Source organism: Pseudomonas sp. PSB11, assembly GCF_014596605.1.
GTDB lineage: Bacteria > Pseudomonadota > Gammaproteobacteria > Pseudomonadales > Pseudomonadaceae > Aquipseudomonas > Aquipseudomonas umsongensis.
The window spans coordinates 171,592-227,221 of record NZ_NOIO01000008.1 but is presented as its reverse complement, the minus strand read 5'-3'; the positions used below and the strand labels follow the sequence as shown (position 1 = coordinate 227,221).

General features: G+C 60.0%; 49 protein-coding genes (1 of these 49 cut by a window edge). 26 read left to right on the top strand and 23 right to left on the bottom strand.

What is annotated here, in order from left to right; genetic code table 11:
- Positions 1–398: 398 nt before the first annotated feature.
- From cyoE to CGA21_RS12940, 7 genes are all read right to left on the bottom strand, one after another.
- Positions 399–1,286, bottom strand: a complete 888-nt coding sequence (cyoE, locus tag CGA21_RS12970) for a heme o synthase (protein ID WP_007986830.1) — start codon at positions 1,284–1,286, stop codon at positions 399–401.
- 11 nt (positions 1,287–1,297) lie between these two features.
- A complete protein-coding gene (gene cyoD, locus CGA21_RS12965) occupies positions 1,298–1,633 on the bottom strand; it encodes a cytochrome o ubiquinol oxidase subunit IV (RefSeq protein ID WP_102669136.1) in 336 nt (111 codons plus the stop codon).
- The gene (locus CGA21_RS12960) at positions 1,634–2,257 is read right to left on the bottom strand and encodes a cytochrome o ubiquinol oxidase subunit III (RefSeq protein ID WP_110746966.1); all 624 of its coding nucleotides are present in this window, start codon (positions 2,255–2,257) and stop codon (positions 1,634–1,636) included.
- Positions 2,258–2,260: 3 nt separating this feature from the next.
- Positions 2,261–4,291, bottom strand: a complete 2,031-nt coding sequence (gene cyoB, locus CGA21_RS12955) for a cytochrome o ubiquinol oxidase subunit I (RefSeq protein ID WP_046820451.1) — start codon at positions 4,289–4,291, stop codon at positions 2,261–2,263.
- 3 nt (positions 4,292–4,294) lie between these two features.
- Complete coding sequence (gene cyoA / locus CGA21_RS12950) at positions 4,295–5,230, bottom strand: ubiquinol oxidase subunit II (RefSeq protein ID WP_110746964.1); 936 nt, start codon at positions 5,228–5,230, stop codon at positions 4,295–4,297.
- Positions 5,231–6,045: 815 nt separating this feature from the next.
- A complete protein-coding gene (locus CGA21_RS12945; RefSeq protein ID WP_033038505.1) occupies positions 6,046–6,555 on the bottom strand; it encodes a disulfide bond formation protein B in 510 nt (169 codons plus the stop codon).
- Between the two features lie 107 nt (positions 6,556–6,662).
- Positions 6,663–7,556 (bottom strand): LysR family transcriptional regulator, encoded by an 894-nt coding sequence (locus CGA21_RS12940; RefSeq protein WP_188264307.1) that lies wholly within the window; start codon positions 7,554–7,556, stop codon positions 6,663–6,665.
- 121 nt (positions 7,557–7,677) lie between these two features.
- Between CGA21_RS12940 and CGA21_RS12935 the strand changes: the two genes are divergently transcribed.
- Positions 7,678–8,613 (top strand): DMT family transporter, encoded by a 936-nt coding sequence (locus CGA21_RS12935; protein ID WP_188264306.1) that lies wholly within the window; start codon positions 7,678–7,680, stop codon positions 8,611–8,613.
- Between the two features lie 22 nt (positions 8,614–8,635).
- On the opposite strand, the gene CGA21_RS12930 is transcribed toward CGA21_RS12935, so the two are convergent.
- The 6 genes from CGA21_RS12930 to CGA21_RS12905 form a co-directional block, all read right to left on the bottom strand.
- Positions 8,636–9,412 (bottom strand): ABC transporter substrate-binding protein, encoded by a 777-nt coding sequence (locus tag CGA21_RS12930; RefSeq protein WP_110746959.1) that lies wholly within the window; start codon positions 9,410–9,412, stop codon positions 8,636–8,638.
- Between the two features lie 291 nt (positions 9,413–9,703).
- On the bottom strand, positions 9,704–10,156 hold the full coding sequence (gene moaE, locus CGA21_RS12925; RefSeq protein ID WP_110746957.1) for a molybdopterin synthase catalytic subunit MoaE: 453 nt from the start codon (positions 10,154–10,156) through the stop codon (positions 9,704–9,706).
- Positions 10,157–10,159: 3 nt separating this feature from the next.
- Positions 10,160–10,402 carry a molybdopterin converting factor subunit 1 gene (gene moaD / locus CGA21_RS12920; RefSeq protein WP_020796856.1) on the bottom strand — a complete coding sequence of 81 codons (243 nt, stop codon included), beginning with the start codon at positions 10,400–10,402 and terminating at the stop codon, positions 10,160–10,162.
- On the bottom strand, positions 10,399–10,872 hold the full coding sequence (moaC, locus tag CGA21_RS12915; RefSeq protein ID WP_020796857.1) for a cyclic pyranopterin monophosphate synthase MoaC: 474 nt from the start codon (positions 10,870–10,872) through the stop codon (positions 10,399–10,401). Before moaC ends, moaD begins: the two co-directional genes overlap by 4 nt.
- A gap of 142 nt (positions 10,873–11,014) precedes the next feature.
- Entirely contained in the window at positions 11,015–12,409 is a 1,395-nt protein-coding gene (locus CGA21_RS12910) for a PhoH family protein (RefSeq protein ID WP_020796858.1), read from the bottom strand.
- 336 nt (positions 12,410–12,745) lie between these two features.
- On the bottom strand, positions 12,746–13,870 hold the full coding sequence (locus tag CGA21_RS12905) for a polysaccharide deacetylase family protein (protein ID WP_188264305.1): 1,125 nt from the start codon (positions 13,868–13,870) through the stop codon (positions 12,746–12,748).
- A 254-nt stretch (positions 13,871–14,124) separates the two neighbouring features.
- On the opposite strand from CGA21_RS12905, the gene yaaA reads away from it, so the two are divergent.
- The 16 genes from yaaA (at position 14,125) to CGA21_RS12825 (ending at position 34,504) form a co-directional block, all read left to right on the top strand.
- Complete coding sequence (gene yaaA / locus CGA21_RS12900) at positions 14,125–14,904, top strand: peroxide stress protein YaaA (RefSeq protein ID WP_110746953.1); 780 nt, start codon at positions 14,125–14,127, stop codon at positions 14,902–14,904.
- An 820-nt stretch (positions 14,905–15,724) separates the two neighbouring features.
- Complete coding sequence (locus tag CGA21_RS12895; protein WP_188264304.1) at positions 15,725–17,041, top strand: nucleotide sugar dehydrogenase; 1,317 nt, start codon at positions 15,725–15,727, stop codon at positions 17,039–17,041.
- Between the two features lie 168 nt (positions 17,042–17,209).
- The gene (gene alg8 / locus CGA21_RS12890) at positions 17,210–18,691 is read left to right on the top strand and encodes a mannuronan synthase (protein WP_110746949.1); all 1,482 of its coding nucleotides are present in this window, start codon (positions 17,210–17,212) and stop codon (positions 18,689–18,691) included.
- A gap of 36 nt (positions 18,692–18,727) precedes the next feature.
- Entirely contained in the window at positions 18,728–19,897 is a 1,170-nt protein-coding gene (locus tag CGA21_RS12885) for an alginate biosynthesis protein Alg44 (RefSeq protein WP_110746947.1), read from the top strand.
- 138 nt (positions 19,898–20,035) lie between these two features.
- Entirely contained in the window at positions 20,036–21,415 is a 1,380-nt protein-coding gene (gene algK, locus CGA21_RS12880) for an alginate biosynthesis TPR repeat lipoprotein AlgK (RefSeq protein ID WP_110746945.1), read from the top strand.
- The gene (locus CGA21_RS12875) at positions 21,412–22,902 is read left to right on the top strand and encodes an alginate export family protein (protein ID WP_188264303.1); all 1,491 of its coding nucleotides are present in this window, start codon (positions 21,412–21,414) and stop codon (positions 22,900–22,902) included. Before algK ends, CGA21_RS12875 begins: the two co-directional genes overlap by 4 nt.
- A gap of 26 nt (positions 22,903–22,928) precedes the next feature.
- Positions 22,929–24,533: a mannuronan 5-epimerase AlgG gene (gene algG, locus CGA21_RS12870; RefSeq protein WP_188264302.1), complete on the top strand. Its 1,605-nt coding sequence runs from the start codon at positions 22,929–22,931 to the stop codon at positions 24,531–24,533.
- Positions 24,534–24,543: 10 nt separating this feature from the next.
- On the top strand, positions 24,544–26,007 hold the full coding sequence (locus tag CGA21_RS12865) for an alginate O-acetyltransferase (RefSeq protein WP_188264301.1): 1,464 nt from the start codon (positions 24,544–24,546) through the stop codon (positions 26,005–26,007).
- A gap of 8 nt (positions 26,008–26,015) precedes the next feature.
- Positions 26,016–27,137 (top strand): mannuronate-specific alginate lyase, encoded by a 1,122-nt coding sequence (locus CGA21_RS12860; RefSeq protein ID WP_110746938.1) that lies wholly within the window; start codon positions 26,016–26,018, stop codon positions 27,135–27,137.
- A gap of 187 nt (positions 27,138–27,324) precedes the next feature.
- The gene (locus tag CGA21_RS12855) at positions 27,325–28,890 is read left to right on the top strand and encodes an MBOAT family O-acyltransferase (RefSeq protein WP_188264300.1); all 1,566 of its coding nucleotides are present in this window, start codon (positions 27,325–27,327) and stop codon (positions 28,888–28,890) included.
- Positions 28,891–28,901: 11 nt separating this feature from the next.
- A complete protein-coding gene (locus CGA21_RS12850; RefSeq protein WP_083348246.1) occupies positions 28,902–30,077 on the top strand; it encodes an alginate O-acetyltransferase in 1,176 nt (391 codons plus the stop codon).
- A 17-nt stretch (positions 30,078–30,094) separates the two neighbouring features.
- A complete protein-coding gene (locus CGA21_RS12845) occupies positions 30,095–30,751 on the top strand; it encodes an alginate O-acetyltransferase AlgF (RefSeq protein WP_110746934.1) in 657 nt (218 codons plus the stop codon).
- 219 nt (positions 30,752–30,970) lie between these two features.
- Entirely contained in the window at positions 30,971–32,422 is a 1,452-nt protein-coding gene (locus CGA21_RS12840; protein WP_020796872.1) for a mannose-1-phosphate guanylyltransferase/mannose-6-phosphate isomerase, read from the top strand.
- Between the two features lie 276 nt (positions 32,423–32,698).
- Complete coding sequence (locus CGA21_RS12835) at positions 32,699–33,163, top strand: hypothetical protein (RefSeq protein WP_047532900.1); 465 nt, start codon at positions 32,699–32,701, stop codon at positions 33,161–33,163.
- A 33-nt stretch (positions 33,164–33,196) separates the two neighbouring features.
- Positions 33,197–34,021 carry an SDR family oxidoreductase gene (locus tag CGA21_RS12830; RefSeq protein ID WP_110746933.1) on the top strand — a complete coding sequence of 275 codons (825 nt, stop codon included), beginning with the start codon at positions 33,197–33,199 and terminating at the stop codon, positions 34,019–34,021.
- Positions 34,022–34,114: 93 nt separating this feature from the next.
- Positions 34,115–34,504, top strand: a complete 390-nt coding sequence (locus CGA21_RS12825) for a DUF4440 domain-containing protein (RefSeq protein ID WP_110746931.1) — start codon at positions 34,115–34,117, stop codon at positions 34,502–34,504.
- A gap of 114 nt (positions 34,505–34,618) precedes the next feature.
- On the opposite strand, the gene CGA21_RS12820 is transcribed toward CGA21_RS12825, so the two are convergent.
- From CGA21_RS12820 to CGA21_RS12805, 4 genes are all read right to left on the bottom strand, one after another.
- Positions 34,619–35,482: an HlyD family secretion protein gene (locus CGA21_RS12820; RefSeq protein ID WP_110746930.1), complete on the bottom strand. Its 864-nt coding sequence runs from the start codon at positions 35,480–35,482 to the stop codon at positions 34,619–34,621.
- 24 nt (positions 35,483–35,506) lie between these two features.
- Entirely contained in the window at positions 35,507–35,707 is a 201-nt protein-coding gene (locus tag CGA21_RS12815; RefSeq protein ID WP_007896379.1) for a DUF1656 domain-containing protein, read from the bottom strand.
- Positions 35,697–37,889 (bottom strand): FUSC family protein, encoded by a 2,193-nt coding sequence (locus CGA21_RS12810; protein WP_110746928.1) that lies wholly within the window; start codon positions 37,887–37,889, stop codon positions 35,697–35,699. Before CGA21_RS12810 ends, CGA21_RS12815 begins: the two co-directional genes overlap by 11 nt.
- Before the next feature lie 206 nt (positions 37,890–38,095).
- Complete coding sequence (locus CGA21_RS12805; RefSeq protein WP_188264299.1) at positions 38,096–39,595, bottom strand: efflux transporter outer membrane subunit; 1,500 nt, start codon at positions 39,593–39,595, stop codon at positions 38,096–38,098.
- Between the two features lie 181 nt (positions 39,596–39,776).
- Between CGA21_RS12805 and CGA21_RS12800 the strand changes: the two genes are divergently transcribed.
- Positions 39,777–40,745: a LysR family transcriptional regulator gene (locus CGA21_RS12800; RefSeq protein ID WP_110746925.1), complete on the top strand. Its 969-nt coding sequence runs from the start codon at positions 39,777–39,779 to the stop codon at positions 40,743–40,745.
- 144 nt (positions 40,746–40,889) lie between these two features.
- Here the strand turns inward: CGA21_RS12800 and CGA21_RS12795 are convergent, their stop codons facing one another.
- The 4 genes from CGA21_RS12795 to CGA21_RS12780 form a co-directional block, all read right to left on the bottom strand.
- Entirely contained in the window at positions 40,890–41,654 is a 765-nt protein-coding gene (locus CGA21_RS12795) for an amino acid ABC transporter ATP-binding protein (protein ID WP_188264298.1), read from the bottom strand.
- An 11-nt stretch (positions 41,655–41,665) separates the two neighbouring features.
- Positions 41,666–42,763, bottom strand: coding sequence for an amino acid ABC transporter permease (locus CGA21_RS12790; RefSeq protein ID WP_110746923.1), 1,098 nt, complete (start codon positions 42,761–42,763; stop codon positions 41,666–41,668).
- Positions 42,764–42,773: 10 nt separating this feature from the next.
- Entirely contained in the window at positions 42,774–43,955 is a 1,182-nt protein-coding gene (locus CGA21_RS12785; RefSeq protein ID WP_110746921.1) for an amino acid ABC transporter permease, read from the bottom strand.
- Positions 43,956–44,020: 65 nt separating this feature from the next.
- Complete coding sequence (locus tag CGA21_RS12780) at positions 44,021–45,052, bottom strand: amino acid ABC transporter substrate-binding protein (RefSeq protein ID WP_020796717.1); 1,032 nt, start codon at positions 45,050–45,052, stop codon at positions 44,021–44,023.
- 468 nt (positions 45,053–45,520) lie between these two features.
- On the opposite strand from CGA21_RS12780, the gene CGA21_RS12775 reads away from it, so the two are divergent.
- The 5 genes from CGA21_RS12775 to CGA21_RS12755 all read left to right on the top strand — a co-directional run bounded on the left by CGA21_RS12775 (position 45,521) and on the right by CGA21_RS12755 (position 50,847).
- The gene (locus CGA21_RS12775; RefSeq protein ID WP_110746920.1) at positions 45,521–46,177 is read left to right on the top strand and encodes an alpha/beta hydrolase; all 657 of its coding nucleotides are present in this window, start codon (positions 45,521–45,523) and stop codon (positions 46,175–46,177) included.
- Between the two features lie 98 nt (positions 46,178–46,275).
- Complete coding sequence (rhlB, locus tag CGA21_RS12770) at positions 46,276–47,766, top strand: ATP-dependent RNA helicase RhlB (protein ID WP_188264297.1); 1,491 nt, start codon at positions 46,276–46,278, stop codon at positions 47,764–47,766.
- Between the two features lie 125 nt (positions 47,767–47,891).
- Positions 47,892–48,836, top strand: coding sequence for an ornithine cyclodeaminase family protein (locus CGA21_RS12765; RefSeq protein ID WP_188264296.1), 945 nt, complete (start codon positions 47,892–47,894; stop codon positions 48,834–48,836).
- A 150-nt stretch (positions 48,837–48,986) separates the two neighbouring features.
- A complete protein-coding gene (locus tag CGA21_RS12760) occupies positions 48,987–50,114 on the top strand; it encodes an NAD(P)/FAD-dependent oxidoreductase (RefSeq protein WP_188264295.1) in 1,128 nt (375 codons plus the stop codon).
- A 91-nt stretch (positions 50,115–50,205) separates the two neighbouring features.
- Complete coding sequence (locus CGA21_RS12755) at positions 50,206–50,847, top strand: transcriptional regulator (RefSeq protein ID WP_110746911.1); 642 nt, start codon at positions 50,206–50,208, stop codon at positions 50,845–50,847.
- Positions 50,848–51,052: 205 nt separating this feature from the next.
- Here the strand turns inward: CGA21_RS12755 and hmpA are convergent, their stop codons facing one another.
- Positions 51,053–52,234 carry an NO-inducible flavohemoprotein gene (hmpA, locus tag CGA21_RS12750; protein ID WP_188264294.1) on the bottom strand — a complete coding sequence of 394 codons (1,182 nt, stop codon included), beginning with the start codon at positions 52,232–52,234 and terminating at the stop codon, positions 51,053–51,055.
- Positions 52,235–52,389: 155 nt separating this feature from the next.
- Here hmpA and norR point away from each other — a divergent pair, with 155 nt between their 5' ends.
- Positions 52,390–53,940, top strand: a complete 1,551-nt coding sequence (gene norR, locus CGA21_RS12745) for a nitric oxide reductase transcriptional regulator NorR (RefSeq protein ID WP_110746907.1) — start codon at positions 52,390–52,392, stop codon at positions 53,938–53,940.
- Between the two features lie 105 nt (positions 53,941–54,045).
- Positions 54,046–54,795: a YkgJ family cysteine cluster protein gene (locus CGA21_RS12740; RefSeq protein WP_110746905.1), complete on the top strand. Its 750-nt coding sequence runs from the start codon at positions 54,046–54,048 to the stop codon at positions 54,793–54,795.
- 59 nt (positions 54,796–54,854) lie between these two features.
- Here CGA21_RS12740 and CGA21_RS12735 read toward each other — a convergent pair whose 3' ends face one another.
- A complete protein-coding gene (locus tag CGA21_RS12735) occupies positions 54,855–55,112 on the bottom strand; it encodes a hypothetical protein (protein ID WP_110746903.1) in 258 nt (85 codons plus the stop codon).
- Positions 55,113–55,310: 198 nt separating this feature from the next.
- Between CGA21_RS12735 and CGA21_RS12730 the strand changes: the two genes are divergently transcribed.
- Positions 55,311–55,630, top strand: the 5' portion of a protein-coding gene (locus CGA21_RS12730) for a 2-hydroxyacid dehydrogenase (RefSeq protein ID WP_020796705.1). Its footprint extends 655 nt past the window's final position; the window shows 320 of its 975 coding nt (coding positions 1–320); its start codon is at positions 55,311–55,313; the stop codon falls past the right edge of the window.

Sequence of the window (55,630 nt, the reverse complement as noted above, 5' to 3'; positions counted from 1 at the left end):
TCCCACAGGGGGTCGGGGCTGCACTCAAAAGGGGCGATGACGCAGATCCAATGTGGGAGCGGGCTTGCTCGCGAAGAGGCCATCACATCCAGCATCAAGGTCGCCTGACACACCGCTTTCGCGAGCAAGCCCGCTCCCACAGGGGATCGGGGCTGCACTCAAAATGGGCGACGATGCAGATCCAATGTGGGAGCGAGCCTGCTCGCGAAGAGGCCATAACACCCCGCATCAAGGTCGCCTGACACACCGCTTTCGCGAGCAGGCTCGCTCCCACAGGGTATCGGGGCCGCATTCAAAACGGGCGACGCGAAGGCGGCAACACTGTCCAGCAGAATCAACCCAACAAAAAGCCCCGCTCTTCTCTCGAAGGCGGGGCTTTTCTTTACAGCGTCCGACGCTTAAGGCGCGTACGTCAGCAGCAACTCGGTCGGCACTTTGAAGTCCAGGGACATCATCACGCTCAACGCGGTAATGGTGAAGATCGAGAACACGAACAGCTTGCGTGCCCAGACCGTGTCATCCACTGCCTTGTAGCCGGTCCAGGCCATGTACAGCCAGTACATGCCCATGGCCGCGGCGACGGCGAGGTAGCTCATGCCGGCGTAGCCGCTGAAGGTCAGCATCAGGGTCGCCACGAGGAAGGCCAGGATGTAGATCAGGATGTGCTTCTTGGCCACCTGGATGCCACGCTTCACTGGCAGCACCGGGATCGATGCGGCCAGGTAATCGTTGAAGCGGAAGATCGCGATGGCGTAGGAATGCGGCATCTGCCACAGGCTGAACATCACCAGCAGGGTCAGCGCGGCCATGTCGAAGGTGTTGCTCACCGCGACGTAGCCGATCACCGGCGGCATGGCGCCCGACAGGCTGCCCACCAGCGTGCCGTGAACCGACTTGCGCTTGAGGTACAGGCTGTAGAAGCCGACGTAGATCACGAAGCCGATGACTGCGAACAGTGCGGCCAACGGGTTGGCCACCTTGTACAACAGTGCAACGCCGGCGACACCCAGGACGGTCGCATAGATCAGCGCCAGTTTCAGGGAGATGAGGCCCTGGACCAGCACACGGTTCTTGGTGCGTTCCATCTTCAGGTCGATGTCACGGTCGATGCAGTTGTTGAACACGCAACCGGAGGCAACCACCAGGGACGTGCCGATCATGGCGGCCAGGAAGATGGCCAGATCGACATGCCCTTTGGAGGCCAGGAAAAATCCGCCTGCCACAGAAAGCACGTTACCGAAAATGATCCCCGGTTTGGTGATTTGGATAAAGTGCTTGAGGGACATGCGGACTTACCTCACTTCGCCATCATGAACGTGTGGATGCTGAACATGATCCACAGCGACAGGCCAACCAGCAGGACGATCACGATCGCGGCGAACACAAACGCAATCACGTTGTTACGCTGCGCGGCCGAACGGTCCAGGTGCAGGAAGTACACCAGGTGCACCAGCACCTGGACGATCGCGAACGCGAGGACGATCAACAGGGTGATCGACTTCGGCAGCGTCGGGTACATCACCAGGCCGAATGGAATGACGGTCAGGATCACCGACAGGATGAAGCCGATGGCGTACGACTTGTAGCTGCCGTGACCGGCGTCGTCGTGGCCATGGGAATGTGCATTAGCCATTTACATAGTCCCCATCAGGTAAACAACGGTGAATACGCAGATCCACACGACGTCCAGGAAGTGCCAGAACAGGCTCAGGCAGCTCAGGCGGGTCTTGTTGGTCGACGTCAGGCCATGCTTGTTGACCTGGTACATCATGATCGCCATCCAGATCAGGCCACTGGTCACGTGCAGACCGTGGGTGCCGACCAGGGTGAAGAACCCGGACAGGAAGCCGGAACGGCTAGGACCGAAGCCTTCGGAGATCAGAACGTGGAACTCGTTGATCTCCATGCCGATGAAGCCGGCGCCGAACAGGAAGGTCATGGCCAACCAGCCCAGGACCTGCTTCTTGTTGCCACGGTAGAACGCCAGCATGGCGAAGCCGTAGGTGATCGAACTGAACAGCAGCAGAGCGGTTTCGCCCAGTACGTATGGCAGTTCGAAGATGTCGTGGCCCGACGGGCCACCCGCTACGTTGTTAACCAGTACCGCGTACACCGCGAAGATCGACGCAAACAGAATGCAGTCGGTCATCAGGTAGAGCCAGAAACCGTATACGGTCATCTCGCCCGAGTCGTGGTGGTGGTCATCGTGCCCATGGTCACCATGGGCGTGTCCAACATTGGTCACTAAGTTCGACATGGTTTAAGCCTGTTCCAACGAGGTTTCAACACGGGTGGCGGTGGCCGGGATCTTCCCTGCCGCTACCAGACGCTTGTGCTGCTCGGCTTCGATGCGCTCGATCGTTTCAACCGGGACCATATAGCCCTGGTCGTCACGTGCAGCGTGGATCGCGAAGTAGACGACAGTGCCTACCAGGCTCGCGATAGCCAGCCACCAGATGTGCCAGATCATCGCGAAACCGAACACGGTCAGCAGAGCACCCATGACCACACCGGTAGCGGTGTTGTTTGGCATGTGGATCGGCTCGTACTTGGCCGGAGCCTTGTACGCGGTGCCGTTTTCCTTGGCTTCGGTGAACGGGTCGATGCAGTCAGCCTTAGGCAGCACGGCAAAGTTGTAGAACGGAGGTGGCGACGAGGTCGACCATTCCAGAGTGTGGGCATTCCACGGGTCACCGTGTTCGCACATGTTCTCTGGCTTGTTGCGGTCACGCACACTGACGTACAGCTGGATCAGTTGGCAGGCGATACCGAAGGCGATCATCACCGCACCGAACATGGCGACGTACAGGTACGGCACCCACTCAGGGTTGGTGGTGGCGTTCAGACGACGGGTCATGCCCATGAAGCCCAGTGCATAGAGCGGCATGAACGCGACGAAGAAGCCGGAGATCCAGAACCAGAACGCTGCTTTACCCCAGCCTTCGTGCAGCTTGAAGCCGAACGCTTTCGGGAAGTAGAACGCGAAACCTGCGATGTAGCCGAATACCGCACCGCCGATGATCACGTTATGGAAGTGCGCGATCACGAACAGGCTGTTGTGCAGAACGAAGTCAGCACCCGGGATGGCCAGCAGTACGCCGGTCATGCCGCCGATGGCGAAGGTCACCATGAAGCCCAGGGTCCACAGCACCTGGCTGGTGAAACGCAGACGGCCCTGGTAGATGGTGAACAGCCAGTTGAACAGTTTCACACCCGTCGGGATGGAAATCAGCATCGTCGCCAGACCGAAGAAGGCGTTGACGCTGGCACCCGAACCCATGGTGAAGAAGTGGTGCAGCCAAACCATGAAGCCCAGTACCGAGATCGCGCCCGAAGCGTAGATCATCGAGTGGTGGCCGAACAGTTTCTTGCCGGTGAAGGCCGAGATCACTTCCGAGAAGATGCCGAATGCCGGCAGGATCAGGATGTAAACCTCAGGGTGGCCCCAGGCCCAGAACAGGTTGACGTACATCATTGGATTGCCACCAAGTTCATTGGTGAAAATGTGGAAATCCATGTAACGGTCGAGGGTCAGCAGTGCCAGGGTAGCGGTCAGGATCGGGAACGAAGCCACGATCAGGACGTTGGCCCAGGTGCAGGTCCAGGTGAAGATCGGCATGTCCATCAGCTTCATGCCAGGGGTACGCATTTTCAGCACGGTGGCCAGGAAGTTGACCCCCGTCAGCGTCGTACCTAGCCCGGATAGCTGTAGCGCCCAGATGTAGTAGTCCATCCCCACGCCAGGGCTGTATTGCAGGCCCGACAGCGGCGGATAGGCAACCCAACCGGTCTTGGCGAATTCGCCGACGCCCAGGGACAGGTTGATCAGCACCACGCCGGAAACCAGCAGCCAGAAGCTCAGGGAGTTCAGGAACGGGAAGGCAACGTCACGCGCGCCGATCTGCAGCGGCACTGCAAGGTTCATCAGGCCGGTGAAGAATGGCATCGCCATGAAGATGATCATGATCACACCGTGGGCGGTGAAGATCTGGTCATAGTGTTCAGGTGGCAGGTAGCCAGGCGAACCCTCGGTGGCCATGGCCAGCTGGGTACGCATCATGATGGCGTCGGCAAAACCGCGCAGCAGCATGACCATGGCGACGATGATGTACATCACGCCGATTTTCTTGTGGTCGACCGAGGTCAACCACTCGGTCCACAGATAGGTCCACTTCTTGAAGTAAGTGATACCCGCGAACAGTGCCAGACCGCCGAGCGCGATCATGGCGATGGTCACCATCACGATCGGCTCGTGGAATGGGACCGCTTCCCAACTTAATTTACCAAACATCGTTTACTCCTCTGCCCCGGCAGCTGAATGCGAGTTCATGTCCGTAGCGGCCACTTCTTTCTCTTTCTTCTCGTGCTTGACCTTCGGACCAGGTTTCATGCCTTCGTACTTGTCGACGATGATCTGGAACAGGTTCGGCGTCACCGAGGAGTAGAGCTCGACTGGGTTGTTCTGGCTCTGCTTGGAAAGGGCTGCGTATTCAGCTTGTTCAAGCTGTTTAGGTGCCTTTTTGACTTCACTTACCCAGGCGTCGAAATCTTCCTGGGAAGTTGCGATCGCTTTGAATTTCATACCGGTGAAACCGGCACCGCTGTAGTTGGCGGAGATGCCTTCCATTTCAGCGTTGCGGTCAGCGATCAGGTGCAGCTTGGTCTGCATGCCCGCCATCGCATAGATCTGGCCACCCAGGCCCGGGATGAAGAACGAGTTCATCACGGCGTCGGAGGTGATCTTGAAGTTGATTGGCGTGTGCGCCGGGAACACGATCTTGTTGACCGTGGCAATGCCTTGTTCCGGGTAGATGAACAGCCACTTCCAGTCCAGTGCGACCACTTCGATGGTCACAGGCTTGACGTCGGATTCGATCGGACGGTACGGGTCCAGCTCGTGGGTCGACTTGTAGGTGATGTAACCCAGGGCAATGATGATCAACACCGGAACAGTCCACACCGCGATCTCGATCTTGGTGGAGTGGTTCCATTTAGGCGTGTAGGTCGCCTTGGTGTTGGATGCGCGGTATTTCCAGGCAAACAGGAAGGTCATCACGATGACCGGGATCACGACCAACAGCATCAGCAGCGTTGCGGTGATGATCAGGTTTCGCTGTTCCAGGCCAACCTGGCCCGTGGGATTGAGCAAGGTCATGTTGCAGCCTCCCAGCAACAACGTGCCGAGCAGCGGCAATAAGCCTAGTAGTCTGGGGTACCTGTTTTTACTCATCTCACGACCTCTAAAGCAGCTTGCGCAATGCAGTTGGGTTTTGATCGCCAACACTTCACCCTGCCAAGGGTTGGCATTTTTCTTGGATTGAATAAGGGCTTGCCCGTCGAGCGTCAGAGGCGTTTCGACAAATCCTGGGCCAGCAGTGAGTTCTTATTCGAATTCGTGGTCAAAGGCCTTGTTACAGCCCAATTCCATTTGGTGCGGATAGTTGGAGGCACCGACACCTGGGCGTCGCATCAAGCCCGAAGGCCTCTCGACACCCTCGTGCCATTCATGCACCAGAGCCAGGGTGAGCAGTGCCGGGAATTCAGTGCGGGCGATTGTAGATATGTAGCGTTTTATAAACCATGTCTTATCCCGAAATAATTTTTATCCCAGCCCGCAACAATCCTGACCCAATTCTGTAAAAGTGGCGCATCTTATCGAAATTGATTCTCAACAAAAACACCAAAAAAAGTAGGGCTACCACCCACAATTCAGACAGTATCGAAGGCGCGGAAACGACCCTGAATGCCGCCCTGGCCCCGATGAGACAAGGGCTTTGGCAAATCGCCACGACCTGTTAAAACTGCCTGATTCCTTTTGGCCCGGCGAAAAACCGGCGGCACTCTAACACACCAATTTCATTACAGGAGACTGCACCAATCCGGTACCCGAAAGCGCGCTGCGACACTCGCGATGTGACAACATGTCGCAGACTTGTCGCACCCCTGATTGCCGTGCATCAGGGTGTCCTTGCCTGCCCCCTGAAACGCAAAAACGCCCCGGTCCTCTCATCGAGGACCGGGGCGTTTGGCATCATTCGGATGACTTCAGCGCAGCGCCTTGCGATTGCGCAGCGTCAGCAGCGGCACCAGCACCACCACCAGCACGAAGGCCAGCAGCGCCCATTGCGCCAGGGACAACCCCAGGATCGGCGGGTAAGGCGTGGAGCAGAAACCGTCTACCTGGAAACCCAGTGGGAAGATCTTCGCCAGCGGCAAGCCGTCGACGATCGGTTGCAGCACATCGATGCCGCAACTGACGGCCGGATAGAACTGCGTGTAGACGTGGTGCCCGGCCACCGCGACGCCCGCCAGGGCACAAATGACCACCAGGGTCTCCAGCACCGTGATGCTGCGTCGGGTGCGCATGGCCGCACCGATGAAGGCGAAGAGCGCGATCAACAGCAGCGCGTAACGCTGCAGGATGCACAACGGGCACGGGGCCTCGCCCAGCACCACTTGCATATACAACGCACCGCCGATCAACGCCAGGCAGATGATGCCCAACAGCACCAGATAGCGCCGCTCACGGCCCAGACGCATCGTTTCCTCGCTCATCGTGTTTCCCTTTTGACTTTCGATTGCCCGCCAGTTTACACGCTGGCCTTGACCTTTGAGAGCCTGGCGCGTGTAAGCGGGTATCGTGGGAATAGACGACAGGTCGGTTAAGAAGACATTAACTGTAACGACCCTGGCCCCTCGAACTCGGCCTGCAACAACTTAACAAACGCCTCACGCGCCGGGTGCCGACCCGCGTTCTCGTGCCAGTAAAAAAGGTTGTCGATGCTCGTCAGTTCCGGGAATTCATATCCCTGGCAGCCTGCGCCGAGACAGTACTGCTCATAGATTCCACGGGGCACCAGCGAGACGCCGGCACCGGCACTGACACAGCCAACGATGGTGCCGTAGCTGGCGATGCTGACAATCGGTTGCACCTGGTCATGGCGCAACAGCCACTGCTCCAGCGCGAAACGGTACGGGCAGCCCGGGGGCCACATGAAAATCGCCTTGCCCTGCAGGTCCGCCGCCCGGCGCAAAGGCCCATGGGAGGCGGACGCGATGAGAATCAGGTCTTCGCGGTACATCACTTCCCTCTGCAGTCCGCTGCGCTCAACGTTCACCGCCACGAACGCCCCATCCAGCCGACGATGTTGCGTGTCGTCGAGCAATTGAGCCCAAGTGCCGGTGCTCAACTCCAGCATCACCTTTGGGTAGAGCGCGTGGTACTTGGCCAATAGTCGCGGCAAGCGTCCCGTGGCACTGGACTCGATGGCACCAATGCGCAATGGACCGCTTGGCGCACCGTCGGAGGCCAACGCCCTGCGCGCTTCCTCGGCCAGGCCAAGGATTTTCGTCGTGTAATCGAGAAACACTTCCCCGGCGGGCGTGATCCGCAATCCTCGGCCATCGCGAGAAAACAGCGGCGTACCGAGTTCACGCTCCAGGGACTTGAGGCGTGCGGTGATATTGGACGGTACGCAATGCAGCACCTCAGCCGCACGCGCAATGCTGCCCAGATGGTGAACCGTGTTGAACATGCGCAGCTGGGACAGTTCCATAACTCACCCAAAGTGAATACTTGAGTCAGTTTAAGTCACTTGTAGTGAATCTGGATGGTTTTGATAATTCGAGCGAGAGCCATCCAGTCACACCTTCACACTTTGGGGAATCAGGCAGCCTATGGATTTTATTCAGCGCAAGATCCAGTCTTTCGCCGAAAGCCCTGGCGCAAGAATCGTCCTGGCGGCTTTTTTCGTCATCCTTTGCTGGGCCTATTCGCCCATTGGCATCCACATCGGGTTAGAGGCTTACCAGCCCGGTCATCTGGCGCTGATCCGCTTTCTCATCGCCTCGACATTCATGGCCGGGGTCGCAGGGGTAATGGGTATTTCCCTGCCTCGCCTGAAAGACCTGCCGCTGTTGGCTGTGCTGGGATTCTTTGCCGTGAGCCTGCACCACATCGCCCTCAACTTTGGCCAACGCGGGGTCAGCGCCGGCGCCGCGAGTGTCCTCGCACAATCCACGCCGCTGTTCAGCACGTTACTGGCGCATTTCGTGCTCAAGGAGCGCGTCAACCACTGGCAATGGATCTGCGTGCTGGGCGGTTTGCTCGGTGCCGCTGTCGTGGTTACGGGGGATCGTGGTTTTGGTGAACTGGACGCCCATGGGTTGCTGATTCTGCTGGCGGCATTGTCCTGGAGTCTTTATTTCGCCCTGCAAAAACGCCATTCCCATCGCTACGACGGGCTGACAATGGTGTCCTACACCCTTTGGTCAGGCACCACTCTATTACTTATGTATGCACCGGGGTTGTGGAGTGAAGTGCAGAAAGCCCCGGCATCGGTCAATCTGGCGGTGCTCATCCTGGGGATTTTCCCCAGTGCCCTTGCTTACTTCGCCTGGGCATACGTACTGGCGCACAGCAGCGTGAGCCGCGCGTCCATTTCGCTTTACCTGATACCGCCCACTGCCATGCTGATGGCCTCGGTGGCCCTGGCTGAACGTCCTTCGATCATGGTCGTCATCGGGATGATCATCGTGCTGACGAGCGTACTCGCCCTCAACCTGAAACCATCAAAATCCAGGGAATCTGCAGCACACCGGGGGCTTTCGTGAGAAAGCCCCCGGGAGCGATCGTTCAGTCGCCGTAGATATCGGACTTGAAGTACTGCTGCGAAATCTTCTGGTACTCGCCATTGGCGCGAATGCCGTCGATGGCGGCGTTCAGCTGTGATACCAGCTCGGTGTTACCCTTGCGTACCGCAATCCCGGCGCCCTCACCCACGTATTTCGGGTCCTTGAGCTCCGGGCCGGCAAATGCGTAGCCCTTGCCGCGCGGCATCGACAGGAAGTCGTTGAGCGGAATGGTGTCGGCAAAGATGGCGTCGAGACGACCGGCTGCCAGGTCCATGTAGATCTCTTCGTTGTTGCTGTAGCGCTTGACGTTGATGCCCTTGGGTTCAAAGACTTCGGTTGCATAACGGTCGGTGGTGGTCGCCCGTTGCACACCAACGGTCTTGCCCTTGAGGCTGGCGTATTGATCATCCACGACTGCGCCTTCCTTCATGACCAGGCGCGACGAGGTGAAGTAGTACTTGTGGGTGAAATCCACCGACTTCTTGCGGTCTTCGTTGATGGTCATCGACGACAGCGCCATGTCGATTTTCTTCACTTTCAAGGATGGAATCAGGCCGTCGAACTCACCCTCGACCCACACGCACTTGACCTTCATCTGCGCGCACAGGGCATTGCCGATGTCGTAGTCGAAACCGACGATTTCGCCTTTGTCGGTCTTGGAGGCGAACGGCGGGTAGGCCGCTTCGATGCCGATACGCAAGGTTTTCTCGGCGGCAAACACGCTGCTGCACGCCAACAAGCTGAGGGCCAGACCGGTGATGAGGGGGAATTTCTTCATGTTCGTTCTCTCGCGGGTTGTTGTTGGTTTGGCAAGATGGAAGAAGAGCAGAAACGGGAGAAGCCTTTTTTGTACTTATAAATCCATACTGGACTTTTATGTATTAGGCGTCAATCGGGTAAATGCGGGGTGCGCCGGCCGATGGTCGGGTGGCTTTCTGGAAGTTCTCAGGTGCAGCGAATGGCCCCTTCGCGAGCAAGCCCGCTCCCACAGTTGACCGAAATGGTCGGATGTGGGAGCGGGCTTGCTCGCGAAGGGGCCGGCAAAGCAGGCCAATAAATACCAGTCTATTTAATGCTTCCAGCGATCCGCCGCCGCATGATCGCTGTCACGCCCCTCGACCCAACGCGGGCCGTCGCTGGTGTTTTCCTTCTTCCAGAACGGCGCACGGGTTTTGAGGTAGTCCATGACAAAGGCGCAGGCGTCGAATGCCGCCTGGCGGTGGGCGCTGGCGGCGCCGACAAAGACAATGGGTTCGCCGGGCTCAAGGGCACCGATGCGATGCAGCACCTCCAGCTTGAGCAAGGGCCAGCGCTGCTCGGCCTCGGTGGCGATCTTGCCGAGGGCCTTTTCGGTCATGCCCGGGTAGTGTTCAAGGAACATCCCGGCGACATCCAGGCCATCATTGAAGTCGCGCACATAGCCGACAAAACTCACCACTGCCCCGACGCCGACATTGGCGTCGTGCATGGCGTTGACTTCTGCACCGGGATCGAACGCGGTCGATTGCACGCGAATGGCCATGGCTCAGCCCCCGGTCACGGTGGGAAAAAACGCCACTTCATCGCCATCGCTCACCGGCTCATCGAGCTGGCAGAGGTCTTCGTTGCGAGCGCACATCAGGTTTTGCTCACTCAATACCTCGGCCCCCTCACGCTGGGCCAACAGTGCGCGCACGTCATCGACGGTGGCGAAGTCGCCTTGAACCTTCATCGAGTCCAACCCCAGCGCTTCACGATATCGAGCAAAAAACTTCACGGTGACGTTCATGATGGATCCGCCTGAAAATGACCGCTCTTGCCGCCGACCTTTTCCAGCAGCCGTACGCTTTCAATGGTCATGCCACGATCCACGGCCTTGCACATGTCATAGATAGTCAAGGCGGCGACACTGGCAGCCGTCAGCGCTTCCATCTCCACCCCGGTCTGCCCGGACAATTTGCAGCGCGCGACGATGCGGACGCTGTCCTCGCCTTCGGCACTGAGTTCTACCTTGACTCCGGTCAGCATCAACGGATGGCACAGGGGGATCAGGTCGCTGGTTTTCTTCGCCGCCTGAATGCCGGCAATGCGGGCCACGGCAAACACATCGCCCTTGGGATGACCGCCGCTGACGATCATTTGCAAGGTTTCGGGCAGCATGCGCACCAGCGCTTGGGCCGTCGCTTCACGGAACGTCACGGCTTTTTCGGTGACGTCGACCATATTGGCGCGACCTTGGGAATCGAGATGAGTCAGCACGGGGTTACTCCTGATCAGGAGTCCCGATTGTAAACCTGTGGGTCAGATTTCCGCACGCGAGATTATCGGATCACCACAATGGGGAATTGTGTCGGGCCTGAAAAACCGGGCGGCTTTTCGGGCCGCCCGGTCTGGGTGAAGGTTACAGATGCGATTCGGCGTATTCGGCCAGGATCGAACGTGGCACCCCTTGCAGGGTGATGTGCACCCCGTTGGGGAAATCCTTGAAGCGTTCAGTCAGGTACGTCAGCCCGGAGCTGGTCGCGGACAGGTAGGGGGTGTCGATCTGTGCCAGGTTGCCCAGGCACACCACTTTGGAGCCGGCACCGGCACGGGTGATGATGGTTTTCATCTGGTGCGGTGTGAGGTTCTGGCATTCGTCGATCAGGATCAGGCTCTGCTGGAAGCTGCGCCCGCGAATGTAGTTGAGGGATTTGAACTGCAACGGCACTTTGCTGAGGATGTAGTCGACGCTGCCATGGGTGCTTTCGTCATCCATGTGCAAGGCTTCGAGGTTATCGGTGATGGCGCCCAGCCAAGGCTCCATTTTTTCCGCTTCGGTGCCGGGCAGGAAGCCGATTTCCTGGTCCAGGCCTTGCACGCTGCGGGTGGCGATGATGCGGCGGTAGCGCTTGCTGACCATGGTCTGCTCGATGGCCGCGGCCAGCGCGAGGATGGTTTTACCCGAGCCTGCGGCACCGGACAGGTTGACCAGGTGGATGTCCGGATCAAGCAAGGCATACAGCGCCAGGCTCTGATAGATATCACGCGGCTTCAGGCCCCAGGCTTCCTGATGCAGCAGCGGTTCCTGGTGCAAGTCCAGGATCAGCAGCTTGTCTTCCTCGATCTCCTTGATCCAGCCGACGAAGCCCTGCTCGTCGATGATGAATTCGTTGATATGCACGGCTGGCAGATTGTCGATCAACTGCACCTGGTGCCAGGTACGACCGTGGTCCTGACGGGTCTCGACCTTGCTTACCCGGTCCCAGAAGGAGCCGCTCATGTTGTGGTAGCCATTAGGCAACAGCGACACGTCGTCGACCAACTGGTCGGTGCTGTAGTCCTCGGCCGCGATCCCACAGGCACGCGCCTTGAGGCGCATGTTGATGTCTTTGGTGACCAGCACCACGGGCTTCTTCGGCTCGCGTGCGTGCAGGTCGATCAACTGGTTGATGATCCTGTTGTCATTCAGATGCTCAGGCAGAACGATGTGGGGTTCAGCCTGCTTGCTCATCAGAATTGACAGCAATCCCTTGGGCCCGCTCTTGCCCCGCTGGATCGGCACACCCTGCTCGACGTCCTCGGGTGAAGCATCACCCAGGGTCTTGTCGATCAGCCTGATGGCCTGGCGGCATTCGGCGGCAACGCTGTGATGCCCGCTCTTGAGCTTGTCGAGCTCCTCAAGCACGGTCATCGGGATCGCGACGTGGTGTTCTTCGAAGTTAAGCAGCGCGTTTGGATCGTGAATCAATACGTTGGTATCGAGTACATAAAGGATTGGCTGGTTGGAAGAAGAGCTACGTCCGTGATCATCCATACTCGGTCACCTTTGTCAGAGCCAGTGGACGCAATACCTGGGCGGTGCTGCGCCTCGAAGTGACTACCGAATACACCTGCGGGGACTCAAGTGTTCTGCCTACATGCGGGGTCTTGGGAGACGCCACCTGTGTTGCAGGTTTCGGCGGTCTGTCTTCGTAATACTCCAAAACCCATGACAGAAAAAAGCACTTTGACGCTTTTTTGAAGTTTATTTTGCAGAGTGACGAAAAGCCCTTGGCGGACTGCCATCACTTGTTTACAGTCGGAGATCAACCTGCAGCAAAACCCCCTCAAAAATCGCCTTTTACCCAATATTTCCGGGCTTTGGCGGTTTTCAGCGAAATCCTTCCTGACAGTCTTCCCAACCGATCCCGCTTTGCGCCGTTTGCGTGATCAGCCAGGGCAACGCCGTTTTCACCCCGTCCTGTTTCACATTGAAATTGATTACCCCATGGCGCCACAGCAGCATCAGGGTCAACACCCGTTGCACACTCTGGCTGCCCTTGAGCTTGCCCGCGCCGTCCTGGGCATCGATATCCCACAAGGCGACCTGCAGCCCCTGGGCCTTGAAGAAAGCGCCGGCGTCGGCGCGACGCTGGCCGTCGGGCGGGCGAAACAGGGGGACGAAGTTCTCCGGCAGTTTGTTCTTGGTCAGCTCGACGCTGCGGCGTACCGAGTCCTGCCAATCCTGCCAATGGCTGTGGGAGCGAAACTCCCAGCCCTGGACACCGACGCACTGGGTTGACCAGGTTGCTTGCAGACGGGTCCCCGGGCGCTCGCCCAGGCGCGCCTGGAGGTCCTTGCCGAGCACGAAGAACGTGCCGCTGAGGTTGGCCTTGCGCAAGTACTCGGCAACCCAGTCGGTATTGTCCGGCACGGCATTGGCGGCGCTGTCGAACGTCAACAGGAACAGCCGGTCGTGCATCGCGTCGCCATTGCGCTCATAGTCTCCAAAATGATCGACTTCACTGCTGGTTTGCGGAAACAGCGCCGCCTTGCGCAGTTGCTCATCCAGGTACTGGGTGTGGAACAGGCGACTCGGTTCGGCCCAGCGTATGTAGTAGCTGTCTTCGCTGAGCTGGAACTTGCCCGCCTGCTCGCGCAAGGTGGCCATGTCCTCGACCAGGAAACAGAAGGAGGCGTCCTGGTCGCAGCTCTGTTGCGCGAAGTTGTAGTTGGCCAACAGGCGTTGCCATAGACGCTGGCGAACACGATTGACCGACTCCAGGTTGATCGTGCGCAGGCCCAGGCGTTGCGCCAGTGCCGCTTCGTCCAGGGACTCACTGGCCAGCAGAGCACGGGCGAACATGAGGATTTCGGCACGCGACGCGACATCGAACAGGGTCGGGTTGTCGAGTTTTTCCGGCCAGGTGCTGCGATCCAGCGTGGCCACTTCACCCGGCGCCGCCATGACGCCGAAGCTCAGCAGCCAGGCGCTGAGCAGAAAAACGATACGCAATGGGATGTCTCCATAACAAAACCCGGGCGGCACTATATCGCGGGAAGATCAAAAGATCGCAGCCTCGCTTCGCTCGACAGCTCCTACAGGAATGCATGTTCCGATTTCACGCCAACGCGGTCCCGTAGGAGCTGTCTCGCGAAGCGAGGCTGCGATCTTGTCCCATGACACCACCGATCACCTATCACACCCATAGCTGGAGTCAACGATGACAACCCCCTAGAATCGCCGCCACGATTAAAGGAGACGACTTCATGCTGATGGTGATTTCCCCCGCCAAGACCCTTGATTACGAAACACCGCCGGCGACCCAGCGCTTCACCCAGCCGCAGTACCTTGACCATTCGCAGGAACTGATCCAGCAATTGCGCGAGCTGACCCCGGCGCAGATCAGCGAGTTGATGCACGTTTCCGACAAAATCGGCGGGCTCAACGCCGCCCGCTTTGGCAGTTGGACACCCGCCTTTACCCCGGCCAACGCCAAGCAGGCTTTGCTGGCCTTCAAAGGCGACGTCTACACCGGGCTCAATGCACAAACCTTCAGCGAAGCCGACTTCGACTACGCCCAGCAACATCTACGCATGCTTTCCGGCCTGTATGGCCTGCTGCGCCCCCTGGACCTGATGCAACCGTACCGCCTGGAAATGGGCACCAAACTGGCCAACGCCCGGGGCAAGGACCTGTATGCCTTCTGGGGCACGCGTATCAGCGAGTGGCTGAATGAAGCCCTGGCCGATCAGGGCGATGACGTCCTGCTCAACCTGGCCTCCAACGAGTATTTCTCGGCGGTCAAGCGCAGCGCCTTGAAGGCACGCATCATCAACACCGACTTCAAGGACCTGAAGAACGGTCAGTACAAGATCATCAGCTTCTACGCGAAAAAGGCCCGGGGCATGATGAGCCGCTTCATCATCGAAGAGCGCATCAACGATCCGGCAGACTTGAAAGAGTTTGACGTTGAAGGCTATCGGTACAGTGCCGAACAGTCTAAACCAGACAGTCTGGTGTTCCTGCGCGACCACACTTCAGAGTAAGCAACTGATCGGTGCGCGACTTCCTGAACAGTCGCGCACCGATGCCTGATCGTCCGACAATCCCCCGCCCCATTCGTCGATCCTTTGACGCCAAAAAACCAACAGTCGATTTGCTAACTTTTGTTTCACTGGACGTCAGTGATTTTTTTTGTAGTGGCACTGAAATTTTTTCTCAGTAGTGGCACAAAACTATTAGACCGGACACTGAGCCAATATATAAAGGGCCAAACCGCAAGTGCTATCAATATGAGAGCAGTGCCATCTTTCTCAATATTTCAAGAAACTTCAGAATTCGCGATGGGTGGGCTGGAACTATGTCCAAATGCGTAGCTCATACCACCTGTAACGAATCTCTCAATGCGTGTACGAGATAACTTACGCAGAGAAGAGATCCACACAGCCAAGTTGTCATATTAACTTTGGCAGACTGATCTCTGATTTGGGCAACACATTAAGGACTGGAGATACGCATATCACTATCCCTTACAAGGCCAAGGCTGCGCCCCCTATAAACGTGCTTCCCTGAGCACCCAACCGCTTGATTTACAGGCCTCATGGCCTGGCTTTGAGCGCGCAAGACCTTTGCCCATTGTCTTCTGACTGGAAGACCGGCTGCATGGCAAGGCACATCAGAATAATAAGGCCTAGTTGCGCACATTTTGAGTGAACTGTTTAGACACTCGAAACTTTGAATGCCTGCACGCGACACTGTGGCGCCTATAAGCCGTAGTTGCCCGTGCACTATGACCGCTGAACACCCTTAACTTCGGCCAATTAATGGCTTGATGAAAACAGGCTTGATAATAGAGAGGTAATTGCGATGCGCATCAGCATATTTGGTTTGGGTTACGTTGGCGCAGTGTGCGCCGGTTGCCTGTCTGCACGGGGCCATGACGTCGTTGGCGTCGATGTTGCCAAAGACAAGATCGATATGATCAACGCCGGCAAATCGCCGATCGTTGAACCGGGCCTGGGCGAACTTCTGGCGCAGGGAATCGAGACTGGCCGTCTGCGCGGCACGACCAACTTCGCCGAGGCGATTCGCGATACCGACCTGTCGATGATTTGCGTCGGCACGCCGAGCAAGAAGAACGGCGATCTGGAACTGAACTACATCGAGGCCGTGTGCCGCGAGATCGGTTTTGTCCTGCGCGACAAGACTACCCGTCACACTATCGTGGTCCGCAGCACCGTTCTGCCGGGCACCGTGGCAAACGTTGTCATCCCGATTCTCGAAGACTGCTCCGGCAAGAAGGCCGGTGTCGATTTCGGTGTCGCGGTCAACCCTGAGTTCCTGCGCGAAAGCACCGCGATCGCCGACTACGACCAGCCGCCAATGACCGTCATCGGCGAGTTCGACAAGGCCTCGGGCGACGTTCTGCAATCGCTGTACGAAGAACTCGACGCGCCGATCATCCGCAAGGACATCGCCGTTGCCGAAATGATCAAGTACACCTGCAACGTGTGGCACGCCACCAAAGTGACCTTCGCCAACGAGATCGGCAACATCGCCAAGGCCGTCGGCGTCGATGGTCGTGAAGTGATGGACGTGGTTTGCCAGGACAAGACCCTGAACCTGTCCCAGTACTACATGCGCCCAGGCTTCGCCTTCGGCGGCTCTTGCCTGCCCAAGGACGTGCGTGCCCTGACCTACCGCGCCGGTTCCCTGGACGTCGAAGCACCGCTGCTCAACTCGCTGATGCGCAGTAACGAGTCCCAGGTGCAGAACGCCTTCAACATCGTCTCCAGCCACGACAAACGCAAAGTCGCGCTGCTGGGACTGAGCTTCAAGGCCGGCACCGACGACCTGCGCGAGAGCCCATTGGTTGACCTGGCAGAAATGCTGATCGGCAAGGGCTACGACCTGAGCATCTACGACAGCAACGTCGAGTACGCCCGTGTTCACGGTGCGAACAAGGACTACATCGAGTCGAAGATCCCGCACGTCTCGTCCTTGCTCAATTCCGACTTCGACGCGGTGATCAACAACTCCGACGTGATCATCCTCGGCAACCGTGACGAGAAATTCCGCGCCCTGGTGCAGGACGTCCCGCACGGCAAGCAAGTGATCGACCTGGTCGGCTTCATGTCCAAGGCCACCACCGAGGCTGGCCGGGCTGAAGGCATTTGCTGGTAACCGGCGGGTTGTAAGCGCTTCAAGCTGATCGCCAGCAAGCCGGCTCCTACAGATCACCGCAAATCTGTAGGAGCTGGCTTGCCAGCGATGGCGTACCTGAGATCGCCATCGCCGACAAGCCGGCTCCTACGGGGCGCGAGACTTGCAACTGACTTTAGGATTCCGATTATGCACAGGCTAAAGCACGGCCTACTCCAGGCCGCCGGTTGGCTGTTTTATCTAAGTTTACTGATGGGCATCGCCATGGCGCTGCCTGTGTCCACGTTCGACTCCGAGTCGAAGGACTTCATTTTCCTGATCGGTATCGTCGGTATCTGGCGCTACTCGATGGGTGCCACGCACTTCCTGCGCGGCATGCTGTTCCTGTACGTGGTCTACCCGCACCTGCGGCGCAAAGTGCGCAAGCTGGGCAAGGCGGCGGACCCGTCCCACGTATTTTTGATGGTGACCAGTTTCCGTATCGACGCCCTGACCACCGCGCAGGTCTACAGCTCAGTGATCCGCGAAGCGATCGACTGCGAGTTGCCGACCACCGTGGTCTGCTCCATCGTCGAAATGTCCGATGAACTGCTGGTCAAGAGCCTGTGGAGCCGGATGAATCCGCCTGCCCGGGTGAAGCTCGACTTCGTGCGCATTCCCGGCACAGGCAAGCGCGATGGCCTGGCTTTCGGTTTCCGCGCCATCTCCCGTCACCTGCCGGACGACCGCGCCGTGGTGGCCGTGATCGATGGCGATACCGTGCTCGGCGAAGGCGTCGTGCGCAAGACCGTGCCGTGGTTCCAGCTGTTCGGCAACGTCGGTGGCCTGACCACCAACGAATTCTGCGAAGTGCGCGGCGGCTACATCATGAGCGAATGGCACAAGCTGCGTTTCGCCCAGCGTCACATCAACATGTGCTCGATGGCCCTGTCCAAGCGCGTGCTGACCATGACCGGGCGGATGTCGGTATTCCGTGCCACCGTGGTCACCAACCCGGAATTCATCGCCGACGTGGAAAGCGACTCGCTGCAACACTGGCGCCTGGGTCGTTTCAAGTTCCTCACCGGCGACGACAAGTCCAGCTGGTTCAGCCTGATGCGCCTGGGCTACGACACCTTCTACGTGCCTGATGCCGCGATCAACACCGTCGAGCATCCGCCGGAAAAGAGCTTTATCAAGGCCAGTCGCAAGCTGATGTTCCGCTGGTACGGCAACAACCTGCGGCAGAACTCCCGCGCACTCGGCCTGGGGGTCAAGCGCCTCGGTGCGTTCACATCCGTGGTGCTGTTCGATCAGCGCGTGTCGATGTGGACCTCGCTGCTGGGCCTGACCGTGGCGTTGATCGCCAGCTTCAAGTACGGCACCGCGTTCATCCTGGTGTACCTGCTGTGGATCGGCATCACCCGCTTGATCCTGACCCTGCTGCTGTCGTGCTCCGGCCACCGGATCGGTCCAGCCTACCCAGCGATTCTCTATTACAACCAGATCGTTGGCGCACTGGTGAAGATCTACGTGTTCTTCCGCCTCGACCAACAGTCCTGGACTCGCCAGCCCACTGCCCTGACCCGTGATCTCGCCAGCTTTCAACGTTGGTTCAACACCTGGTCGTCTCGGACCATGACCTTCTCCGCCGGCAGCATCTTTGTCGCCGTGCTGCTGATGATGGTCTGACCGCCCCCTTTTTGAATTAACCAGGAAATCGCCTTTATGAATACCGCCGTCAACGCCAACGTAGTGCACGAATCCGAAGCCCAGCGCCAACATGCACGGGTGAAAATCCCGGCCAAGCTGCGTTTCTTCGGCCCTGACCGGACCCCGGTCGAGGCGCGAGTGATCGACCTTTCCGCCGGTGGCCTGGCCTTCAACGCCGGGCAACTGCCACTGAAAGTCGGCGACAAGTACAAGGCCCGTCTGCAATTCGTCATCGACAACCTTGGCCTGGCCATGGACGTGGAATTGCAGGTGCGCTCCTTTGACCGCGAGACCGGTCGCACCGGTTGCCAGTTCCAGAACCTGGAGCCGCAAGACATTTCGACCTTGCGCCACCTGATCACTTCGCACCTGGCCGGCGACATCGTCACCATCGGCGAAGTGCTGGCGACCCTGCAGCGCGACAACTTCACCAAGGCGCGCAAGAACAAGGATGGCGGCCACGGCATGACCCCGTTCGGGCGCATGAAAGCGGTGACCTTCAGCCTGGGGATTTTCGTCGTCGGCCTGGCGGCGTTCGGCTTCATCTTCAAGTCGGTGTACGGCATGTACTTTGTCAGCCACGCCCAGGCGGGCATTGTCAGCGTGCCGGGCGTGAACATCACCATGCCCCGCGACGGCACCGTGCAGAGCCTGGTGAAAGCTGATGGCGTTGCCGCCAAAGGCGCGCCGCTGGCAACCTTCAGCACCAGCATGCTCGACGTGCTCAAAGGTCACCTGGAAGACGATCAACTGGCCCCGGCCAAGGTTGCAGAACTCTTCGGCAAGCAAATGACTGGCACCCTGACGTCGCCGTGCGATTGCACCGTGGCCCAGCAAATGGTGTCCAACGGTCAATACGCCAGCAAGGGTGACGTGATCTTCCAGCTGGTGCCACGCAACACCGAAGCCAACGTCGAGGCGCGCTTCTCCTATCGCCAGTTCAGCGACGTATTGCCGGGCACCCCGGTGCGCTTCCAGATCGCCGGCGAAGACAAGACCCGCACCGGCAAAATCGTCAGCAGCACCAGCCTGAAAAGCGCTGACCTGTCCTCTGACATCCGCGTACTGATCCAGCCTGACGAAGCCCTGGGCAGCAACCTGGCCGGCCGTCCCGTGGAAGTTAACAGCGACCGTGGCCCTAACCTGAACTGGCTGATCGACAAAGCCATGGCTGCTGGTCTGTAACCGGAGGACATGCCTGTGACGATTCCACCAATCCTCAGAACTCCAAAAGCCCTGTGGGAGCGAGCCTGCTCGCGAAGGGCTCAGCGCGGTCTGTCTGATGCACCAAGTGGTCTGCTTCGCGAGCAGGCTCGCTCCCACATGGGATCTCTGTGTGCAGTAGCATTGGCAGTTAGCCTGGCGGGTTGCGCCGGCCTGCCCGACCAGCGCCTGGCCAACGAAGCGCTCAAGCGTGGCGATACCGCCACCGCGGCGGCGAACTACCAGCAACTGGCGGACCTGGGCTACAGCGAAGCCCAAGTCGGCCTGGCCGACATCCAGGTCGACAGCCGTGACCCGGCGCAGATGAAACAGGCCGAGGCGACTTACCGCGCCGCCGCCAGTGTTTCACCGCGCGCCCAGGCACGTCTGGGTCGCCTGTTGGTGGCCAAGCCTGGTTCAACCGAAGCTGAACAGCACGAAGCCGAAGGTCTGTTGAAAAAGGCATCGGCCGCCGGTGAAGGCAACACCCTGATCCCATTGGCGATGCTGTATCTGCAATATCCGCACAGCTTCCCCAACGTCAATGCGCAACAGCAGATCAGCCAATGGCGCGCCGAAGGCAAGCCGGAAGCGGGTCTGGCGCAGGTGCTGCTCTATCGCACCCAGGGCACCTACGACCAGCATCTCGATGAAGTCGAAACGGTCTGCAAAGCCGCGCTCAACACCACCGACATCTGCTACGTCGAACTGGCCACGGTTTACCAGAAACAAGGTAAACCGGAAAAACAGGCCGAGCTGATCAAGCAGATGCAGGCGGCGCACAGTCGCGGCACCGTCTCCGCCCAGCGGGTGGACAGTGTGGCTCGCGTGCTCGGCGATGCGAGCCTGGGCAAGACCGACGAAAAAACCGCGCAGTCGCTGCTCGAAGAGATCGCCCCCGGCTACCCCGCTTCCTGGGTCAGCCTGGCGCAACTGCTCTACGACTTCCCGGAACTGGGCGATGTCGACCAGATGATGAAGTACCTGGACAACGGCCGCGCCGCTGACCAACCGCGCGCCGAGCTGCTGCTGGGCAAGCTCTACTACGAAGGCAAGATGGTCCCGCCCGACGCCAAGGTCGCCGAGGAGCACTTCCAGAAAGCCGTCGGCCGCGAAGTCGCCGCCGATTACTACCTCGGCCAGATCTATCGCCGTGGCTACCTGGGCAAGGTCTACCCGCAGAAGGCCCTCGACCACCTGCTGACCGCTGCGCGCAATGGCCAGAACAGTGCCGACTTCGCCATCGCCCAACTGTTTTCCCAAGGCAAAGGCACCAAGCCTGACCCGCTCAATGCCTACGTGTTCAGCCAACTGGCCAAAGCCCAGAACACCCCGCAAGCCACCGAGCTTGCACAAACCCTCGAAGCCCAACTGCCACCTGCGCAGCTGGCCGAGGCCCAACGCCTGTTGAAACAGGAACAGTCCGTTCGCGGCAACTTGAGCCAGAACACGCTGCAACTGCACGCCCTGCAAGAAGAAGACGGCGAGGAATCCCTATGAAGTTGAATCCATTCATGAAGGCCGGTATCGGCCTGACGTTCGCGCTGATCTGGTCCTGCCCGACACTGGCCGCGATGACTGAAGAAACCAAGAACTACGGCCTGGACGTGAAAATCACCGGCCAGTCCGAGGACGACCGCGACCTTGGTACCCAGAGCGGCGGCGACGTCAACGGCCTGGGCCTCGATCTGCGCCCGTGGGTCTATGGCGAGAGTGGCGCGTGGAGCGCGTATGCCATGGGCCAGGCCGTGACGTCGACGGACATCATCGAGACCGACACCTTGCAGGAGTCCGCCAGCGATGGCACGCAGAATACCGACAACAGCGACCGCAAAACCAAGAAGAACTACCTGGCGATGCGCGAGTTCTGGGTCGGCTACAGCGGCTTCACGCCCTACCCCGGCGAGATCCTCAAACTCGGTCGCCAGCGTCTGAACAACGATGACGGTCAATGGCGTGACACCAACATCGAAGCCCTGAACTGGACCTTCGACACCACGCTGTTGCGCGCCAACGCCGGTATCGCCGAACGCTTCAGCGAGTACCGTACCGATCTCAAGGAACTGGCACCCAAGGACAAGGACCGCCTGCACGCCTACGCCGATGCCGAATACCAGTGGACACCAGGTCATTGGGCCGGCATCCGCGGTCATCACACCCACGATGACGGCAAGCTGGACTACGCGCAGCCAGGGGTTCCCAGTGATTCGCTGGACAAGAAACAGAACGGCGACATCAGCTGGCTGGGCCTGCAGGCCAACAGCGACGCCTATAACTGGCGCAACACCAACACCTTCAACTACTGGGGCAGCATCACCGGCATGAGTGGCGACCGCGATACGGTCAACCCGCTGAATGCCGATGGAACCGCCCCCGCGCAACCCAAGAGCAGCGGCAATGTCGATGGCTGGGCTACCGACCTCGGCGTACGCCTGCGCCTGGATCCGCAATGGCAGGTCGGTGCCGCCTACGCCCGTGCCAGCGCCGATTACGAACAGAACGGCCTGGAAAGCAACCGCTCGAACTACACCGGTACCCGCTCGCGGGTGCACCGTTTCGGCGAAGCCTTCCGTGGCGAAATGAACAACATGCAATCGGCCACGCTGTTCGGTTCATGGATGCTCAACGACGAATACGACGCCAGCCTGATCTACCACAAATTCTGGCGTGTCGACGGTAACAAGCCGATCACCAGCGACGGCATTGACGCGGTGCAGAACAACACCGACGACGTTACCGGCGCCGTACTGTCCAGCACCTCCCTGCCGCTCAACGATGGCGACAAAGACCTCGGCCAGGAAATGGATCTGGTCGTCACCAAGTACTTCAAGCAAGGCCTGTTGCCGGCGGCGTTGAGCCAGAAGATCGATGAACCTTCGGCCCTGGTGCGCTTTCGCGGCGGTGTGTTCAAACCGGGCGATGCCTATGGCAAAGAAGTCGATTCGTACATGCACCGCGCGTTCATCGACGTGGTCTGGCGCTTCTGATGCACATTGCGAAGGGAGTCTCCCAGATGAATCATCAAGCCATGAAAGGCTCGATCAGCCTGTTGGCCGGCGCGTTGCTACTGGCCAGCGCGGCCAGCTTCGCCAACGCAGCGCAGGCCAATGTGGAGTCGGCGGCGCCTCAAGCAACCAAGTCGGCCACCATGGCCAAGGGACTGCAACACGCCAGGACCTACACCGTCAGCAGCGCGCCGGTCGCGCCGCTGGAGTTGGCCAAGCCTAAACTGCCGGACACCTCGGGCTACACCGCCGAGGCGATCGCCGCGAAAATCGTGCGCAAAAAGGTCGGCAAGATCAGCGTGCGCCGGATGATGCAAGAGAACGCCCTGAAGGACTTCATCGGTGGCGACAACAAGATGGCCGAGTGGGTGGTGCGTCAGCACGGCATCCCACAGGCGATCTTCGTCGACGACGGCTACATGAACCTCAAGGACCTGGCCAAGAAGCTGCCCAAGCAGTACCTCAGCGAAACTTCGCCGGGCGTATTCCTGGCCAGATTGCCGATCGTCGTGGGTGAGAAAGGCATCCTGGAAATCGACCAACAGACCCAGGAACTGCGCCTGTCCCAGGAGGCCGGGTCGTTCCTGGTCAACGACGGCCAGTTGTTCGTGCGCGATACCAAGGTCACTGGCTGGAGCGAGAAGGCGAACGGCCCGGCGGCCTTCAAGTCGCCCAAGGAATTCCGCCCGTTCCTGCTGGCCTGGGGTGGCACCGAGACCTACATCGCCAACAGCAAGATGGCCAGTTTCGGCTACGCCAACAGTAAGTCCTACGGTGTGAGTATTTCCCAGTACACGCCGAACATGGCCAAGGTGCTCACGCGCCCTGAACCGACCGGCTGGATCATCGGTTCCGAGTTCTCGGACATGTGGTACGGCTTCTACTGCTACGAAACCCGCGATTTCGTGGTCAAGGGCAACACCTACAAGGACAACATCGTCTACGGCATTGACCCGCATGACCGTTCCCACGGCCTGATCATTGCCGACAACACGGTGCATGGCACAAAGAAGAAGCACGGGATCATCATTTCCCGTGAGGTCAACGACAGCTTCATCTTCAACAACCGCAGCTACGACAACAAGTTGTCGGGCATCGTGATCGACCGTAACAGCATCAACAACCTGATCGCCTACAACGAGATCTACCAGAACCACACCGACGGGATCACCCTCTACGAGAGTGGCGACAACCTGCTGTGGGGCAACAAGGTGTTCAGCAACCGTCGCCACGGCATCCGCGTGCGTAACAGCGTGAACATCCGCCTCTACGAAAACGTTGCCATGGCCAACGGCCTGACCGGCGTCTACGGCCACATCAAGGACCTGAGCGACACCGACCGGGACATCAAGCTCGACCCGTTCGACGCCCAGGTGTCGCTGATCGTGGTCGGCGGCGAACTGGCGGCCAATGGCAGCGGCCCGCTGTCCATCGACTCGCCGTTGAGCGTCGAGTTGTATCGCGTGTCCATGCTCGCGCCGAGCAAAACCAGCGGCATCAGCTTCACGGGGATTCTTGGCGAACGCCAGGATGAAATTCTCGACCTGCTGGTGCGCCAGCAGAAAGCCGTGCTGATCGACCCTGTCGAACGCCAGACCGAAATGCGGGACTGAGGATAATTTTATGCACTCACACTTGATCAAATTACTCAGCCTGTCGGCCCTGACCGCCGGCATTCTCGCTGCCAGCGGCGGTGTACGAGCAGACGAAGCTGCCGGTAGCGTAAGTCCACCGAAATTCAGCGCAGAACCGTGCTGCAGCCTGTGCCCCGCGGCCCACGATCCGAAAAACTACACCACGCGCTACCAGCAGAACTTCACCACCCTGGTGCAGGCTCAGGGCGACTGGCTGTTCCGTACCCAGGAAGACCTGCGTACCGAATTCGACACCACGCCCGCCGGCTACAAGCGCATGAAGCAACTGCACGATGCGTTCAAGAGCAAAGGCGTGGAACTCGTCGTGGTTTATCAGCCCACCCGTGGCCTGGTGAACCGCAACAAGTTGAATCCGGCAGAGAAAGCCAGCTTCGATTTCGACAAGGCACTGAAGAACTACAAGACCATGCTCGGGCGTTTCGCGCAGATGGGCTACGTGGTGCCGGACCTGTCGCCGCTGACCAACGAACAGTTGCCGGAGACCCTGCCCGCCCACGACTTCTACTTCCGTGGCGACCAGCACTGGACGCCTTACGGCGCGCAGCGCACGGCGAAAATCGTGGCCGAGAAGGTCAAGCAGATCCCGGCCTTCGCCGACATTCCCAAGCGTGAATTCGAGACCCACAAGTCGGGTCGCATGGGCAAGAACGGAACGTTGCATAACATGGCCGGTCAACTCTGTGGCACCAGCTATGCGGTCCAGTACATGGATCAATTCACCACCGAACCCAAGGGTGAAGCAGGCGATGGCGATCTGTTCGGCGAATCCGGCAATCCGCAGATCACCCTGGTCGGCACCAGTCACAGCGGCAAGAACTACAACTTCTCCGGTTTCCTCGAAGAAGCCATCGGCGCCGATGTGCTCAACGTAGCCTTCCCCGGCGGCGGCCTCGAAGGTTCGATGCTGCAGTACCTGGGCAGCGATGAGTTCCAGAAGAACCCGCCGAAGATTCTCATCTGGGAATTCTCGCCGCTCTACCGCCTCGACCAGGAAACCATCTACCGCCAGATGATGGCGTTGCTGGACAACGGTTGCGAAGGCAAGGATGCGCAGCTGTCCGGCAGCACCACCCTGAAACCGGGCAAGAACGAACTGATGGTCAACAGCAAAAACCTGAACCTGCAAAACAGCAGTCACCAGGTCGACATCCGCTTCGCCGACACCTCGGTGAAAACCCTGCAAGCCACCCTCTGGTACATGAACGGGCGCCACGAGGACATCAAGATCGAAAAACCGGAAACTTCCGACACCGACGGGCGTTTCGCCTTCGAGTTGCGCACGGACGAAGACTGGGCCTCGCAGAATCTGCTGGCCGTCGAAATCCAGGGCCCTGAAAAAGCGGGCGGCGCGCCACAGAAAGTCGAAGCGAAAATCTGCAAACGCAACGTATTCCCGGACGCTGGGCAACGTACCGCTTCAGCCGGGCAATGAGGTCTGCTATGCGAAATCCGAACTTGAAAAAACTGTTGGCGCCAACGCTTTTGAGCCTGGCGATGTTCGCCGGCGCGACTCAAGCCGCGGCGCCATTGCGTCCGCCGCAGGGTTACTTCGCGCCCATCGAGAAAGTCAAAGCCGGCGACAAGAGCGAAGGCTGTGATGCGATGCCGACGCCGTACACCGGCTCGCTGCAATTTCGCAGCAAGTACGAAGGCTCGGACAAGGCGCGTTCAACGCTGAACGTGCAATCGGAAAAAGCCTTTCGTGAAAGCACCGCGGACATCACCAAGATCGAGCGCGGCACCAGCAAGCGCGTCATGCAGTTCATGCGCGACGGTCGTCCGGAACAGCTGGAATGCACGCTGAACTGGTTGACGGCGTGGGCCAAGGCGGATGCCTTGATGTCCAAGGACTTCAACCACACCGGCAAGTCCATGCGCAAATGGGCATTGGGCAGCATGGCGTCTTCGTACATCCGCCTGAAATTCTCCGACTCCCATCCGCTGGCCAACCATCAGCAGGAGTCGCAGCTGATTGAGGCCTGGTTCAGCAAGATGGCCGATCAGGTGGTCAGCGACTGGGACAACCTGCCGCTGGAAAAAACCAACAACCACTCGTACTGGGCAGCCTGGTCGGTGATGGCAACGTCCGTCGCCACCAACCGCCGCGACCTGTTCGACTGGGCCGTCAAGGAATACAAAGTCGGCGTCAATCAGGTCGACGCCCAGGGCTTCTTGCCCAACGAACTCAAGCGCCAGCAACGGGCGCTGGCCTATCACAACTATGCCCTGCCGCCGCTGGCGATGATCGCCAGTTTCGCCCAGGTCAACGGCGTGGATCTGCGCCAGGAAAACAACGGCGCGCTCAAGCGCCTGGGTGATCGCGTGCTGGCCGGGGTGAAAGATCCTGACGAGTTCGAAGAAAAGAACGGCAAGGAACAGGACATGACCGACCTGAAGGTCGATTCGAAATTCGCCTGGCTCGAACCGTTCTGCACGCTCTACACCTGCTCGCCGGATGTGTTGGAGAAGAAGCACAAGATGCAGCCGTTCAAGACCTTCCGCCTCGGCGGTGACCTGACCAAGGTCTACGACCCGGCCAATGAAAAAGGTAAAGGCTCCTGAAACCTGTAGGAGCCGGCTTGCTGGCGATTGGGACAACACGGTGTGCCTGACACACCGCCATCGCTGGCAAGCCAGCTCCTACAGGGAATCGTGGCGGTTTTGAATGCAATACACCCCTCGGATTTTCGTGGGGGGTTTGGGGGGGCCGTTGGCCCTTGAATGTAGTTTCAGACAAGGAGAGATCGGGATGGTGTTTTCATCCAACGTGTTCCTGTTTTTGTTCTTGCCGATCTTTCTCGGCTTGTACTACTTGAGCGGGCAACGCTATCGCAATTTGCTGCTGCTGATTGCCAGCTATGTGTTCTACGCCTGGTGGCGTGTGGACTTCCTCGCACTGTTCGCGGCGGTCACGCTGTGGAACTACTGGATCGGCCTGAAAGTCGGTGCCGCCGGCGTCAGGACCAAACCGGCGCAGCGCTGGCTGCTGCTGGGCGTTGCCGTCGACCTGTGTATCCTCGGCTACTTCAAGTACGCCAACTTCGGCGTCGACAGCATCAACGCCATGATGACCTCGGTCGGTCTTGAGCCATTCATCCTGACCCACGTGCTGCTGCCGATCGGTATCTCGTTCTACATCTTCGAGTCCATCAGCTACATCATCGACGTCTACCGTGGCGATACCCCGGCGACCCGCAACCTGATCGACTTCGCAGCGTTCGTGGCGATCTTCCCGCACCTGATCGCCGGTCCCGTGTTGCGTTTTCGCGACCTTGCCGACCAGTTCAACAACCGCACCCACACCCTCGACAAGTTCTCCGAGGGCTGCACGCGGTTCATGCAGGGTTTCATCAAGAAGGTCTTCATCGCCGACACCCTCGCGGTGGTGGCTGACCATTGCTTCGCCCTGCAAAACCCGACCACGGGTGATGCCTGGCTCGGCGCCCTGGCCTACACCGCGCAGCTGTACTTCGACTTCTCCGGCTACAGCGACATGGCCATCGGCCTGGGCTTGATGATGGGTTTCCGTTTCATGGAAAACTTCAAGCAGCCGTACATCAGCCAGTCGATCACCGAGTTCTGGCGCCGCTGGCACATCAGCCTGTCGACCTGGCTGCGTGACTACCTGTACATCACCCTGGGCGGTAACCGCAAAGGCACGCTGACCACCTATCGCAACCTGTTCCTGACCATGCTGCTCGGTGGCCTGTGGCACGGTGCGAACATCACCTACATCGTCTGGGGTGCGTGGCACGGCATGTGGCTGGCAATCGAGAAAGCCATCGGCCTGAACACCTCGCCGCGCAGCTTCAACCCGATCCGCTGGGCACTGACCTTCCTGCTGGTGGTGATGGGCTGGGTGATCTTCCGTGCGGAAAACCTGCACGTTGCCGGACGCATGTACGGCGCGATGTTCAGCTTCGGCGAATGGTCGCTGTCGGAACTCAACCAGGCCAGCCTCACTGGCTTGCAGATCGCAACGCTGGTGGTGGCTTACGTGACCCTGGCGTTCTTCGGCCTGCGCGATTTCTACAGCAATCAGCCACCGGTCAAGACCAAGCCTGCGGTGAACGTCGATGCAGACGGTCCGGCCGCCGCAACAGCCGGCACGATCAAGGCCGTGCCTGGGGATAACCCGGCCAGCATCCACCAGCCTGGCTACACCGTCGGCGTCGAAGCCCAGGTGCAACCGGCCTACTGGACCGCTGATTGGTCTCGTTACGCAATGCGTGCCCTGGTGCTGCTGCTGTTCATCGCCTCGATTCTCAAACTCTCGGCGCAAAGCTTCTCGCCGTTCCTTTACTTCCAGTTCTGAGGGATCTGACCATGACCCGCTCATTACGCATCTTCTACATCGCCCTGTTCCTGGTGACGCTGCTGGCCTTGGGCCTGTGGTCGGTCCGCAGCTTCCTCGGCTTCAGTACCAACGCCGATGCGACGGTGCTCAACGGCCGCTGGACCAAAGCCGTGGAGACACACTACGACGAGGAATTCCCGATCAAGCGCCTGGGCACCAACCTCTGGGCCGCGCTGGATTTCAAACTGTTCAACGAAGGTCGTCCGGGCGTTGTGCTCGGTCGCGACCAGTGGCTGTACAGCGATGAAGAATTCCATCCGGTCGTCAACGAAGAGCTGAACCTGCAAGGCAACTACGCGCTGGTCGAAGGCGTGCGTCAGACCCTGAAGGACAAAGGCGTGAAACTGGTGATGGCGGTGGTTCCGGCCAAGGTGCGCCTGTACCCGGAACACCTGGGTGAGGCGAAACCGGCCAGCATCCACGCCAACCTCTACCAGGACTTCCACAAGCGCCTGGCCGCTGACCGCATCCTTGCCCCTGATTTGCTGGGCCCCTTGCAAGCGGCCAAAAACGACGGCAAGCAAGTGTTCCTGCGTACCGACACCCACTGGACACCGGAAGGCGCCGAGGTTGCCGCCGATCGCCTGGCCAAGACCATTGCCGACAAGTACCCGCTGAGCGGCGAACCGCAAGACTTCGTCACCGAGCCTGCGGAAAAAATCACCCACAAAGGCGACCTGCGCCTGTTCCTGCCGCTGGACCCGCTGTTCGAAAACCTGATGCCGGCGCAAGAGCCTTTGCAGAAGCGCAACACCGTTGCCGCGCAAGACCAGCCGGCTGGTGACGATGCCCTGTTCGCCAACACCGAAGTACCGGTTGCGTTGATCGGCACCAGCTACAGCGCCAACCCGAACTGGAACTTCGTCGGCGCCCTGAAACAAGCCCTGCGCAGCGACGTGGTCAGTTACGCCGAAGACGGCCACGGCCCGATCCTGCCGATGCTCAGCTACCTCAAGAGCGACGCATTCAAGAACAGCCCGCCACAAGTGCTGATCTGGGAATTTCCTGAACGTTATCTGCCTGTGAACAACGAAATCGGCGACGCCGACCCGCAGTGGGTCGCAGAGCTTAAACAAGCCGGTGCCCGCCAACAAAACGTAGCCGCAAACACTAAATCCGAGACGCCCGACCGGGCGCAAAACTGAAAGAGAGAGGTAATACCATGACTTTCAAGACTACTCCTCGCCGTCTCGCCAAGACTTTTGCTCTGGTTGCTGGTATGAGCGTGCTTTCGATGCAAGCGTTCGCCGCTGGCGACGCCGCGCTGTACGGCCCGACCGCACCGAAAGGCTCGTCCTTCGTGCGCATCTACAACGCCAGTAACGCCGAAGTCAGCGCCACCGTCGGCAGCACCAACCTGAGCGATGTCGCGCCACTGTCCAGCAGCGACTTCAGCTTCATGCCGGGCGGTGACTACAGCGCCAAGGTCGGCAGCCAGACGCTGCCGGTGAAACTGGCCGGCGACCACTATTACACCCTGGTCAACAACGCCAGCGGCGCGCCGCAACTGATCGAAGAGCCGCCGTTCAAGAACAAGCAGAAATCCCTGGTACGCGTGCAGAACCTCAGCGACAAGGCGCTGACCCTGAAAACCGCCGACGGCAAGACTGATGTAGTCCCGAACGTGGCCGCCAAGGGCCGTGGCGAGCGTGAAATCAACCCGGTGAAGGTCAGCCTGGCGCTATACGATGGCGCAACGAAAGTTGGCGACGTGAAGCCGGTCGCCCTGGAACGCGGTGAAGCCGCGGTGCTGTACGTCACCGGCAGCGGCAGCAGCCTGTCGCCGGTCTGGGTAAAACGCCCGGTATCGACGCGCTAATCATTTTTTCCAGAGGATGAAACACAGTCCCCTGTAGGAGCTGCCGCAGGCTGCGATCTTTTGATCTTCAATGATTTTCAAGAACGTCAAAGATCAAAAGATCGCAGCCTTCGGCAGCTCCTACCCAGGACAGTCAGCCTTTGGACACGGAACAAGAACAAGAGTGAAACGACACAGCGTTCGTAGCTCTAACCAAACGATTTTCAAGGAGTAACAAACATGATTCCGGTGATCTTGTCAGGTGGTAGTGGCTCACGTCTTTGGCCGCTTTCCCGTAAGCAATTCCCGAAACAGTTCCTGGCCCTGACCGGCGAGCACACCCTGTTCCAGCAAACCCTGGAACGCCTGGTGTTCGACGGTATGGACACACCGATTGTGGTCTGCAACAAGGACCATCGCTTCATCGTCAACGAGCAACTGGCCGCTCGCAAACTGGAAACCCAGCGCATCCTGATGGAACCGTTCGGCCGCAACACTGCGCCGGCCGTGGCCCTGACCGCGATGATGCTGGTCAACGAAGGTCGCGACGAGCTGATGCTGGTACTGCCGGCCGACCACGTGCTGGAAGACCAGAAAGCCCTGCAACGCGCCCTGGCGTTGGCCACCGTCGCCGCCGAAAACGGCGAAATGGTGCTGTTCGGCGTACCGGCCACCAAGCCGGAAACCGGTTATGGCTACATCAAGTCGACCAACGATTCGCTGCTGCCCGAAGGCGTCAGCCGCGTTTCGCACTTCGTCGAAAAACCGGACGTCAAACGCGCCACCGAATATGTCCAGTCCGGCGGTTACTTCTGGAACAGCGGCATGTTCCTGTTCCGCGCCAGCCGCTTCCTCGAAGAGCTGAAGAAACACGACCCGGATATCTATGACACCTGCCTGTTGACCCTGGAGCGCAGCGCTCAAGACGCCGACACCGTCAGCATCGACGAAGCCACGTTCGCCTGCTGCCCGGACAATTCCATCGACTATTCGGTGATGGAAAAGACCCAGCGCGCCTGCGTCGTGCCATTGACTGCAGGCTGGAGTGATGTCGGCTGCTGGTCGTCGTTGTGGGAAGTGAACGCAAAAGATGCCAATGGCAACGTCACCAAAGGCGACGTGGTGATCCAGGACAGCAAGAATTGCATGATCCACGGCAACGGCAAGCTGGTGTCGGTGATTGGCCTGGAAAACATCGTCGTGGTCGAGACCAAGGACGCCATGATGATTGTCCACAAGGACAAGGTCCAGGGCGTCAAGCAGATGGTCAACACCCTCAACGAACAGGGCCGCAGCGAAACCCAGAACCACTGCGAAGTCTATCGTCCGTGGGGCTCCTACGACTCGGTGGACATGGGCGGGCGCTTCCAGGTCAAGCACATCTCGGTCAAGCCGGGCGCGTGCCTGTCGCTGCAGATGCACCACCACCGCGCCGAGCACTGGATCGTTGTCAGCGGCACGGCTGAAGTGACCTGCGATGAGAATGTGTTCCTGTTGACCGAAAACCAGTCGACCTACATTCCGATCGCTTCGGTTCACCGTTTGCGCAACCCGGGCAAGATTCCGCTTGAGATCATCGAAGTGCAATCGGGCAGCTATCTGGGCGAAGACGATATCCAGCGCTTTGAAGATATCTACGGTCGCACCGCGCCGATCGAGAGTGGCGTTTCGGTAAAGACCATCGCGCAGTAACGCCCAGCAGTATCTTAAGCCCCCGGCCAACCCGCTGCGTCCCCTATCCGCAGCAGGTGGGATGGGGGCTTTTTTTTGCCTGTCATTTGATCGTTCCCACGCTCCGCGTGGGAATGCAGCCGGGGACGCTCCGCGTCCCATTGGAACGCGGAGCGTCCCTTGAGGCATTCCCACACAGAGCGTGGGAACGATCCATTCACCACACGTTTGCGCCCATCGCCAACCTCTCCTGCACTAGGTAGGATGGTCTTCTCCATCCCCCAAGGTTTGCGCATCATGTTCATCGGTGTCCTGTTGGTCATCACCTGGTTGATCCTGCTGCTGCGCTATCCGGCCAAGGCCTTGCCGGTGTCCATGGCGGCTGCCGTGGGCCTGGGCATCGTCGCAACCTGGGTCATCTGGATGGACCACCGCGAGCTCAAGCAACTGGAGCGCCTGGAATTGCGCATCAGCTACGCACCGCAACACTGCCCGGCAGACCGACCGCTGCAACTGACCCTGAACAACGGCAACGATGTACCGCTGACCGAATTGCGCTGGCGGGTTGCCGCTTATGCACCGGGCGACACGGTCAATCTCGCCGACAATCAGTACACCGCCCCACGCTACCGCGGACCTGGCGAATTGCAGGCCGGTGGCAACTGGGAAGACTGCCTGCCGCTGCCGCCACTGCGGCCCGGCTATCGCCCGGAAACTTTGGAGTTTCGCGCCGAGCGTTTGCAGGGTAGTTTCTCGGACTGACCTCCCCTTACCTTTCCGCACAAGGACCGCGCCATGCCCGTTGCGTTGATTACCGGATGTTCCAGCGGCATCGGCCGCGCCCTCGCCGATGCGTTCAAGACTGCCGGCTATGAAGTCTGGGCCAGCGCCCGCAAGGCTGAAGATGTCGCAGCGCTGACCGCCGCCGGTTTTACCGCTGTGCAACTGGACGTCAACGATGGCCAGGCACTCGAACAGTTGAGCGAACGCATCAACCAGCAACATGGCGGTCTCGATGTGCTGGTCAACAACGCCGGTTATGGCGCCATGGGGCCGTTGCTCGATGGCGGTGTGCAGGCGATGCAGCGTCAGTTCGAAACCAACGTGTTCGCCATCGTTGGCGTGACCCGAGCGTTGTTTCCCGTGTTGCGACGGGCCAAAGGCATCGTGGTGAACATCGGCAGCGTTTCGGGGGTGCTGGTCACGCCGTTTGCAGGTGCTTACTGCGCGTCCAAAGCCGCGGTGCATGCCCTGAGCGATGCCTTGCGCATGGAACTGGCGCCCTTTGGGGTGCGGGTCATGGAAGTCCAGCCCGGTGCCATCGCCTCCAGTTTCGCCAAGAATGCCGGCCATGAAGCCGAGCAGTTGATCAGCGAACAATCGCCGTGGTTCCCGCTGCGCGAAGGCATTCGGGCACGGGCCAAGGCCTCCCAGGACAACCCGACACCGGCCAGTGAGTTTGCCGCCGGATTGCTCAAGGCCGTGCAGCAGAGCAAGCCGCCGCGCCTGCTTCGATTGGGCAATGGCAGTCGGGCATTGCCGTTGATGGCAGGGTTGTTGCCCAAGGGCTTGCTGGAGTCGGCGTTGATGAAGCGGTTCGGCTTGCGCGGGCAACTCTGAGACCGGGTCGACACCATTGCAGGCAAGCCCTGTGGGAGCGAGCCTGCTCGCGAAGGCGCCAGAACAGACTCCACAGAATTCAAGGAATCAAACATGACCGACTACAACGAATACTTCGATGAAGTGATCCAGGCGCACGTCGCCATCGAACAATGGCTGGCCAAGGAACGCGACCCGGCCGAACTCGAACAATTACTCAGGCGTTTTTCGCCACAGTTTTCCATGGTCTCGCCGTTGGGCCGGGTGCTGGATTTCCATGCGTTGAACGAGTTGTTCCTGATGGCCGCTGGCAAGAAACTTGGGTTGCGCATCGAACTTGGCGAGTTGAGCGGCATTGCCTTGCACGACGGCGGCGCAACCGTGAGTTACCGAGAACAACAGACCGATGCCACCGGCCTGCATTCCGATCGCCGCTCGACCGTGGTGTTCGAGAAGGTAGAAGGCAAGATTCTTTGGCGGCATCTGCAAGAGACCTTCTGCTGACGACAATCAACTGTAGGAGCGAGCACGCTCGCGATGGACGTCAACGATAACGCGGGCATTCTGAATACCCGAGGCGCCCTCTCGTGCATCGCGAGCATGCTCGCTCCTACAGTGTTATGCACCATCGTCCTGCTTAACAACGACAGTACAGGTAATCCCCGCCGCCAACAGCACCCCCTCCGGCACTTCATCGATGTGAATCCGCACCGGCACGCGCTGCGCCAGGCGCACCCAGTTGAAGGTCGGGTTCACGTCGGCGACCAGCTCGCGACTTTCCGGGTTGTCGCGGTCGTAGATGCCACGCGAGATGCTTTCCACATGGCCCTTGAGCACTTCGCCGCTCATCAGTTGCATATCGGCCTTATCGCCCACGCGCACGTGGGGCAGCTTGGTTTCTTCGAAGAAGCCGTAGACCCAGAACGAGTTCATGTCGACCACGGCCATCTTCGCTTCGCCAATGCGCGCGTAATCGCCGCGATGCACATTCAGGTTGGTCACGTAGCCGTCGACGGCTGCACGCACTTCAGTGCGCTTGAGGTTGAGTTCGGCGGATTCCAGTTGGGCCTGGGCGTGCTGGTAGTCGGCCAGGGCCGAGTCGGCGAGGTTGCTGGCGTCGTCGCGGTTTTCCCTGGAGATCACCAGGTTGTCCATATCGGCGCGGCGATGGGCATTGACCTTGCGCATCTCCCAGTTGGCCTTGCGCGATGCCACGAGTGACTGCGCCTGCTTGACCGCGAGGCGGTAGTGCTCGGGGTCGATCTGCATCAGCAGGTCACCCTTCTTCACCAACTGGTTATCGCGCACGGGCACGTTCACCACTTCGCCCGTGACATCGGCGGCAACGTTGATGATGTCGGCGCGCACCCGGCCATCGCGGGTCCAGGGGGTGTTCATGTAGTGCTCCCACAGGGAGCGACCGATCCCTATCGCGAGGGCCAGCACCAACAAGGTCGCGAGTAGGCTGAAAAGCTTTTTCATCAGGGCATTCTCAGTGGTAGAGAGTCAACGGTAGACCGTCAGCGCCAGGGCGCCGAACAGACAGGTAAAGAGGCTCAGGCGCAGCAGCGCCGGGTGCCAGAAGAAGCGGTACAGGTCGAACCCCGAGAGGAATCGGTCCAGTGCCCAGGCCAGCGCCGCCGCGATGAAAAACATCAGGGTCATGGTCGGCATGTACACGCCGTGGAAGGCGATTTCACGAGGCATGTTCAAGTCCTTTGGGCTTGGTATTGGCGTAGGCGGTGAGCGGTGATTGCGGGTCGAGCAACGAGGTGCGGATAAAGTGCAGGTAGCTCTTGACCCGGCGCAGCGCCGACGTGTCGAAGTGCGGGGCAAAGGGTTCGTCGGTGGCTTGTACGCGGCTGATGGCGTGATCGACGGCGATCAGGGCGCGCTCCAGATTGCTCTGGCCCGGTTGCAGGAACAGCCGCACCAGCGAACGGCCCATCACACGGATCGACTGGCGCCATGGCTGGGACTCGGCGTACGCCGGATGCACCGGCAGGATCGCCTGCTCCTTGCGCAACTCGATGATGGCGTGCCCGACTTCCAGTACCACGAACATCCAGCGCAGCAGATCGCGCTGGACCTGTGGCTGCCCCGCCGCGAAGCCGTAGGCCTGATGCACCAGGTCGCGGGTGCGGCTTTCGAAACGCGACGCCAGTCCCTTGAGCTTGCCACTGATGGCGTAGACCACCTGGCCACGCAAGTCCTGCTCCAGGCGCCGCCACAGCCAGCGACTGTTCGGCGGCAGAATGATCGCCCCGGCCGCCGCGCACACCAGCATGCCAAGCACCATGGCGATGTAGTCGTTGATGAAGGCGTACGGGTTGTAGACCGTGAGGTTGTCCGGCACCGAACCGGTACTGAAGAAGATCAGTAACCCAAGGCCGACACCGGCGTATTGCGGCCGCGAGCTCAGGAATGAACCGAGCACGAACACCGGTGCGAGCATCACACACAGCAACGGGAAGCCGTCGATCCACGGAAAGATGAAAAACATCTCGACGAAACCGATCAGCGCCCCGAGAAACGTCCCGCAGGCCATCTGGAACGCCATGCGCTTGGGGTTCGGCGTGGCGGCGGACAAGCCTACGGTGGCGGCGGCGATCAATGTCATGGTTGCTCCGCTCGGCCATGCCGTCGCCACCCAATAACTGCCCAGCACCACCAGGATGAATGCGGCGCGAATTCCCGAGGCCGCCGACACCAGCCAGTTGGTTTGCGGGGTGAACGGCTCGTCCCAGCGCTCTCGCTCATGACTGTGATCGGCCAGCGATGCGTGGGTCTGTGCATAACTGTGCAAGTCATCGACGAAGCGATAGAGCAATTCGTACGCCGTGTGGAAGTCCAGTAGCTCGGCATCGCTCGGACCGCTCTCCTGGAAGATCGCGCGCAGGCTTCGTACCCGCGCCGGCAAACCGGCCTTGTAGGCTGTCAGCGCCGTGACCAGGCGCGCCGCGTCGGCACTGGTCAGCGCGCGGCCGCTAAAGCCATCGAGCAGTTCGGCGAGGTCTTGCAAGCCTGGTTTGATGGCCGCCACGGCGTGATCGGTGTCACTGCTGCGCAGGCGTTCGAGCAACTGGTGCAAGGCGTTGAAACGCGTGGTGATCCCCATGAACTCGCTGTTCAAGCGGCTGAGCCGACCGTTGCGCCGACGCATGTGCGGGTCTTCGAACACGGTGACGCTGCGCAGCCCTTCCAGGCCCACCGCTTCGGCGATGAAGCGCACGTTACCGGCTTCGAAGGCCTCGCGCTGACTGCGACCGCGCAAACCATCGGTGACGAACAGGGCAAACACCCCGAAGCGCTGATACAAGGCGTTGCGCATCGCGGCACTGGCGGTTTGCGGCAAGATCGCGGCGCTGACCAGGGTCGCGCAGAGAATCCCCAGAGAGATTTCCAGCACCCGCCAGACCGCTGCCATGAACGCGCCGTCCGGGTGGGCCAGCGCTGGCAACCCGACCATCGCGGCGGTGTAGCCGGCCAACACAAAACCGTAGGCGCGGAAGTTGCGGCAACGCGCTGCGCCGGCCGAGCAGATACCCACCCAGATCGCCAGCGAGCCGAGGAACAGTTCGGTGTTCTGCGCAAACAGGGCGATCAACGCCACCATCACCGTCGAACCGGCCAAGGTGCCCAGAAAGCGATAGAAACTCTTGGCGAACACCTGGCCGCTTTGCGGCTGCATGACGATGAACACGGTGATCATCGCCGTGCGCGGCTGCGGCAATTCCAGGCGCATGGCCAGCCACAGGGTCAGGAACGCGGCGACCAATACTTTGAAAATGTAGACCCAGGTCACGCCGTCGCTGCGCGCCCAGTCGAAGAAACCCCGGCGCCATTCAAGGGAATACAGCCAGCGCAAGGGTGCGGGCAAGGGGGTCATGGAATCCTGCTCATAATCAAAAGAAGCATGCCTGTGGCTGGAAAGCTTTTGTGGCGGGGGGATTTATCCCCGTTGGGTCGCGAAGCGGCCCCTAAACCTGCGCCCCGTTTATCAGGACCAACGCATTTACATTTATGGCGACTGCTTCGCAGCCGAACGGGGATAAATCCCCTCGCCACAAAAGCTCGCTCCCACTGGGGTTATGTTCAACGCAAAAGGACCGGGGTTTTCGGTGCAGCAGTCTGGCTGTCTTTCGGCACATCGTTGCCTGCACCGAGCCCACCACCCAACGCCGTCACCAATTCGGCATGGGCGCTGAGGCGTGCCGCCTGCACCTGCTGCTGCACCTGCTGCTGCTTGAACAACAGCGTCTGCGCATTGAGCACGTTGAGGTAATCGGTGAGCCCGCGCTGATAAGCGATCATCGCGATGTCATAGGTTCTCTGTGCAGTGGCAACCGACTCGGCGGCGAAGGCCTGCTGCTTGTCCATGGACTCGCGACGAATCAACTGGTCAGAGATGTTCTTCAGGGCATTGACCAGGGTCTGGTTGTACTTGGCCACGGCAATGTCATAACCCGCCGAAGCCTCACCCAGCTCCGCGCGCAAACGGCCGCCGTCGAAAATCGGCAGGGATATCGCCGGCCCCACGTTGTAATTGAGCTTCCTGCCGGTCAGGAACTCCAGCGCCCCGCCACCGGTGGCCATGTAGCCCAGGCTGCCGACCAGATCGACGTTGGGATAGAAGCCTGCATGCGCCACGTCGATGCCCCGGGCCTGCGCCGCCACTTGCCAGCGGCTGGCGACCACGTCCGGACGTTGCCCGAGCAACTGCGCGGGCAACGACGACGGCAATTTCAGCGCTGCGCCCAGCGACAGCGTCGGCCGTTGCAATTGCGCCCCCTCCCCCGGCCCCTTGCCTGCGAGTGCAGCCAGTTGGTTGCGGCTCAGGGCGATTTCCTCGTCCAGTGCATCGATCTGGCGATGGGTTTCCGGCAGGGGCGTCTCGGCCTGGCTGACTTCGAAATGGGTGCCGATGCCGCCGTTCAGGCGCTTGTGTGCCAGATCAAGGATTTGCTGTTGCTGCTTCAATGTCGCTTCGACGATGTCCCGCTGCGCGTAATGCAACGAGAGCTCGATATAGACGCGCACGATGTTGTTCTGCAATTCGAGCTGCGCCTGACGCGCTTCGGCGACGGTCATGTGGGCCATGTCCACGGCGCGCTCGGTGGCATTGCTTTCACGGCCCCAGAGGTCGAGGGCGTAACTGAAGCCCAGCGCCGCGTTGTTGTCCCAGGTCGTGCTGTTGGCCAGATCGCCAGGGCCGTAGAACTGATCGGTGGGCCAATTGTGGCGCTTGAGCGTGGATTGGCCGTTGATCTGCAACGACTCGGCCGACTCGGCCACACCGGCGATGGAATTGGCCTGACGCACTCGCGCGGCGGCCATGGCCATGGTCGGGCTGCCTTGCACGGCGAGGTCGATCCAGCGATTCAGTTGCGGATCGCCATAAGCCTGCCACCATTGAGCGGTGGGCCAGTGCGCATCCTGCGCGGCGCTCTGGATGGCTTCGTCGGTGGCCAGAGAATCAGCCTCCAGCGCCTTGCCCTGCGGGGCGATACCTCCGGTTCCGATGCAGCCGCTGATTGCCAGGGTTAAAGCCAGAATACTGAAGGGTTGAAGCGCTCTGCTGATGCGACGCGGCACTGCTGAAAATTCCTGAGGTGGGGAACATAGGAGGGACGGCGCAATTCTAGGGGTGGGTTTTGAAGGCGATAAGCTGGGATTCCTGTGAATCTTTGTTACCGTTAACGCGATAATCCCTTTGTAGGGGTCTCCGCCCCTGAAACTTCGTGTCACAATTTGCCATCGAACCCGAGAGCACCCCATGGACACATTGCAAAACATGCGCGCCTTCAGTTACGTGGCCGAGGCCGGCAGCTTCACCGCCGCCGCCGTGCAACTGGACACCACCACGGCCAACGTCTCGCGCGCGGTCTCCAACCTGGAAGCCCACCTGCAAACCCGTCTGCTCAACCGAACGACACGTCGCATCGCCCTGACGGAAGCCGGCAAGCGCTATTTGCTGCGCTGCGAACAGATTCTGACGTACGTGGAAGAAGCCGAGGCAGAGGCCAGCGATGCCCACGCGCGCCCGGCCGGGCAGCTCAAGGTGCACACCATGACCGGTATCGGCCAGCACTTCGTGATCGACGCCATCGCCCGCTATCGCAAGACCCACCCGGACGTGACCTTCGACCTGACCATGGCCAACCGCGTGCCGGACCTGCTGGACGAGGGCTACGACGTGTCCATCGTGCTCGCCAGCGAACTGCCGGATTCGGGCTTTGTCTCCCAGCGCCTGGGGATCACCTACAGCATCGTTTGCGCGTCGCCGGCCTACGTTAAAGCCAACGGCTGCGCGCAAAAACCCAGCGATCTGCTGAACCACGCATGCCTGCGCCTAGTGAGCCCGGTCATCCCCTTGGAAAAGTGGGCCTTCGACGGACCCGAAGGGCAGGAAATGGTCACCATCAACAGCTCGCCGTTCCTGGTGAACTCGGCCGATGCGATGAAAACCGCGATCACCAGTGGCATGGGCGTTGGTGTACTGCCGCTGTATGCCGCGATCGACGGTTTGCGTAACGGCACGCTGGTGCGGGTGATGCCCAAGTACCGCTCGCAGGAACTGAACCTGTACGCGATCTATCCGTCGCGGCAGTACCTGGATGCGAAGATCAAGACTTGGGTGGAGTACCTGCGCGGGTCGTTGCCGGAGTTGCTGGCGGCGCATCAGGCGGAATTGGCGGCGTATGAATTGAGCGGCAGTCTCGCCGGGGCGCGACTGGCAAACTGAGACGTTCCTGAACGACTGGCAAAGAAAACCGGACCAGATCCGTAATGCTGTTCACTTAAGCCATCGTGGTTTAACGGGAACGATCAGAACGACAGGCGATAAAAAACCCGGATCAGGTCCGGGTTTTTTATCGCCTGGGCTAGATCAGTGCAGGATCTGGCTCAGGAACAACTTGGTGCGTTCGTTCTGCGGGTTGTCGAAGAAGTCGTTCGGCGCCGCCTGCTCGACGATTTCGCCCTTGTCCATGAAGATCACGCGATTGGCCACGGTGCGGGCAAAGCCCATTTCGTGGGTCACGCAGAGCATGGTCATGCCGTCTTCAGCCAGGCCGATCATGGTGTCCAGAACCTCCTTCACCATCTCGGGGTCGAGTGCCGAAGTCGGTTCGTCGAACAACATGATTTTCGGTTTCATGCACAGCGCACGGGCAATCGCCACTCGCTGTTGCTGCCCGCCGGACAGTTGCCCCGGGTACTTGTGTGCCTGCTCCGGAATGCGTACGCGTTCCAGGTAGTGCATGGCGATTTCCTCGGCCTTGCGCTTGGGCATCTTGCGTACCCACATCGGCGCCAGGGTGCAGTTCTGCAGGATGGTCAGGTGCGGGAACAGGTTGAAGTGCTGGAACACCATGCCGACTTCGCGGCGGATCGCTTCGATCTGCCTGAGGTCATTGGTCAGTTCCACGCCATCGACCACGATGCGGCCCTGCTGGTGTTCTTCCAGGCGATTGAGGCAGCGGATGGTGGTGGACTTGCCCGAACCCGACGGCCCGCACAGGACGATCCGCTCGCCCTGCTTGACGTTGAGGTTGATGTCCTTGAGTACGTGAAACTGACCGTACCACTTGTTCACGCCCTGCATCTGGATAATGCCTTCAGGGCTCACAGGCTTCTTGATTGCTTCGCTCATAAAAAGAACTCCTAACGCTTGTGGCCTGTGTCGAGCTTGCGTTCCAGATGCATGGAATAGCGCGACATACCAAAACAGAAAATCCAGAACACCAGGGCGGCGAACACATAGCCTTCAGTGGCCATGCCCAGCCATTTCGGGTCGGCGGCGGCTTGCTTGACGCTGTTGAGCAGGTCGAACAGGCCGATGATGATCACCAGGCTCGTGTCCTTGAACAGCGCGATGAAGGTGTTGACGATGCCGGGGATCACCAGCTTCAGGGCTTGCGGCAGAATCACCAGGCCCATGCTGCGCCAGTAGCCCAGGCCCATTGCCGCGGCCGCTTCGTACTGTCCTTTAGGGATCGCTTGCAGACCGCCGCGCACCACCTCGGCCACGTAGGCCGACTGGAACAGGATCACGCCGATCAGCGCCCGCAGCAGCTTGTCGAAGTTCATGCCTTCGGGCAGGAACAACGGCAGCATCACCGAGGACATGAACAGCACCGTGATCAACGGCACGCCGCGCCAGAATTCGATGAAGGTCACGCAGACCACTCGAATCGCCGGCATGTTCGAACGTCGGCCCAATGCCAGGACAATCCCCAGGGGCAAGGCACCGGCAATACCGACGGTGGCGATCACCAGGGTCAGCATCAGGCCACCCCATTGGCTGGTCGCCACTTGGGTCAGGCCGAAGACGCCGCCGTGCAGCAGGCACCAGGCAATGATCGGGTACAGCACCAGGAAGCTCAGGCCATACACCGCTTTGTGATGGAATCGCGAGATGAACAACGGAGCCACGCCGATAACCGCCAGCCACACGGTCAGGTCGACGCGCCAGCGCAGTTCCGGTGGGTAATAACCGTACATGAACTGGCCGAAGCGCTGCTGGATGAACACCCAGCAGGCGCCCTCCTTGGTGCAGTCGGCGCGGGTGGTGCCCACCCAGTTGGCATCGATGATCGCCCAACTCAGGATCGGCGGTATCACCAGGTAGATCAGGTAGAACGCGAACAAGGTCAGCAGGGTGTTGAGCCAACTGGAGAACATGTTCGCGCGCATCCACGCCATCGGGCCGAAGACCTTGGCCGGCGGTGGCATGTCGGGTTTGAAAGTATGAGTACTCATGCGCTATTCCTTACCGCTCGATCAGCGCAATGCGCTTGTTGTACCAGTTCATCAGCAGGGAAATGCTGATACTGATCGCCAGGTAAACGCTCATGGTGATGGCAATCACCTCGATCGCCTGGCCGGTCTGGTTGAGCACCGTGCCTGCGAACAGCGAGACCATCTCCGGATACCCGATACCGGCCGCCAGCGAGGAGTTTTTCGCCAGGTTCAGGTATTGGCTGGTCAGCGGCGGAATGATCACGCGCAGGGCTTGCGGGATGATCACCTTGCGCAGGGTCGGACCGTTGCGCAGGCCGAGCGAATGCGCAGCTTCGGTCTGGCCGTGGCTCACCGACTTGATGCCCGAACGCACGATCTCGGCGATGAACGCGGCGGTGTACACCGTGAGCGCCAGGGTCAAGGCCAGCAGTTCCGGGATCAGCACCCAGCCGCCGACGAAGTTGAAGCCTTGCAGCTTGGGCATTTCCCAGTGCACTGGCGCGCCGAAGATCAACACGCACAGCGCCGGGATCGCCAGGAACAACGCCAGGCCAACCCAGAACTTGTGGAACGGCTCGCCCGTGGCTTCAAAGCGCTTGTTGGCCCAGCGGCTCATCAGCACGATGGCGACAATGGCCACGACGATGCTGATCACGAACGCCCAGAAACCATCGGCCATCAGCGCCGCCGGCATGTTCAGGCCGCGGCTGCTGACGAAGAAGGTGTCACCGAAGTTATGGCTGTTGCGCGGCCCCGGCATGGTCAGGAACACTGCGAAGTACCAGAACAGGATCTGCAGCAGAGGTGGAATGTTGCGGAATACCTCCACGTACACAGTCGCCAGCTTGGCGATGATCCAGTTCTTCGACAGTCGGGCCACGCCGACGATGAAACCGAGGATCGTCGCCAGGATCACGCCGATGAAGGTCACCAGCAAGGTGTTGAGCAACCCGATGACAAACACCCGGGCATAGCTGTCCGCTTCGGTGTAGTCGATCAGGTGTTGGGCGATGCCGAACCCGGCACTGCGCTCCAGAAAGTCAAAACCGGAGGTAATGCCCCGGTGTTGCAGGTTGGTCTGTGTGTTGTCGAACAGATACCAGCCGAGCGAGACCACCCCGATAATGGTGATGATCTGGAATACCCACGCACGCACTCGTGGATCACTGAGGCTGAGCCTCTGCTTTGGTGCGCCGATTGAATTTTGCATGAAGTGCCCCGCAAAGAATGGAACAGAACATCACCCGGTGGTTGGCCCACCGGGTGATAGAACCATCAGCGCACTGGTGGTGCGTATTGAATGCCGCCAGCGTTCCACAAGGCGTTCAGCCCGCGGTCGATTTCCAGCGGAGTGCTCTTGCCGAGGTTTTTCTCGAACACTTCACCGTAGTTGCCGACTTGCTTGACGATCTGCACGACCCAGTCTTTCTTCACTTTCAGGTCTTTGCCGTATTCACCGTCGGTACCCAGCAGACGAGCGACGTCCGGGTTCTTGGTGGCCTTGGCTTCGGCTTCGACGTTTTTCGAGGTGATGCCGGCTTCTTCAGCGTTGAGCATGGCGTAGCCAACCCAGCGCACGATGGCCAGCCACTCGTCGTCGCCGTTACGCACGACCGGGCCCAGTGGCTCCTTGGAAATGGTTTCCGGCAGGACCACATAGTCCTTCGGCGAGGCCAGCTTGCTGCGCTGGGCAAACAGTTGGGATTTGTCCGAGGTCAGTACGTCGCAACGACCGGATTCAAGCGACTTGGCGCTCTCGTCGGAGGTGTCGAAAGTGATCGGGGTGTATTTCAGACCGTTGCCACGGAAGTAGTCGGAAACGTTCAGTTCGGTGGTGGTACCGGCCTGGATGCAGATGGTCGCGCCATCCAGCTCTTTGGCGCTCTTGACGCCCAGCTTGTTGTTGACCAGGAAGCCGATGCCATCGTAGTAGGTGATGAAGCCAGGGAATTTCAGGCCCATGCCCGCGTCACGGGAGCTGGTCATGGTGGTGTTGCGCGACAGGATATCGATCTCGCCGGACTGCAGCGCGGTGAAACGCTCCTTGGCGTTCAACTGGCTGAACTTGACCTTGGTCGCGTCGCCGAACACGGCAGCGGCCACGGCACGGCAGTAGTCGGCATCGATACCGACGATCTTGCCGGTGGAATCTGGAACCGAGAAGCCCGGCAGGCCATCGCTGACGCCGCACTGTACGAAACCTTTCTTCTGTACTGCATCCAGGGTCGCGCCCGCCTGAGCGAACCCACTGACGCCGAGTACCGCGGCTGCAGTCACGACTGCCAGGGTGGATTTCAACATCTTCATTCAAACCTCCAGTTTTGCTCTTGTTGTGTCGGAGCGTGAGTCCAGTCGCACCCTTTTGAGGCGTTGGTGACCCTTGTTGGCTTTTTATAGGGTCAACCGACGTAGGACCGTAGCCATGAGTCTAGTAGGAGAAAATCCATATAAAGGACAACTCACTTCTCACCAATCGGCCGAACGGGCTGTAGCCCTTTCTCGTTCGCGAAGCCCGTAGCGGCCACTGGCGAACATCCATTACCGGATTTTTTTGCTATCCCACTGCCAACAATGGCCTGATAGTGTTACCGACAGATGTGGGATTTTCGTACCAGCTTGCGTATAGCAAAGCCCGTACCACACCGACTGCTTAAGCGGTTAAGCGACAGGTCAATAGCAAAACTTGTAACCTTGCGACATCTTCGTAACTGATCAACCAGAGACGCCCTCAGACCTCGCACTCAATGAGAGCGCCCGCACATGTTTGGAGCAGCCATGACCAACCCATTGATTCTTGAACCCATCAAGACCGCAGATGCCTGCGTTATCTGGCTCCACGGCCTGGGCGCCGATCGATACGACTTCCTGCCAGTGGCCGAAGCCCTGCAGGAGACTTTGCTGAGTACACGATTCGTCCTGCCCCAGGCACCGACCCGCGCCGTCACCATCAATGGCGGTTACGAGATGCCGAGCTGGTACGACATATTGGCCATGAGCCCGGCACGGGCGATCAATCGCGAGCAGCTGGAAGAGTCGGCCAACTGGATAATCGAATTGCTCGAACAGCAGCGCGCCACCGGAATAGACGCTTCGCGAATTTTTCTCGCCGGCTTTTCCCAAGGCGGCGCCGTGGTTCTACACACCGCGTTTCTGAAATGGCAGGGCCCGCTGGGTGGCGTACTTGCCCTCTCGACTTATGCACCGACCTTCAGCGACACGCTGGAACTGTCCGCCAGCCAGCAGCGCATTCCGGTGCTTTCGCTGCACGGCCAGTACGATGACGTGGTGCAAAACTCGATGGGACGTAGCGCCTACGAGCATTTGAAACAGCGTGGTGTCACCGTGACATGGCAGGAATACCCAATGGGCCATGAAGTGTTACCCGAGGAAATTCGCGACATCGGCGTGTGGCTCGACGAGCGCCTGCGCTAAACAATGACGTTTAAAAACGCCCTTTGATCCATCCCTCTACGCCGCGCCCGATTCTTGCATTACACTGGCCGGCGTACATTCCTTAACCAATTGATGAGATGACCGTGCTCAAAGCACTCAAGAAAATGTTCGGTAAAAGCGAGACTGAGCAACTCGCGCCAGTCCCCAGCGCTCCTTCTCACGCCCCCAGCCACCTCACCGACGGTAGTCAGCCTGGCCGTACCACCGCCGTAGCGGCACCGAAACATGAGCCCGCGAGCACGGCGGCTGTCCAGCCTGCGGTGGTCGCTGCCCCCGAGCAGCCACTCAGCGAAACGCCGAAACCCGCCAAACCCCGCCGCGAACCGAAGCCGAAAGCGCCGGTCATCCCGTGGAAACTCGAAGACTTCGTCGTCGAACCCCAGGAAGGCAAGACCCGTTTCCACGATTTCAAACTTGCCCCCGAACTGATGCATGCCATCCAGGACCTGGGCTTTCCGTACTGCACGCCGATCCAGGCCCAGGTGCTGGGTTTCACCCTCGCCGGCAAAGACGCCATCGGCCGCGCGCAGACCGGTACCGGCAAGACCGCTGCATTCCTGATTTCGATCATCACCCAGCTGCTGCAGACCCCGCCGCCGAAAGAGCGCTACATGGGTGAGCCGCGCGCGCTGATCATCGCACCGACTCGCGAACTGGTGGTGCAGATCGCCAAGGACGCGGCGGACCTGACCAAGTACACCGGCCTGAACGTCATGACGTTTGTGGGCGGCATGGACTTCGACAAACAACTCAAGCACCTCGAAGCCCGTCACTGCGACATTCTCGTGGCCACCCCAGGTCGCCTGCTGGACTTCAACCAGCGCGGCGACGTGCACCTGGACATGGTCGAAGTAATGGTGCTGGACGAAGCCGACCGCATGCTCGACATGGGCTTCATCCCGCAGGTGCGCCAGATCATTCGCCAGACCCCGCCAAAGAACGAGCGTCAGACGCTGCTGTTCTCGGCGACCTTCACCGATGACGTGATGAACCTGGCCAAGCAGTGGACCACCGACCCGGCCATCGTCGAGATCGAGTCGCAGAATGTGGCCAGCGAAAACGTCGAGCAGCACATCTACGCAGTGGCCGGTGCCGACAAATACAAGCTGCTCTACAACCTGGTCACCGACAACGGCTGGGAGCGGGTCATCGTCTTCGCCAACCGCAAGGACGAAGTGCGCCGCATCGAAGAACGCCTGGTGCGCGACGGGGTCAACGCCGCGCAGCTCTCGGGTGATGTGCCGCAACACAAGCGCATCAAGACCCTGGAAGGTTTCCGCGAAGGCAAGATCCGCGTGCTGGTCGCCACCGATGTGGCAGGTCGCGGTATCCATATCGACGGCATCAGCCACGTGATCAACTTCACCCTGCCGGAAGTCCCGGACGACTACGTGCATCGCATCGGCCGTACCGGCCGTGCCGGTGCCGACGGCGTTTCCATCAGTTTTGCCGGTGAAGACGACTCCTACCAGCTACCGGCTATCGAGGAAAAGCTGGGGCGCAAAATCAGCTGTGAAACACCGCCGACGCATCTATTGCGGGCGGTTGAGCGCAAGCGGCCGCACTGAGCCCCCTTGCAGTAACAAGCGCAGCCGGAAACGGACTGCGCTTTTTTTTCGCCCGGAGATTGCCAGAGATATCTAAAAGTCCATAATAGACAAATTAGTTTACATTCCAGCGCCCGGAGCCGACCATGCCCAGCACCCCTTACGTGATCAATCAGACCCAGGCCCGCGAGTTGCTGGCACAGGTGGACGTGCCGCAAATCCTGCGCAAGCTGTTCCGCGACCTGGCCGCCGGGCAAGCGGTGCAGCCGGCACAGCAACTGGTGGAGTTTCCACAGGGTGCCGGCGACTTCATCAATTACCTGGGCGTGCTGGCCGAAGACGGCGTGTACGGAATCAAGACTTCGCCATACATCGTCCGTGAACAGGGGCCACTGGTGACGGCGTGGACGTTGTTGATGTCGATGCAAACCGGGCAGCCGCTGATGCTTTGCGATGCGGGCGAGCTGACCACGGCCCGCACCGCTGCAACCACCGCCGTGGCGGTCGATGCCCTCGCGCCGCTCACCGCCAATCGCCTGGCAATCATCGGCAGCGGCAAAGTGGCCCAGGCGCACCTGCATTACGTGAAAGGCCTGCGCGATTGGCAAAGCATCAGCCTGTACTCGCCAAGCCTGAGTGAAGACCTTGAAACGGTGAGCCTGCTCAAAACCATCGAGCCGCGCCTGACCATCGCGCAAAGTCTCGAGGCCGCCATCAGTGACGCGGATGTCGTCATGCTCTGCACCTCGTCCGCAGGTCCGGTGATCGATCCGTCGAGCCTGAGTAAACCGGCGCTGATCACCTCCATCAGCACCAACGCGCCGCGCGCCCATGAGGTGCCGCCGCAGAGCCTCAATGACATGCAGGTATTCTGCGACTACCGTATGACCACCCCGGGTTCGGCCGGTGAGATGCTGATTGCGGGCGAGCAGCATGGCTGGGATAGAAATGCGATTGTTGGCGATTTGCCCGACCTGCTCAGCGAGAAAGTGCAGCGCCCCGACTATGAGCGCCATGTGTTCTTCCGCTCCATCGGCCTGGGCCTGGAGGACATTGCGCTGGCCAATGCCATCTACCGCCTACACCCCTGACACCCCAATTCACTTGTGGGAGCGAGCCTGCTCGCGAATACGATCGTTCATTCAAAATTGATGTTGACTGATACGACGCTTTCGCGAGCAGGCTCGCTCCCACAGAGAATCTCGACAACATTGGCATTTGCGCCCCATCAGGAGACGTTCATGAGCCAGGCAGACTTCATCATCATCGGCGGCGGGATTGCCGGCGCTTCCACCGGTTTCTGGCTGTCGCAGCACGCACGCGTGATCGTGCTCGAACGCGAGTCCCACCCGGCCTATCACTCCACCGGACGCTCGGCGGCGCTGTACACCGCCGCCTACGGAACACCTCAGGTGCGTGCGTTAACCCAGGCCAGCCGCGACTTCTTCGACAATCCGCCAAGCGGTTTCTGCGAACACCCGCTGCTGACCCCGCGCGGCGAGATGACCGTGGACTTTACCGGCGACCCCGCCGAACTGAACAATCAATACCTGAGCGCCAAAGCCACGGTCCCTGAAATGCAATTGCTGAGCGCCGATGAGGCCTGCGTGCGCGTGCCGATCCTGCGCCGGGAAAAAGTCCACGGCGCGATCTACGATCCGACTGCCAGCGACATCGACACCGATGCCCTGCATCAGGGCTACCTGCGTGGCATCCGCCGCAACCAGGGCGAAGTCCATACCGACAGCGAAGTCCTGAGCCTGAGCCGCGATGCCGCAGGCTTGTGGCAGGTACAAACCCAGGGTCAGACCTTCAGCGCGCCGGTCATCATCAACGCCGCCGGTGCCTGGGCCGACAAGATCGGTGAAATGGCCGGTGCCCGGCCCCTGGGCCTGCAACCCAAGCGCCGCGCGGCCTTCATCTTCGCCGGCCCCGAGGGCGTGGACATCCACCATTGGCCGATGCTGGTGAGCCTCGACGAATCCTTCTACATGAAACCCGATGCCGGGATGTTCCTCGGCTCGCCGGCCAACGCAGACCCGGTCGACCCCCACGACGTGCAGCCCGAAGAGCTGGACATCGCCATGGGCATCTACCAGATCGAGGAAGCCACCACCCTGACCATCCGCCGCCCGACCCGAACCTGGGCTGGTTTGCGCAGTTTTGTCAGCGATGGCGACTTGCTGTCCGGCTTCGATCCGCAGGTGCAGGGGTTGTTCTGGGTGGCGGCACAAGGCGGCTACGGCATCCAGACCTCGCCAGCCATGGGCCAGGCCAGTGCCGCGCTCGTACGCGGTGAACCCCTGCCCGAACCCCTCACCCGCTTCGGTCTGAATGCCGCAATGCTGTCCCCTGCCCGCCTGGGTTGACTGCAGTCCTCAGGTGACGCGCCGATTCGATTGCGGCACACTTTCAGCGTCCTGTTTGACGGGGCGCTGAAGCTGCCCGGAGCCCCACTGTATGAACGCACCTGAACAAGATCCGGTCCTGAACGAGACGTCCCTGGACAACTTCCGGGCCATCGCCGATGCCATCGCCACGCTGTTTTTCCCCCACGCCGAAGTGGTGCTGCACGATTTGCGCACGCAAAAGGTCGACTACATCGCCAACAACCTGTCGAAACGGGAAATCGGTGACGACTCGGCCCTGGAGGACATGCTCAGCGACGATGTCAGCGAACGCAACATCGGGCCATACGAAAAGCTCAATTGGGATGGTCAGAAGATTCGCAGTCTCAGCACCGTGCTGCGCGACCGCGAGGGACACCCGCTGGCGGTGCTGTGCATCAACCTGAATATTTCGCTGTTCGAGAATGCCAAGGCCGCGCTGGACTTGTTCCTGTCGCCGACCAAGCTGATTCCGCAGCCCGATGCACTGTTTCGCGATGACTGGCAGGAGCGGATCAACACCTTCCTCCACGCCTGGCTGCGCGAACGCCAGCTGAGCCTGAACCTGCTAACCCGCGACCACAAACGTGAACTGGTGCTGGCCCTGCACGCCGAAGGCGCCTTCAAGGGCAAGAGCGCATCGAACTATGTGGCCAATGTACTGAACATGGGGCGGGCGACGGTGTACAAGCATTTGAAGGAACTCAAAGGCTGAGCATCCGACACCAACACACCGTATGGCCATGGTCGCCAACGATAACGCGGGAAACCCGACACCCCGCCGCGACCTCAGGCCCACCTGTAGGAGCGAGCACGCTCGCGATGATCGTCAACGATAACGCGGGAAACCTGACACCCCGCCGCGACCTCAGGCCCATCGCGAGCATGCTCGCTCCTACAGATGGCGCGTCCCCAACCCGTTATTCCAGCGCCGCAGCCGGGCCGAAGAACTCGTAGCGGCTCTGCTTCTCGGGTACGCCCAACGCCTTGAGGTGGCGCTTGACCGCCGCCATGAAGCCTTTAGGCCCAAGGAAGTAAGCATCCAGGTCGCGCTCTTCGGGCAACCAGGCGGCCAGTTGTTCCTGGCTCAGCAGCCCGACCTTGTGCGCTGCCGGGCTGACGCCGTCATCTTCGGCATAGCAGTAGAAACGCTTGAGTTGCGGGTGACGCTCGGCCAGCCCGTCGATCCAGTCGCGGAAGGCGTGGACGCTGCCATTGCGTGCGCAGTGGATGAAGTGCACCGGCCGCTCGGTTTCCAGGGCCGCTTCCAGCATGGCCAGGGTCGGGGTGATGCCGACGCCACCGCTGATCAGCACCAGCGGTTTGTCACTGGCGCTCAGGGTGAACTCGCCCGATGGCGGGAACAGCTGGATGCTCGCCCCTACATGCAATTGATCGTGCAAGTGATTGGAGGCTCGCCCGCCATCTTCACGCTTGACGCTGATGCGGTATTGGCCCTTGTTCGCCAACGCCGACAGCGAATAGTTGCGACGAATCTCTTCGCCATCAAGGATCAGTTTCATGCCGATGTACTGGCCTGGCTCGGCGGCGAGGATAGGCCCCTTGTCAGCCGGTTCGAAATAGAAAGAGGTGATTTCCACACTTTCCTCGACCTTGGCCGCCACGATGAATTCCCGCGCCCCGCGCCAGCCGCCCGGTGCCTGCTCTTTCTGGTCGTAGATACTGGTTTCGGCACCGATCAGGATGTCCGCCAGTTGACCGTAAGCCGCTCCCCATGCCGCAATCACTTCAGGCGTGGCGATTTCTTCGCCCAGCACCTCGGCAATGGCCCGCAGCAGGCAGCTACCTACAATCGGGTAGTGTTCCGGCAGAATCTGCAGGGCCACGTGCTTGTTGATGATCTTGGCCACCAGATCGCCCAACTGATCAAGCTGGTCGATGTGGCGGGCGTACATCAATACACCGTTCGCCAGGGCGCGCGGTTGATCACCGCTGGCCTGGTGAGCCTGGTTGAACAGAGGACGGACTTGCGGATATTCGGACAACATCATCCGGTAGAAGTGAGTGATCAGCGCTTCGCCACCGCTTTCAAGCAATGGCACAGTGGACTTGACGATGGCACGGTCTTGAACGCTCAGCATAAGGTGACTCCTGGGCAACGGGTTTTTTTAACAGTTGCCTTAGACTTATCAGTTTCCGTGCCAACTATTAAAATTTTAAAAATCAATTACTTAATTGCGCAGTAGTCATTACGACACACAGCAGGTTATAGTCTTATCGACTACACGGAGTCACTATGACTGCAAAATCCTTGCTCACTGCGCTGTTGCCACTGGTGGCGGACCTGTCCCGCGAACTCCCCGAGGGCGAACGCTATCGACGCTTGCTGGAAGCCATGCGCGCCCTGCTCCCCTGTGATGCCGCCGCCCTGCTGCGCCTCGATGGCGAATGGCTGGTGCCGCTGGCTGTCGATGGCTTGAGCACCGATACCCTCGGCCGGCGCTTCAAGGTCAGCGAACACCCGCGTTTTGAGGCACTGCTCAGCAGCGCCGGCCCCACGCGGTTTGCCGCTGACAGCAATATGCCCGACCCGTATGACGGCCTGGTCGATGGCCTGGACGATCATCTGGAAGTCCACGATTGCATGGGTTGCCCGCTGTTTATCGATGAGCGACCGTGGGGCCTGCTGACACTCGACGCCCTCAACCCGGAACAGTTCGAACCGATCGAGCTCGATGCCTTGGAGGCTTTCGCCAGCCTCGCGGCAGCTACCGTCAACGCCGCTGAACGGATCGAGCGCTTGAACAACAGGGTCGAAGACGAACACCAGCGCGCCGAGGTATACCGTCAGGCCAGCGGCCAGCAAAGCCGCGAAATGATTGGTCAAAGCAAAGCGCACAAACGCCTGGTGGAAGAGATCAACCTGGTGGGCGGCAGCGATTTGACGGTGCTGATCACCGGGGAAACCGGGGTGGGCAAGGAGCTGGTGGCCCAGGCTATCCACGCCGCCTCGCCGCGTGCCGACAAACCCATTATCAGCCTCAACTGCGCTGCCTTGCCGGATACGCTGGTGGAGAGCGAGCTGTTCGGGCACGTCCGCGGGGCCTTTACCGGGGCGCTGAACGACCGACGCGGCAAGTTTGAACTGGCCAATGGCGGCACGCTGTTCCTGGATGAGGTGGGCGAGCTGTCGCTGACCGTGCAGGCCAAATTGCTGCGCGTGCTGCAAAGCGGTCAGCTACAGCGGCTGGGTTCGGACAAGGAGCATCAGGTCGATGTGCGACTGATCGCAGCGACCAATCGCGACTTGGCCGAAGAAGTGCGCAGTGGTCGCTACCGCGCCGATTTTTATCACCGGCTCAGCGTTTACCCGTTGCTGGTACCGGCACTGCGTGACCGTGGGCGCGATGTATTGCTGCTCAGCGGTTACTTCCTCGAACAGAACCGCTCGCGCATGGGCCTCAACAGCCTGCGCCTGAGCACCGATGCCCAAGCGGCGTTGTTGGCCTACGGTTGGCCCGGCAATGTGCGCGAGCTGGAACACCTGATCGGCCGCAGTGCGTTGAAGGCGCTGGGTAACTGCAAGGAGCGACCGAAAATTCTCAGCTTGAGTGCCGCCGACCTCGATCTGCCCCATGGCAACGTCGAAGTCAGCGCCGAGCAACCCACCGCTGCAGCCGTGGAAACGGTGACCGGGGATTTGCGCGAAGCCACCGAGCGTTATCAGCGCCAATTGATCGGCGCATGCCTTGAACGACACCACCACAACTGGGCGAGCGCTGCCCGCGAGCTGGGCCTGGATCGGGCCAACCTCGGGCGGATGGCCAAGCGCCTGGGGATGAAATAAGCACCGGGGGCAATCGCTGCGAGTGGCGCATAACTTGCTTCGAGAGCCATCTTCGCGGCGACATTCTGTCGCCGCTGCCTGCCCCCGGATGCGACTGACCGCCCAATGAATACGACGTTTTCCTGTGTAGGCTGTGGCAAATGCTGCAATGACCACCACGTGCCCCTGACCCTGCAAGAAGCCCGGATGTGGGCGGCCGACGGTGGCCAGGTCATCGTGTTGGTGGAAGCCTTCCTGGGCAATGGCCTGGGCCTGCCGGCTCAGCAACGCGAGCACGCCGAACGGCGCTCGGCAGTGGTGCGCAGCGGCACCTGCGAGGCTTTCGTTGCCATCACTTTTGCCGCCTACAGCACCGGCGCCTGCCGCCATCTTGACCAGGACAACCTGTGCCGCATCTACGAACGCCGGCCGCTGGTGTGCCGCATCTATCCGATGGAGATCAATCCGCACATTCCCCTGAACATCGCTGCCAAGGAATGTCCGCCGCAATCATGGGAACAGGGACCGCCGCTGATTGTCGGTGGAGAGCTGGCGGATCCGCAACTGGCGGACCTGATCCAGCGCTCTCGCCAGGCGGATCGCGATGACATCCACATCAAGGATGCGATATGCGCGCTATTGGAGATTCGAACCACTGCACTCAAGGGCGACGGGTTTACCGCTTACCTGCCGGACATGACCGCGTTCGCCACGATCATCGACGAATTGGCCGGACAGACGTTACCGGCGTGGGAAAGCGAATGGCAGTTTCATGTGTCGGGGAACGATGTCGCCGGCCCCCTATTGGCAGCGGGTGCGCAGGTGGCGACCGAGTCGCCCGCTCACTATGCTTTCATTTCGTTGCGAAAGGCTTGAGCCCACCAGGCAACACCTGTATTCGCCCCTTCGCGAAGCACACTGGATAAACCTGAGACCTAACGCTTGCCCATCGAACGGCGAGTCCCCGGAGGCGCCATCCCCGGCGTCTTGGTGTGGCCATTCTTGGCGCCGTTCTTGTACCACGGCTGGCTGGCGTCCTTGGTGGCCTGCAGCTCACCGGGCTTGAACGGGAACTTGAACGCCGGGATTGCGGATTTGGTCTCGCTGTCAGCGCTGGAGTCGACGCTGTCTGGCAGCTCTGCCTGTTCGTCGCTCAAGGCGTCGGCTACCGGCGGTTGTTTCGGGGAAGTCATGAAAAGCTCCGGGTGATGCACACTGTGTCGGGCCCGTTCAGCGAGCCGCGAAAGACGCCAGTATAGCGGAAGGGCAGGTACAAGCTTCAAGCTGCAAGCTTCAAGTTAAACGCGCTGCGGATAGCTTTTGACTTGCGGCTTGGCGCTTGAAGCTTGTAGCTTTCCTCCCATTCTCTCCGCCTGACGAGCCCTGCGCCCATGAAAAAGACTGTTCTCGCCTTCAGCCGCGTCACGCCAGAAATGGTTGAACGCCTGCAACAAGACTTCGACGTCATCGTGCCGAACCCGAAAAAGGGTGATATCAACGCTCAGTTTAACGAAGCCCTGCCCCATGCCCACGGATTGATCGGGGTCGGTCGCAAGCTCGGTCGTGCACAACTGGAAAACGCCGCCAGTCTGGAAGTCGTGTCCAGCGTTTCCGTGGGCTATGACAACTACGACGTGGACTATTTCAACGAACGCGGGATCATGCTCACCAACACCCCGGACGTGCTGACTGAAAGCACCGCCGACCTGGC

Coding starts and splice junctions, on each gene's coding strand:
- cyoE (WP_007986830.1), bottom strand. CDS start 1,286: ATGTCCCTCAAGCACTTTATCCAAATCACCAAACCGGGGATCATTTTC.
- cyoD (WP_102669136.1), bottom strand. CDS start 1,633: ATGGCTAATGCACATTCCCATGGCCACGACGACGCCGGTCACGGCAGC.
- CGA21_RS12960 (WP_110746966.1), bottom strand. CDS start 2,257: ATGTCGAACTTAGTGACCAATGTTGGACACGCCCATGGTGACCATGGG.
- cyoB (WP_046820451.1), bottom strand. CDS start 4,291: ATGTTTGGTAAATTAAGTTGGGAAGCGGTCCCATTCCACGAGCCGATC.
- cyoA (WP_110746964.1), bottom strand. CDS start 5,230: ATGAGTAAAAACAGGTACCCCAGACTACTAGGCTTATTGCCGCTGCTC.
- CGA21_RS12945 (WP_033038505.1), bottom strand. CDS start 6,555: ATGAGCGAGGAAACGATGCGTCTGGGCCGTGAGCGGCGCTATCTGGTG.
- CGA21_RS12940 (WP_188264307.1), bottom strand. CDS start 7,556: ATGGAACTGTCCCAGCTGCGCATGTTCAACACGGTTCACCATCTGGGC.
- CGA21_RS12935 (WP_188264306.1), top strand. CDS start 7,678: ATGGATTTTATTCAGCGCAAGATCCAGTCTTTCGCCGAAAGCCCTGGC.
- CGA21_RS12930 (WP_110746959.1), bottom strand. CDS start 9,412: ATGAAGAAATTCCCCCTCATCACCGGTCTGGCCCTCAGCTTGTTGGCG.
- moaE (WP_110746957.1), bottom strand. CDS start 10,156: ATGGCCATTCGCGTGCAATCGACCGCGTTCGATCCCGGTGCAGAAGTC.
- moaD (WP_020796856.1), bottom strand. CDS start 10,402: ATGAACGTCACCGTGAAGTTTTTTGCTCGATATCGTGAAGCGCTGGGG.
- CGA21_RS12910 (WP_020796858.1), bottom strand. CDS start 12,409: ATGGATGATCACGGACGTAGCTCTTCTTCCAACCAGCCAATCCTTTAT.
- yaaA (WP_110746953.1), top strand. CDS start 14,125: ATGCTGATGGTGATTTCCCCCGCCAAGACCCTTGATTACGAAACACCG.
- CGA21_RS12895 (WP_188264304.1), top strand. CDS start 15,725: ATGCGCATCAGCATATTTGGTTTGGGTTACGTTGGCGCAGTGTGCGCC.
- alg8 (WP_110746949.1), top strand. CDS start 17,210: ATGCACAGGCTAAAGCACGGCCTACTCCAGGCCGCCGGTTGGCTGTTT.
- CGA21_RS12885 (WP_110746947.1), top strand. CDS start 18,728: ATGAATACCGCCGTCAACGCCAACGTAGTGCACGAATCCGAAGCCCAG.
- algK (WP_110746945.1), top strand. CDS start 20,036: ATGGGATCTCTGTGTGCAGTAGCATTGGCAGTTAGCCTGGCGGGTTGC.
- CGA21_RS12875 (WP_188264303.1), top strand. CDS start 21,412: ATGAAGTTGAATCCATTCATGAAGGCCGGTATCGGCCTGACGTTCGCG.
- algG (WP_188264302.1), top strand. CDS start 22,929: ATGAATCATCAAGCCATGAAAGGCTCGATCAGCCTGTTGGCCGGCGCG.
- CGA21_RS12865 (WP_188264301.1), top strand. CDS start 24,544: ATGCACTCACACTTGATCAAATTACTCAGCCTGTCGGCCCTGACCGCC.
- CGA21_RS12860 (WP_110746938.1), top strand. CDS start 26,016: ATGCGAAATCCGAACTTGAAAAAACTGTTGGCGCCAACGCTTTTGAGC.
- CGA21_RS12855 (WP_188264300.1), top strand. CDS start 27,325: ATGGTGTTTTCATCCAACGTGTTCCTGTTTTTGTTCTTGCCGATCTTT.
- CGA21_RS12850 (WP_083348246.1), top strand. CDS start 28,902: ATGACCCGCTCATTACGCATCTTCTACATCGCCCTGTTCCTGGTGACG.
- CGA21_RS12845 (WP_110746934.1), top strand. CDS start 30,095: ATGACTTTCAAGACTACTCCTCGCCGTCTCGCCAAGACTTTTGCTCTG.
- CGA21_RS12840 (WP_020796872.1), top strand. CDS start 30,971: ATGATTCCGGTGATCTTGTCAGGTGGTAGTGGCTCACGTCTTTGGCCG.
- CGA21_RS12835 (WP_047532900.1), top strand. CDS start 32,699: ATGTTCATCGGTGTCCTGTTGGTCATCACCTGGTTGATCCTGCTGCTG.
- CGA21_RS12830 (WP_110746933.1), top strand. CDS start 33,197: ATGCCCGTTGCGTTGATTACCGGATGTTCCAGCGGCATCGGCCGCGCC.
- CGA21_RS12825 (WP_110746931.1), top strand. CDS start 34,115: ATGACCGACTACAACGAATACTTCGATGAAGTGATCCAGGCGCACGTC.
- CGA21_RS12820 (WP_110746930.1), bottom strand. CDS start 35,482: ATGAAAAAGCTTTTCAGCCTACTCGCGACCTTGTTGGTGCTGGCCCTC.
- CGA21_RS12815 (WP_007896379.1), bottom strand. CDS start 35,707: ATGCCTCGTGAAATCGCCTTCCACGGCGTGTACATGCCGACCATGACC.
- CGA21_RS12810 (WP_110746928.1), bottom strand. CDS start 37,889: ATGACCCCCTTGCCCGCACCCTTGCGCTGGCTGTATTCCCTTGAATGG.
- CGA21_RS12800 (WP_110746925.1), top strand. CDS start 39,777: ATGGACACATTGCAAAACATGCGCGCCTTCAGTTACGTGGCCGAGGCC.
- CGA21_RS12795 (WP_188264298.1), bottom strand. CDS start 41,654: ATGAGCGAAGCAATCAAGAAGCCTGTGAGCCCTGAAGGCATTATCCAG.
- CGA21_RS12790 (WP_110746923.1), bottom strand. CDS start 42,763: ATGAGTACTCATACTTTCAAACCCGACATGCCACCGCCGGCCAAGGTC.
- CGA21_RS12785 (WP_110746921.1), bottom strand. CDS start 43,955: ATGCAAAATTCAATCGGCGCACCAAAGCAGAGGCTCAGCCTCAGTGAT.
- CGA21_RS12780 (WP_020796717.1), bottom strand. CDS start 45,052: ATGAAGATGTTGAAATCCACCCTGGCAGTCGTGACTGCAGCCGCGGTA.
- CGA21_RS12775 (WP_110746920.1), top strand. CDS start 45,521: ATGACCAACCCATTGATTCTTGAACCCATCAAGACCGCAGATGCCTGC.
- rhlB (WP_188264297.1), top strand. CDS start 46,276: ATGACCGTGCTCAAAGCACTCAAGAAAATGTTCGGTAAAAGCGAGACT.
- CGA21_RS12765 (WP_188264296.1), top strand. CDS start 47,892: ATGCCCAGCACCCCTTACGTGATCAATCAGACCCAGGCCCGCGAGTTG.
- CGA21_RS12760 (WP_188264295.1), top strand. CDS start 48,987: ATGAGCCAGGCAGACTTCATCATCATCGGCGGCGGGATTGCCGGCGCT.
- CGA21_RS12755 (WP_110746911.1), top strand. CDS start 50,206: ATGAACGCACCTGAACAAGATCCGGTCCTGAACGAGACGTCCCTGGAC.
- hmpA (WP_188264294.1), bottom strand. CDS start 52,234: ATGCTGAGCGTTCAAGACCGTGCCATCGTCAAGTCCACTGTGCCATTG.
- norR (WP_110746907.1), top strand. CDS start 52,390: ATGACTGCAAAATCCTTGCTCACTGCGCTGTTGCCACTGGTGGCGGAC.
- CGA21_RS12740 (WP_110746905.1), top strand. CDS start 54,046: ATGAATACGACGTTTTCCTGTGTAGGCTGTGGCAAATGCTGCAATGAC.
- CGA21_RS12735 (WP_110746903.1), bottom strand. CDS start 55,112: ATGACTTCCCCGAAACAACCGCCGGTAGCCGACGCCTTGAGCGACGAA.